Origin of the sequence: Pseudonocardia sp. HH130630-07, from assembly GCF_001698125.1 — a bacterium.
GTDB lineage: Bacteria > Actinomycetota > Actinomycetes > Mycobacteriales > Pseudonocardiaceae > Pseudonocardia.
This window is the reverse complement of record NZ_CP013855.1, coordinates 57,672-115,342: the sequence shown is the minus strand read 5'-3', so window position 1 is coordinate 115,342 and position 57,671 is coordinate 57,672. Positions and strand designations below refer to the sequence as shown.

Genomic DNA, 57,671 nt, shown 5'->3' with positions numbered 1-57,671 from the left:
GTCGGCCGCGGTGCGCCGCCCGCCGGCCTGCCGCAGCAGCCGCTGGTAGTGCGCGGCGCGGTCGCGGAAGGCCGGGTCGCGCAGGACCCGGTCGAGCTTGTCCATGACGTCGGCGACGTCGACGGTCTCCGGCCGGTCCAGGGTCAGGCTCACCCCGAAGTCGCTGCCGCGGACGGCCTGGTCGTCGCAGTCGATCCAGAGCGGGCGGACCACGAGCGGGACGCCGAAGTAGAGGCCCTCGTGGAACCCGTTGCCGCCGGCGTGGGTCAGGAAGACCCGCACCTTCTCGTGCGCCAGGACGTCGAGCTGCGAGGGCACCCAGCTCTCGATCCGCATGGTGTCGGGCCGCATCTCGGCCGGGGGCAGCATCGTCTGCTGGTCGGGGGGCAGCTTCCAGAGCACGTGGTGCCCCTGCTCGCCGAGCCGCCGGCACACCTCGAGCAGGGACCCGACGTGCTCGCGGGTCAGCCGGGTCACCGTGCCGAAGCCCATGTAGACCACCGAGTCGCAGGAGTCCAGCCAGGCACCGAGCCCGCCGTCGTCGGGAGCCTGCGGCAACGGCGGGACCATGGTGCCGACCAGTCGCATCGTGTCCGGGTAGGACATCGGGTACTCCAGCTCGGCGACCGTGTAGCTCAGGATCAGCGCGGCGTGGTCGACCCGGGACAGGAAGCCCTTGGCCTCGGGCGCGATGCCGAGTTCCGCGGTGACCTTCCGGTCGCGTCGCAGGAGCTCACGCATCGTCTTCTGCAGCGACATGCCGACCGTGCGCCACTTGAACGTCTCGTTGGTGATCCGCTGCGCGAGGGTCATGTCGTAGGGCAGGCCGGAGTGCGGGACGGGGAACCGCCGCGGGGTGTAGGAGCGCATGAGCGGCACGTGCGAGGTGAGCAGGTTGCTCGGCATGAACGGGTTGCTGAGCGCGTACCGGATCTTCTTGGTGATGGCGAGCTCGACGCCGTAGGCGCACATGCTCTCGATGACCATCAGCGCCGGACCGATCCGCTCCACGGCGGCCTCGAGCAGCCGGTACTTCTCGATCGAGGCCTCGGGGTGGAAGGTGTGCTCGATCAGCGCCCGGTGCGCCCGGAAGCGGGACCGCTGTGTCACGGCCCGGTAGGTCTCGTCGTCCCAGGTGGCGGCCGTCCACTCGGGAACGCTGTCGCCGAGCGGGACGAACGTGATCGGGGTGCGGCTCCCGGCGGCCTCGACATCGGCGCGCCGGTAGGAGTCGGCGGCGAAGTACAGGTCGGCCACGCCGCGGCGGGAGAGCTCCTCGGCCAGCACCAGCATCGGGTTGAACAGCCCGCTCTCCGGATGGCTGACGAACACGATCGGCTGCCGGGTCGGCTGCATCGAGATCACCTTTCGCTGGATGCCCGGACCGTTGTCCCACGTCCGGACGCGGGGAATCCCCAGACCCGGTCAGGTCGGGTCAGGTGAGGACGGGCTCGCGGAAGCCGCGCACGGCACCGGCGATGCCCACCGCGGCGAGCACCAGGCAGGTGAACAGCGCGATCGTGACCAGGTTTCCGGGGTCGGAACCGATGGCCAGGCTGCGGCTGGCCTCGATGACGTAGGTGAGGGGGTTGACCCCGGCGATCGCCGCGAGCCACGGCGAGAGCGCCTGCAACGGCACGAACCCGCTGGAGAGGAACATCAGCGGCAGCACCGCCAGGACACTGATGCTGTTCATCGTCTCGGCGCTGCGGGTGCTGGCCGCGATGGCCAGGAAGATCCAGCTCAGGGACCAGCAGAGGAACAGCGTCAACGCGCAGGAGACCAGGATCCCGCTGAGCCCGCCCTGCGGGGCGTAGCCCATCAGCGCCAACGCGATGAGCAGCAGGAGCACGATCTGGACCACGTTGCGGACCAGGTCGGCGAGGCTGCGGGCCAGGAGCATCGACACCGGTCGGATCGGCAGCGAGCGCAACCGCGACACGATGCCGTTGTCCAGGTCCTCCACCAGGCCCACCCCGGACTGGGTGGAGGACTGCACGACATGGTTCACCAGCACCGCCGGCATCAGGAAGTCCAGGTAGGACGTCCCGGCGGGCAGCACAGAGGTCTGGATGATGTTGCTGAAGATCTGGGTGAACAGGAAGAGCAGGACGCACGGCTGGATCAGCCCGAACACGACCAGCCCGGGGTCGTGCACCATCGCGTACAGCTGCCGGCGGGTGAGGATGGTGACCTGACGGACGAAGGGGGCGCCGTGCCAGCGCTCGGCGGTCGGCGCGGGACGCAGGGCCGGGGTGCTCATGCCGCGAACTCCGGGGTTCCGTGGGCGAGTGCGAGGTAGACGTCGTCGAGCGTCGGTTCGCCGAACGCGAGCTCGGCGACGTCGATGCCGACCTCGTCGAGCGCCCGGATCACCGTGGCGGTCTCGCGGGACGCGCTGATCGGCACGACGATCGTCCCGTCGTCGCGCACGGCCGGGGCCGTCCCGGCCGAGACCAGCGCCGACCGTGCGGTGCCGGTGGCCGATCCGGGAGCGAGGGTGACGGTGACCGTGCGCTGCCCGACCTGGCTCTTGAGCTCGGCGCTGGTGCCGGAGGCGACCACCCGGCCCGAGGACAGGACGGTGATCCGGTCGGCGAGGGTGTCGGCCTCGTCGAGGTACTGGGTCGTCAGCAGTACCGAGGTGCCCTCGTCGACCAGGCCGGTGACGATGTCCCACATCGCCCGGCGGCTGCTGGGGTCCAGGCCGGTCGTCGGCTCGTCGAGGACGATCACCTCGGGGTTGCCGACCAGGCAGGCGGCCAGGTCGAGCCGGCGGCGCATCCCGCCGGAGTAGGTGCGCGCCTTCCGGGACGCCGCGTGGGTCAGCCCGAACGCCTCGATCAGCTCGTCGGCGCGGGCGCGGGCGCGGGTCTTCGACGCCCCCAGCAGGCGGGCCAGCAGGACCAGGTTGTCGATCGCGGACAGCTTCTCGTCGACCGAGGCGTACTGCCCGGTCAGCCCGATCCGTTTGCGGACCTCACCGGGTTCCCGGCTGACGTCGAAGCCGGCCACCCTGGCGGTTCCGGACGTGGGGGGCACCATCGCGGTCAGGATGTTGACCAGGGTCGTCTTCCCGGCGCCGTTGTGTCCGAGCAGACCCATCACCGTCCCCCGGCCGACGGTCAGGTCCACTCCGGCCAACGCCGGGGTCGAGCCGAACATGCGGCCGATCCCGATCGCCTCGATGATCGGTTCATCGGACCTGGCGCGGGTCATGGGGCACTCCCTGCAGGATGGATCGGGCCGCCGGGGACGGCGGGCGCCGCGGGTGGTCGCCGCCACGATGCGAGGGTGCGGGCGCCCTGTCGAACCGGTCGTAGCACCTCAGAACTGGGGGGACCCGTGGTTCCCCGCGGGCGCGGTGCACGGGGCAGGTCGCGCCGTCGCCGGGCGACCGGGGTGTGCGGCCTCTCCCGGCCCCACTCGTCCGTTCCGCCCGGCATGTCGCGGAACTGGCCTAGACTGATGATCTTCCGGTCCGGGCGCGTGTGCCGACCGGACCGGTCGATCCCGGAGGTTTGTCCATCGATGTCCGACCACAGCCCCGGTCGCAGGCGCCTCGTCGGCCGTGACGTCGAATCGGCCTGGCTGGCCGAGGCACTCGTCGCCGCTGCGGCCGGGGAGCCCGCCGTGCGGCTGCTGGTCGGCCGGGCCGGAATCGGCAAGTCCGCGCTGCTCGACCAGCTGTGCGACACGCGGCCGCCCGGTGCGGACGTGCGCCTGCTGCGGGCCCGCGGCCGCGAACAGACCGCCGACGTGTCCTTCGCCGTGGTCCGGGACCTGTTCGGTCCGCTCGGCCTCGGCTCCGGGGCGGGGAGCCCCGAGCTGCTCGAGGGCGGCGCGCGGTGGAGCATGTCCGCGCTGGCCGAGGACTTCGCCGGCGCCGATCCGGACAACGTCTACCCGGTGCTGCACGGGTTGTACTGGCTCACGGTCAACCTCACGACGCAGGCCCCGTTGCTCGTGGTCGTCGACGACCTGCAGTGGTGTGACGACGGGTCCCTGGCCTTCCTGGCCTTCCTCCTGCGCCGCTGCGCCGGTCTGCCGCTGGCGGTCGTGCTCGCCACCCGCACCGACGAGACGGGAACGCTCCCGGCCCGGCTGGCCGGTATCGGCGGACAGATTGGCGTGGACGTCAAACAGGTGCGCCCGCTGGGCCGCGCGGACATCGCCCGTCTCGCCGTCGCCCGTGGCCCGCTGGACGCGGAGCCGTTGCACGCCGACCTACTCGACGCGCTGGCCGAGGCCTCCGGCGGCAGTCCGTTGCTGGTGGAACGCCTGGTCGCCGAGCTCGGCCCGGTGACCCGGGAGCAGGCGACCGGACGTGTGCACGAGCTGGGGCGCGAGGTGCTCGACCGCCTGGTCGAGCGGCACGTCGTCGCGCCGGACGTCGCGGCCGTGGCCTCGGCGGTCGCCGTCGTCGGCGCCGAGGCCACCGATGTGCTCGCCTCGCTGTCCGGCGTACCGGCCGGCTCCGTGAAGGACGCGGTCGACATCCTGGTCCGGACCGACGTGTTCGCTCCGGGCCGCACGGACTTCCGGCACGACCTGCTGCGCTCGGCGGTGCTCCGCCGGCTGCCCGAGGACCGGCTGACCGAGCTGCGGCGGCGCGGCGCGCGCGTGCTCAGCGACGCCGGACGCCCGGCCGAGTCGGTCGCCGCCGTCCTGCTGGCACTGCCCGAGATCTCCGAGCCCTGGATGGCCGACGTGCTGCTCGAGGCCGCGACCGCGGCCGGGCACCGGGGCGCACAGCCCGCCGTCGCGCGGTACCTGGCCCCGGTGCTCCAGGCCCGGCCGCACGACGTCGGGGTGCGGATGCGGCTGGCCGCAGCACTCGGGCAGACCGCGCCGGACGAGGCGGTCCGGCAGCTGCGCGAGGCCCTCGACCTCGCGCCGGACCTGCCGACCCGGGCCAGGGTGGCCGTGCAGCTGGCGATGACCTCGCTCGCGGTGCAGCAGGCACCGGAGGGGGCCCGGATCCTCCAGGACGTCCTGGACGCCCTGGACACTGCGGCGGACACCGATTCCGGCCCGGAGGCGACCGAGCTGCGCACCCACGTCGAGGCGGCGCTGCTGGTGGCGGGACTGGACGAGAAGAGCACCGTGGCCGAGACGATCGCCCGGCTGCGTCGGATGTCGGTCCCCGCCGGACGGACCCCGGCCGAGCGGCAGAAGCTCGCCATGATGACCGTCGCCAAGGCGATGGAGGGCGACGGGGCCGACGCCGCGGTGGAGATGGCCCGGCGGGTCCTGCTCGTCGACGAGGCCACCCTGGGCGGGTGGGCCGTACTGGCGTCGTCGTTGGTGCTCCGCCTGGCCGACGAGGTCGAGGAGTCCACGGCGGTGCTGGACCGGCTCGTCACCCAGAGCCGCCGGCAGGCCTCGGCCTGGACCTACAGCCTCGCGATCGGGACCCGCTCGGCCAACCAGTTACTCGTCGGCGACCTCGCCGGGGCCGAGGACGACGCCCAGGCCGCCCTCGACGTGGCCGAGCAGGAGGCGTGGCGCGGCAACACCGTGGTGCCCACGATCGCGTTGGCGAGTGTGCGCCACCTGCAGGGCAGCCCGGAGGAAGCGCTGGCCCTGCTGGACGGGTTGAGCCGGCCCCGGCTGGAGGACTTCGCCTGGGAGTACCACCTCTACCTGATGACGCGGGCCGGAGCGAGTGCCGACACGGGCGACGTCGAGGTGGCACTCGCCCTCTACCGCCGCTGCGGGCAGAGCCTGGACGCCGCGGGCATCGCCAACCCGATGCTGGCGCCCTGGTGGGCCCACGCCGCAGTGCTGCTCGCCGACACCGGCCGGGCCGCGGCGGCGCGCGGGATGGTCGAGCTGGGTGAGCAGAGCGCCGCCCGGTGGGGCACCGCCCGCAGCCGCGGGCTGGCCCTGATCGCACGCGGGGTGATCACTCCGGGGCCGGGGGGACCGGAGCTGCTCGACGAGGCGGTCGCGGTGCTGGAGAACTCCCCGGCGCGGATGGAGCTCATCCTGGCCTACCTCCGGCTCGGCCGTGCCGTGCTCGAGCTCGGGTACCCCGAGGCCGCGCGCGAGCACCTGCGTCACGCAGCGACCCTCGCGGCGCGCTGCGGCGCGCTGCGGGCGGCGACCGCGGCGCGGGAGCTGCTCGTCCGGGCGGGCGGCCGGATGCGCAGACCCACCGGCTCGCCGCTGGACCCGTTGACCGGCGCGGAACGTCGGGTGGTGGCCCTGGCCGTCGACGGTGCCCGCAACCGGGAGATCGCGGAGGCCCTGTTCATCACACTGCGGACCGTCGAGGTGCATCTGACCAGCGCGTTCCGCAAGCTCGGGGTCGCCGACCGGGCCGGTCTGGCCCAGATCGTGAGCGGCGCCCGGGTCCGTCGGGGATGAGCGAACCCACGATCCGCGTGCGTGGCGGCGGGACCGCGGCCCTCGGTCGTGCCCTGGACTCGCTCGCGGCGGGGACCTCGACGGTCGTCACCGTCACCGGCGAGCCCGGCACCGGGCGCTCCCGCCTGCTGCACACGGCGGCGGCAGGGGCGCGCGCGAGGGGTGTGCGCGTCCTGACCGCCCGGGCGGTGGTCGCGGAGAGCGAGTACCCACTGGGGGTCGTGCACGGGCTGCTCCGGCCGCTCGACGGGTCGGCGGAGCTGCGGCGCGCCCCGGGCGCACCGGCGGACACCGCGCTCCTGCACCGGTGGTGTCGACTCGTGCTCGACGCCGCGCACCGGCGACCGGTCCTGCTGGTGGTGGACGACCTGCACTGGGCGGACACTGAGTCGCAGCGCTGGCTGCAGATGCTGCTGCGACACCGGCACGGGGCCCCCGTCGGGGTGCTGGTGGCGGCGAACGGGACACACGAGGCAGCGGAGTGGGCGGGGGCCCCGGCCGTCCGCGCCAACGTCACGCTCCGGACCGGGCCGCTGCCGCTCGCGGCCGTCCGCGCCGCCGTCACCGCGGCCTACGGCGCCGCGCCGGACCGCGCGTTCTCGGTCGTGGCCCGGCGTGCGACCGGGGGGAACCCGGCCGTCCTCGCCGCGACGCTGGCTCGGCTCGACCGGTCCGTGACCCCGACCTCCCCGGCCGTACCCGAGCTGCGCCGGTGCGCGGCACTCGCGCGCGCCGAGCAGGTCAGGGCGGTACTGGACGGGATCCCGGCCGACCTGGTCACGGCCCTGCGCGCGGCGGCCGTCTGCGGCCCGGATCTCTGGCCGGTGGTCGACCGGATCGGTGGGCCCGGCCCGTCCACCGGGGCCGATGTGCGGACCAGGCTGGCCGCCACCGGCCTGGTCCGCGGGCCGGGCTGCCTGCTGCTCTGCGACGAGGTGGTCACCGACGTGGTCCTGGCCGGGATCGACCCCGACCGGCGCCGGGGCCTGTTCGCCCGGGCCGCGGCGCTTGCCGTCCGCGCCGGGCTGCCGGACGACGGTGTGGCCCGCGCGCTGCTGGCGGCCCCGACGCTCGGCGAGCCCTGGGGCGCGGAACTGCTGTACCGGGTCGCCTGCGGCCACCGGGGTCGCGGGAACCACGCCGCGGCCGCCGCGTGCGCCGAACGTGCCCTGCTCGAACCGGTCCCGCCGGGGCTGTCCGGGCCGCTGATGGTCGAGCTGGCCACGGCCAGGTCGTGGACCGAGCCGGTGGCGGCCCGCCGGATGCTCGCCCTGGTCGTGCAGGAGGCGGATCCTACGGACGGCCCGCACGGGGCGCAGGCAGCCGACCTGCTGCTGGCCGACGGCGACGTCGGTGCCGCGCGCCGCGCACTCGCGATCACCGTGCGTCGGTGCGCGGGCGACACCACCGCGCACCGGGACCTGCTCTCGCTGTCCCGGCTGACCGACGAGCTGGGCTACGACGACCTGCTGGCGGCACCGTCGTGCGCACCGGAGCCCGCCGGGCCGGGGACGGACCCCCCGCCCGCCGCGTCCACCGCCGCCGCGAGCGGGTCCCTGGCCTGGTCCGAGGCGGTACGGGGCCGGGACCGGGCCGCGGCGACCCGACTCGCCCGCGAGGCACTGGCGGCTCCGGACGCCGGGTGGACACCGGTGATGCCCCGGGTCATGGCCGCCATGACGTTGGAGGTGGCGGGCTGCCCCCACGAGGCGCTGCGCGCGCTGGAACCGGTGCTGCTCGACCTCGCCGGCGACCGGAGCGTGCCGCCCGCGATCCTGGCCATGACGGCGCTGGTCGCCCTGCGCGCCGGTGACCTCGACGGCGCCCGGCGCGACCTGCGTGCTGCCCGGGCCGCGTCGGCGGGACGGGCCCGGCCGGGCGGCGGCGACCCGCTGGTCGCGGCCGTGCAGATCCTGCTGCACCTCGCCGAGGGCGACCTCGCCGAGGCGACCGTCGTGGCGTCGGCGAGGCACGGGGTCGGGGGCGACCGGCCCGGCATCGCGCTCCTGGCCTACGCCCTCGGGCGGGTGCACGCCGCCCGGGGTGGGGCCCGGGCCGGATTCGAACTGTTCATGAGGTGCGGGCGGTTGTTGCTGGACCGGGGCCGGGTCAACCCTGCTCTCGTGCCGTGGCGCTCGGCGGCCGCGGCGGCTCTCGCGGCCTGCGACGAGCACGCGGCCGCGCTGCGGATCGCGCGGGACGAGCACCGGCTGGCCGTCCGATGGGGCGCGCCGGGGCCGATCGCGGTCGCGGGGGCCGCGGTCGCGGCGCTGGGACGGGAGTTGTCGCATGTTGCGGGACCGTGAGCCGGAGCTGCGTGTGCTGCGCGACGCCGTCCTGCGCGCCGCGGACGGCCGGGGCGGTGCGATCCTGCTCGGCGGCGGTCTCGGCACCGGCCGCACCGCCCTGCTGGACGCCGCGGCCGACATCGCCGTCGCCGCCGGGCTGCGGGTCCTGCGGGCCACCGCCGACGTCGTCGAGCAGGACTTCGACCACGGCGTCGCCCGTCAGCTCTTCGACCCGTTGCTGGCCACCGCCGCGCGCGGCGACCGGGAGCGCTGGCTCGCAGGCCGCGACGTTCCGCAGGCGTTGGCGTACGTGCCCGCGGATGCCGACGACCCGACGGTGGCGCACCGGTGGATCCAGGAGCTGCAGGACCTGCTGGAGGCGGTGGCCGCCGGCGGCCCGGTCGCCGTGTGCGTGGACGACCTGCAGTGGGCCGACGGCCCGTCGCAGCGCTGGCTGAATCACCTCGCGGTCCGTGTGACCGGGTTGCCGGTCGTCCTGGTGGCCACGGCACTCGACGGCGACCCCTGCTCGCAGCGGCCGCCGGTCCGCGCGTTCGCCCGCAGCGCCGCCGTGCTGCGGGCCCGCAGGCTCCCGCCCGAGGCGGTCGACGCCGTGATCGCGGAGCGGTTCTGGCCCGCGGCCGCCCCCGAGTTCGTCCTGGCCTGTCACGAGACCTGCGCGGGCAACCCGCTGATCCTCGACACCGTGCTCGGCGAGCTCGTGGCCGCCGGTGTCCGGCCGGACGCCGCGCAGGCCGGGGCGGTGCGTGCGGCGCGGCCGGTGGCACTGCGGGAGCGGCTCGCCCGGTGCGTGCGCGGGCAGGACCCGTCGGCGCGGCGCTACCTGCGCGCGGTTGCGGTGCTGGGTGCGGGGCCGGACCCGGAGGTCCTGCGCCGGCTCGGCGAGCTGGACCGGGCGGACCTGCGCACCGTCCCGGCGTCGCTCGTCGAGCAGGGTCTCCTGACAGGACAGGGGGTCGTCCGGGTCGTGCACCCGCTGGTGGAGGAGGTCGCGACCGAGCCGGCGGAACGGGAGGACCTGCACCACCGGGCCGCCCGGTACCTGCACGAGTTCGGCCATCCCGCCCTGGAGGTCGCGGGCCACCTGCTGGCCGTGACCGCACCGCTGGCCACCTGGGCCATCGAGGTCCTGCGGGCGGCAGCGCAGCAGGCCGCCGCGACGCCGGTTCCCGACGCTCGGCACTCCGGCGTACCGGACCCCGACGCCGTGGACACCGCCATCCGTTGCCTGCGCCGTGCGTTGCTCGACAGCGGGGCGACCAGCCGCGAGCGGGGAGTGCTGCTGGTCGAGCTCGCCTCGGTGGAGCGCTTCGTCGAGCCGTGCACCGCCGTGCGGCACGTCGCGCAGGCCCTCCCGCTCTTCGACTCGGCCCGGGACCGCGCCGCGGCGCTCACCCTGATCGACCCGGCCATGTGCCGCGATGCCCCGGACTCGGTGCAGGAGGCGATCCGCCGCGCGGACACGGGGGACGCCGACGGGACCGTCGCCCTGCGGATCCGGGCCCGTGCCCGGCGGATGGCGGAGGAACGCCCGGAGGGGCTGGCCGAGTCGTGCCACCTGCTGCGCGAGGTGCTCCGCGCTCCGGACGCGATGCTGAGCACCTCGGCGGGGCGGGAGCTGGTCGGGGTGCTGCTCCACGCGGCGACGCTGACCGGGCACGTTCCGGCTCGCGACATCGCGCACCTGGGCGAGCGTCTGTTGCGGATCACACCCGCCCGGCAGCTGCCACCCCCGCCCGGCGTGCCGCCCGGGGACGGACCACGCGGTCTGCTCGTCCTGGCGCTGGTCGCCGCCGACCGTCCGGCCCCCGTCGAGGCGTGGCTGGCCGGTCAGGGGGACCGGGACCCGGCCGTCGCATCGGCCGACGAGCTCGCTCTGGTGCAGCTCGCGCAGGGACGGGTGGCGGCGGCAGCGTTGCCCGGCGTCCTGCGGGCCGCCGGACCCCCCACGGCGTTCCACGCCGCGCTCCTGGCCGCCGCGCTCGACTCGCGGGTCCTGGTGCCGGGACGCGCCGTCACTGATCGGCCACCCGGCGTCGGTCTGCTCGCCCACGTGACGCACCAGATGATGCGCGCGGCCAGGGCCTGCGCACACGAGGAGCCGGATCTCGCGCTGGAGTGCTTCCTCGACGGCGGCCGCCACCTCGACCACCTGGGATGGCGCAACCCGGCGCTGTTCCCGTGGCGGGGCTGGGCGGCGCGGCTGTACGGGCGGCGCGGCGAGTACGACGCCGCGGTCGCCTACGCCGACGAACAGCTCACCCTGGCCGAGGCGTGGGGCGCACCGGCCGCGCTGGGGCGCGCCCTGCGGATCCGAGGCTCCCTGGCCGAGGGCGCCGACGGCACCGCCCAGCTGCGTGCTGCCGTCGACGTCCTCGCCGGTTCGGGCGACCTGCGCGAGCTGGGCCGGTCCGAGATCGCGCTCGGCGGGCGGCTCGCCCGGGCCGGCGATCCGGCCGGGGACGAGCTGGTGCGTCGGGGCCGGCAGCGCACCGCCGAGCTGGGGGCGGACGCCGCCGCGACGGTCGACCCGGCCCCGGCCCCGGCCGCGGGCGGGACCCCACCGGCCGAGCCCGCCACGGAGGCGGCGGCCGGGCCCACCGGGCCGGAGGGCCCTGATCCGCTGACCGAGGCCGAACGCCGGGTGGTCCGCCTGGCCGTCGGGGGCGCGACCAACCAGGCGATCGCCGACGACCTCGGTATCAGCCGGCGGGCCGTCGAGAAGCGCTTGACCAGCGTCTACCGCAAGCTCGGGGTGAGCGGGCGGGCGGCGCTGCCCGGCGCGGGCTGAGCCGGATCAGGCCGCCCCGGCCCAGCTCGCCGGGGATGCGAACCCTCCGTGGCCGGGCCAGGTGACGACCCGGCGCGGCGGGTCCCGCCGTGGCCGCGCCGCGCCGGCCGACGCGAGCACGGCGAGGGTGACCGCGGCGATCTCGGTCTCGTCCGGGTACCCGCCGCTGATCTGGATCCGCGACCCCGGATCGCGGGTGTCGGCCGAGGCGCTCACGTCGGCGGGTTCCCGTGCTTGCGCTGGGGCAGCTCGGTCCGCTTGGCGCGCAGCACGGCGAGGGCCTCGACCAGCGCCGCCCGGGTCTCCGCGGGGTCGATGACGTCGTCGACCAGACCCGCCTCGGCGGCGTAGTAGGGGTGCATCAGCTCCTGGCGGTACTGCTTGATCCGCTGGGACCGGGCTTCCTCGGGGTCCGGTGCGGCGGCGATCTCACGGCGGAAGACCACGTTCGCCGCCGCCTCAGCCCCCATCACGGCGATCTCGTTCGTCGGCCACGCCAGCGAGATGTCGGCGCCGATCGAGCGCGAGTCCATCACGATGTAGGCGCCGCCGTAGGCCTTGCGCAGGATGACCTGCACCCGGGGGACCGTGGCGGCGCAGTAGGCGTAGAGCAGCTTCGCTCCGTGCCGGATGATCCCGCCGTGCTCCTGGTCGCCGCCGGGCAGGAAGCCCGGGACGTCGACCAGGGTGACCAGCGGAATGCTGAACGCGTCGCAGGTCGACACGAACCGGGCCGCCTTCTCGGAGGCATGGATGTCGAGCACGCCCGCCATCGACGACGGCTGGTTGGCGACGATCCCGACCGTGTGCCCGTCCAGCCGGGCCAGCCCGCAGATGATGTTGGTGGCCCATGTCGCGTGTACCTCGAACAGGTCGCCGTCGTCGACGACCTCGGCGATCACGTCGTGCATGTCGTAGGCGCGGGAGGTGTCGGCGGGGACGATGTCGAGCAGCGCGCCGGTCATCCGGTCCCGGGGGTCGTCGGTGGCCACCACCGGCGGGAGCTCCCGGTTGTTGGAGGGCAGCAACGACACCAGGTGCCGCACGTCGGCGAAGCAGGTCTCCTCGTCGTCGTAGGCGAAGGCGGCCGCTCCGGTCTCGGTGGCGTGCACGTGCGCGCCACCGAGCTCCTCGTGGGTGATCGACTCGCCGGTGACGGCGGAGACCACGTCAGGTCCGGTGATGTACATCTGCGAGATGTCGCGGACCATGAACACGTAGTCGGTCAGCGCGGGGGAGTAGGTGGCGCCCCCGGCGCACGGGCCCAGCATCACGCTGATCTGCGGGACGACGCCGGAGGCGCGCACGTTCCGGCGGAAGATTCCCCCGTAACCGGCCAGGGCGGTGACCCCCTCCTGGATCCGGGCCCCGGCCCCGTCGCTGAGGCTGATCAACGGCGCACCGGCCGACTCGGCGAGGTCCATCACCTTGTGGATCTTCGTGGCGTGCGCCTCACCGAGGGAACCACCGAAGATCCGGAAGTCGTGGGCGTAGACGAAGACGGTCCGCCCGTCGATCCGACCCCAGCCGGTGACCACACCGTCGGTGTGCGGGCGCCGGTCCTCCAGACCGAACCCGGTGGCGCGGTGGCGGCGGAACTGCTCGATCTCGCGGAACGACCCCGGGTCGAGGAGGAGGTCGAGTCGTTCGTGCACGGTGAGCTTGCCGCGGGCGTGCTGCTGCTCCGTCGCCTGACGCGACGGCCCCAGCCGGGCCTCCCGCCGTGTCGCGTGCAGCTCGGCCACCCGCGATCGCAGGTCCTGCGTCGCCGCGTCGATGTCGCTGGTCGCAGTCATATCGTTCCCATCGTCTCGGGTCGGTCGCCGGCACTCGGCGCCACGCGATCCGTCGTGCGAATCCGTCCGGTCGCGCCGGCAAGCCGATCCCTGCACGGCCGAACCGGACAGCGGGCTCACTTGACGTGGTCGGGAACCACCTGAGGCGGCCAGGAGCCGAGTTCGAAGAAGCCCATCGAGTAAGCCTTCGAGATCAGGGCTGGGCGATTCTTCACCTTCATCTTCCGGAGCAGCGCCGTCACGTGGTATTCCACTCCGCCGCGGCTGAGGAACAGAGTCGAGGCCAGCTGGACGGTCGAGGCCCCGGAGGCGACACCCTCCAGGATGCGGGCGTCCATGTCGGACAGGATCTTGCGCGGTGCGCCTCTGCCGGCCATCGGTCCGGCGTCGCCCTCGACGGGGCGAAGCACGGCCATCACGCCCTCGACCCGGCCTGCATCCCGAGCGGTTGCGGTCGCCATCAGGTCGCCCCACACCGTCGAGTCCGGACCGAGCAGGGCGACCGAGCGTTCGTAGACGCGGGGCTGCTGCCCGTCGAGCAGGCGCTCGAGCTGATTGCGGAGTCGGGTCCGGATGCTCGGGTGGACGAGTGTGCAGAATGGCGACCCGCAGATACTCGCGGTGTCCGTCTGGTGAAATCGGCGGAACATTTCCTGGTTCGCCGCCACGATGCGCAGGCTGCGGTCCAAGGAGAGCATGCAGGCGCTCGTGGAATCGCTGGAGAGGCGCTCCCCGGTCACTCTCTCGGATGTGCTGACTCGCATGTATTACTCCCCGGAGGTTCATGGAACGCGCATTGCCCGAACGCGACGACGCGTGGCAGGAGCCTGATGTGAAGACGTTTCCGACGTTAGGAAGGGTGAGCGACGGGCGTCAACGACGCCGGGGCGTAAGCGTTTAACACTGTGGCTGCGGGGGGTGTGGAGTTCGGTACGGGGGCGGTTCGGTGTATGACCGCGATCACTACGGTGTGGTGCGGTGCCGAGGGTCCGCGGTACGCGCCGGGTCGCCGGGCGGCCCAACACGGGTCGCGGACGGACCGACGCGTGGCCGTGTGCCGGGCGCCGCGGTGTCCCACGGGGCCCCGCCGCGTGGGGGCGTCGCCGGGCCGGGGTCAGTGCTGGAGCACGCCGGCGTCGGTGAGGTCGGCGATCCAGTCGCACATCTGGTCCCGGATCGACCAGGGGTCGGCCTCCCAGGTCCGTGACAGCGACGCGACGGCGTCACCGAGTCGCCACGACTCCTGACAGAGCGCTATCCACATCGCCGTGCCCATCTCATCGCAGAGCAGGCGGTCCGCACTGTCCGGGCGGGTGATCTCCATCCACCCCGTGTCGAACACCCTGACCGACAGCCCGGGAACTGGTTCCACGGCCACCCCTCCCGACTCTGCGCGGTGGAACCCCTCTGTCCCCCGCCGGCGTCCACCCGTGGTCCGGGCGATGACATGTGCTCACCCGCGGTCGTGCCGCGCGCGCCGACACGAGTCTCCGGGGAACGGAACCCGGACATCACCAGTATCCGATCGATCGCACAATCGTGATCCAGGCTGGTCCGGTTAGGAAACTTTCGATGACGTGCGGTGACATCCAGTGTTTTCCCGAGTCGGGACCTCGTCGAATGGGGCACGATCGTTACGTCCACACCCGACGGATCGGAGGTCGCATGAACGCTGATGCCGCTCCGGTGAGCCCGGTCCGCGGTCGGGCCGTCCTGCCCGATCGGGACGATGACATCGCCGCCGTCGACGGGATGGTCGACCGGTCGTTCGGCGGGACCGGGGGGCTGGTCGTGGTCACCGGGCCGCTGGGTGCCGGGCGCACCGCCCTGCTCGCGGAATGTGCGCGGCGGGCGGCGGAGCGCGACGTGCTGGTCCGACGGGCCCGCGGGGCCGCCGCCGAACGCGGGTACGGGTTCGGGGTCGTACGCCAGCTCCTGGGCTGCGACGCGCCGGACCTGTTCCCCGCGCCGGAGCACCCCGGGGCCGGGCCGGCCAAATCCTCGGACGCCGTGTCCGAGGCTCTGCTGGAGGTGCTGCGCGACCTCACCGCGGTCCGGCCCGGCCTGCTGCTCGTCGACGACGTGACCCGGGCCGACCCAGCTTCGCTGCGGTGGCTCGACCACCTGGGCCGGCGCTCGGCCGCTCTCCGGTTGACCGTCGTGCTCGCCGCCTCCGACGCCGACGTCCCGGTCGGCGACACCGCGATCGGCGAGCTCCTCGCCCGCGCCGACGTCGTCCGCCCGCTGCGCCCGCTCACCGCCGAGGGGATCGCGGACGTGGCCCGGGCCCGGCTGGGGACGAGGACCGACGACGCGGTCGTCACCGCCCTCGGCGAGGTCTCCGAGGGCAACCCGCTGTTCCTTGACGCGATCGTGGAGGAGCTGCGGGCCGCGCCGTCCGACGGGCTCAGGGTGAGCGAACAGCAGGTCCACGCATGTACGCCGGCGCGGCTGCGGGACCGGGTGGCGGCCGCGGTCCGGCTGCTACCCGAGCCGACACGGCGGTACCTCGTCGCGCTGTCCGTCGTCGGGGACGTGGCAGACGACGCCCTGCTCGCCCGCCTGGCAGGGCTGGACCACGCCGACATCGACGCAGCCCGGCGGGTGGCCGGTGCGGCCGGGTTGATCCGGCCCGGCCGGCGCCCGCGGCTGCGGCACCGAGTGGTCGCCGATGCGCTGGCCACGCTCGGCTCGGCCGAGGAACGACGGCAGACCCACCTGCGTGCCGTCACGCTGCTGCACGACGACGGCATACCGCCCGACCGGATCGCGTCGCACCTGCTGACGGTCACCGGCTCCTACCCCCGGTGGGCGATCGGCGCGTTGCGTGAGGCGGCCGTGCTGGCCACCCGCCGCGGGGAACCGTGGACCGCGATCCGCTACCTCCGCCACGCACTGCTGGCCGACGCACCGGAGGCCGACCGGGCCCAGGTGCTGGTGGAGCTGGCCTCCCTGGAACGGTCGGTCGACGCCGGCCTGGGCCTGCGCCGCGTCGTCGCGGCGGTCCCGCTGCTGGCCCCGCTCACGGCGCGGGCGGACGCGTTGTGCCGGGCGATGCCGCTCGCGCTCGAGGGCGCCGCCTCCTCGGTGCTCGCGATGCTGCGGGGCGTGGCCGAGGAGTTGGACCGCGTCAGCGATCCCGGCCATGCCAACCGGGAACTGGCGCTCCGGATCCGGGCCCGTGTGCTGTACGCCGACAGGCACCGCCTGGCCGGCGTGACCGCCGCGGTCGCTCGGCTCGATGAGCTCGAGCGACAGCCGGGGGGACTTCCCCTGGACACGCCCGGGGAACGGGAGCTGGCCTGCGTCCTGATCCACGCTGCCGCGTTGAGCGGCCGGCGGACGGCGGCCGCGGTGGCCGCGGTCGGCCGGACGATCCTGGCCCGCGAGTCGTCGGCACAGCACGTGCACAGCACGATCGGGATCGTGGTCGGCAGCCTGTGCATGGCGGACGCGCCCGAGGAGCTACCGGCCTGGTTGGGGGTCGCCCTGGACCACGCGAGGGCCGAGGGGGCGACGGCGACCGAGGCGATCGTACGGGCCGAGCTCGCCGCCGTGCTCGTCTGCGCGGGCCGGATACCCGAGGCGGAGGAACAGGTCCGGCTGTCGTTAGAACTCTTCGAGGAGACGGACGAGGACGCGCTGCTGCCGGGCCTGATCCTCGCCGCGATCCTGCCCGCCCTGCAGGACCGGGGCCCGGCGGAACACATCCTGGCCCGGTACGGGGCTGCGGCCGAGGTGCCCGACGGGTTCGGGGCGTGCCTGCAGATGCTGCGGGCGAGGGTCGCCCTGGACGCCGGCGACCCGGACGCCGCCCTGGAGTACTGCCTCGACGCAGGCCGGCGCTTCGAACGTGCGGGCTGGGACGGCGCCGCCGTGGCCTGGCGCCCCTGGGTGATCGAGATCCGGCGGGGTCTCGGCCAGCTGTCCGAGACGCGTGCACTAGCCGAGGAGGAGCTGGTACGCACCCGGGCCTGGGGAGCCCCGATCCAGCTCGGCCGGGCGCTGCGGGTGCTGGGTGAGATCTGCGGGCGGGACCGGGCCGAGCCGTTGCTGACCGAAGCGGTCGAGGTCCTGCGGAGCGCGAACGACGACCGGGAGCTCGACCGCGCGCTCCGGTCACTGCACGCCCTGCACGACCGGGTCGGGCATCCACCGCCGGACGCGTCACGCCCGGCGACCGCCCAGGCCGCCGGGCGAGCCGGCCTCACCCCGGCTGTGCTGGTCGATCTGTCACCGGCCGGACGACGGGGCGGGCACTCCGGTGCGCCCCGGGCCCTGACCCGGTCCGAACAACGAATCGCCCTGATGGCTGCGCAGGGGCGCACCAACCAGGAGATCTCGGGCGAGCTCGGGGTCAGCGTGCGGGCGGTGGAGAAGCACCTCACCGGGGTCTACCGGAAGCTGAGGGTGTCCGGCCGGTCGGCGCTGGGGCGGATGTGGAAGGACGGGTCCGATCTCTCCGCCTGAACCGGGCCCCGGCCCCGTGGTCGGGGCGCCGCTGCTGGAGCGGCGGGCCGAGGTCGACGCGCTGCGGGCGGCGGTGGCCCACGCCTGCGCCGGGCGGATGCGGGTCGTCGTCGTCACTGGTCCCGCCGGGTCGGGCAGGACCCGGCTGCTCGACGTCGTCGACGGGCTCGCCACCGCACACGACGCCCTGGTCCTGCGGGCCGGGGGCGGTGCCCGGCATCCCGGCCGGTCGCCCTTCGCGTTGGCACGTGACCTGCTGCGCCGCAGCGCTGCCGGGTCCACGACCGACACGGCGGTCCTGCTGCGCGCCGCCGCCCGCCGGGCGCGCACCGGAGATGCCGCCGGGACGGACGTGGCGGCGATGCTCGGTCTGGTCCGGTCCGTCGCCGGCCTGACCGCGGCGACGTCGGTCGTGCTGCTCGCCGACGACCTGGACCGCGCCGACCCGGAGTCCGTCCGGTGGCTGGCGCACCTGGCGGATCACGGGGAAGGCCTGCCCCTGCTCGTCGTCGGGTCGGTGCACAGCGCACCGAGCGCCGGGCCCACGGCCCGGGCGCTGGAAGAACTGATGTCCGCGCCGGGCGTCGGACACCTCGCCCCCGCCCCGCTCTCACGCGCCGCCGTCCGTTCCTGGCTGCACGCCGCAGCCGTCGTCCCGGCCCATCCCGAGGTGCTCGACGCGTGCATCGGGGCGACCGGCGGGAACCCAGCCCTCGTGGCCCGGGTCGTGCAACGGCTCGCCCACCCGGCGCCGGTCACCGACGCCACGGACCGTATCCACGGGATCGGCGCCGCGCTGGCGGTGGAGGGCGTGTCCGCGGTCCTGCGCGGACTGTCCCCAGACGAGACCGCGCTGGCGCAGGCGGTCGCCGTTCTCGGCGACGACACGACGCCGAGAGCCGTCGCCCTGGTCGCAGAGCTGGACGACGTGGCCGTGGACCGCGCCGCCGCGCGCCTCTCGGCGCTGGGGATCCTCGACCGCGACGGGCGACGGTTCCGCCACGCGGCGGCCCGCACGGCCGTGCTCGAGGCCCTGTCCGGCGAGCGCAGGTGCCGGCTGCGGGCGTGGGCCGGGCGGGTACTGGAGTCCGAGGGCGCCCCGCCGGAACGCGTGGCCGTGCAGTTCCTGGACGCGGGGCCGCCGGGCGACCGGGGCGTGGTCGAGCTGCTGCACGGTGCGGCCTGCCGGGCGCGGCAGCGGGGCGCTCCGGAGCTCGCCGCGTCGTTCCTGGTGCACGCACTGCGCGGGAACGTGCCGGATCGCACGCGTGCGGCCCTTCTCCTCGACCTCGGGATCACCGAGCGGCACATCGCGCCCGGCCGCGCGCACCGCCACCTCACCGGGGCCCTGCCGGTCAGCGGGTCCGCGCGCGAGCGTGCACGGGCGATCACTCTCCTCGTCGCGTTCCGCACCGGGCCCGACGCCGTGGGCCTGGTCGGGCTGCTGCAGCGCGGCCTCCGCGACCTCGCCGCCGCCGCACCGGAGTCAGGTCCGGAACCGCCCGGTGACCGGGACCTGCGCCTACGCCTGGAAGCGTTGCTCCTCTACGCCTCGGCCGAGGACAGCACGCAGATGTCGGCGGTACGGGACTGGGTCGACCGGACCGATCCGCACGTCCTCGGCTGTGGGGCGGGCGCGAGTGCGTTGCGGAGCGCGCACGTGTTCTATTCGACGCTTCTCCTGCGCACCGACGCGGCCGAGTCCGCCGTGCTGGCCCGCGGCGCCCTGGACGGGGCGCTCGACGAGAGTGAGGCACTCCAGCCGATCCGGATGGGTGCCCTCGGCGTCTTGGCGTGGACCGAGGCCGACGACACACTCGCGCTCCTGCACGAACGCGCCCTCGCCGACGCCCGGACGCAGCAGCGGCCCGAGTTGCACGCGTTCCTGCGCGGGGCCCGCTCGATGCTGCACCTGCGGTGCGGGCGGGTTCCGGAAGCACTCGCCGACGCCCGCGCCTCCCTGGACGTGCTCACCGGGGAGGTCAGCGGAGAGTCCCGACTGATGACCCTGCACTGTGCCGCGCTCGCGCTCATCGAGCTCGGAGAGGTGGACGAGGCCGCGGTGCTGGTGCACCCGGCGAACCTGGAGGGGACGTCGGACCGGTCGTGGCGGTGGAGCTGGCTGCTCGACGCCCGCGCGGCCGTGCTGGCGGCGCGGGGACGCCCACGAGAGGCACTGGCGCAGGCGAAGGAGGCAGGACGGCGCCTGCGCAGCGTTGGCATCGTGAACCCGGCCGCGCTGGGCTGGCAGGGGCGGACCGCGTTGCTGCACCACGAGCTGGGCGAGCACGCCGCCGCCCGGGCCGTGGCGTTGGAGCACCTCCAGCTCGCCCGCCGATGGGGGACCCACGGCCACGTCGGTGCCGCACTGCGCGTGCTGGGAGTGGTGCAGGGCGTCCGCGAGGGGCTGAGGACTCTGCAAAACGCTGCGGCCGAACTGGCCCGATCACCGCGGGTGCTCGACTCGGCGCGGTGCCTCGTCGATCTCGGGGTGATGGCCCGGGAGACCGGAGACGAGGCGCAGGCACGAATGCTGCTGCGCGAGGGACTCGACCTCGCCGAGGTGTGCGGGGCGTGGACGCTCAGTACCCGTGCGCGGGCCGAACTGACGGCGGCAGGGGGCCGGGGTAGACGACGGTCCGGTGGTGTGTCGCTCACCCCGGCCGAACTCGAGGTGGCCCGACTTGCGGCTGCGGGCGCAAGCAACCGCGATGTCGCCGCGTCGCTGGGCGTGAGCCGGCGCGCGGTGGAACTCCACCTGACGCGCTGCTACCGCAAGCTCGACATCCCCGGGCGTGCCGAGCTCGCCGGGGCGTTGCGTCGTCGGGTGCTCCCGCAGCCGGGAGAGAGCGGGTGACCCCGGCCGCGAGCCTCCCGGTACCGCGACCACGCAGACCGGGCCTCTGTGCCGGTTCCGTCAGGTGACGCTGAAGAACGGCCGTTCGATCTCGGTGCGGTAGGCGGGAGGATCGCTAGGGCGTGTCTCCCATATGGGTGTCCGGACTGCCGGCAGGATGAGCCGGTGAGTTCGTCGAGGTTCGCGCTGCTCTCGGATGCTCAGTGGCAGTTGATCGGGCCGCTGCTGCCCTCCAACGCCGGGCGGCGTGGGCACCCGTTCGGCGAGGATCGCCGCGTGGTGGAGGGGATCATCTTCCGATACCGAACCGGGATCCCCTGGCGAGATCTGCCGCGGGAGCAGTTCGGGCCCTGGCAAACGGTGTGGAAGCGACACCGCCGCTACGCCGCTGAGAGCCTGTCACGGTTCCCGTGTAAGCCACGGGTGACTGATGTGGTTAAGCTATCACAGAGGAAGTCGTCCAGGGAAGAGGACGACCAGGGTGTTCAGGGCTGTTTTCCAGCCATGTGTTCCGGTTCCGGACTCACCTCCTCTCTTGCTCGGAATGTTCCGCAGGCCGAGGTAGAGTAGCTTCATCGCCGCCTCGTCCGACGGGAAGTGCCCGCGAGTCTTTGTGATTTTCCGGAGTTGGAAGTTGATGGATTCGAAGCTCTCTTGTCAAGCAGCAGCTGCGGAGCTGGTCGGTGTGGTCGCCGTGGAGCGTCTTGCGTCGGTCCACATGTGTCTGATGATGATGTTCGCGAGCTGCCGCTTGTGGCTTCGCCGAGCCTCACGTTTTGTCTTGTTGTCGGTGACCCGTTTCGCCATGTACTCTTTCGCCGGCGGGTGGCATCGGACTTGCGTGACGTGCACGATGTGCAGAATAGAGTTGACAGCTCGATTGCCGCCGAGGTCGAGTCGGTGCCGACGGGCCGGCCCGTGACCTTCACCCGACGAGAGGGCGACGGGCGCGATTCCGCACCAGCGTGCAAACTGGGCCTCGGTCGTGAACCGGCACGGATCGCCGATCTCGACCAGAAGATCCATGGCTGTGACCACGCCGACACCGCGGACCTCTGTGAGGGTGCAGCCAAGGTCGCTGAGGAGGGCGGGAATCTGTCGGTCGAGTTCCTTGATCCGCGCCGTCAGGGTGATGATGTCGTTCAGGCTGGCCGCGAGCCGGTCGAGCTTGAGCCGCTCGGCTGGGCTGAGCAGATCGGGGTTCGCGACGCCGTCGACCAGGGACTGGAGCTGCGGGAGAACGCGGCTGGTCGAGGGCAACGTGGCGCGGATGGCGACGGGGAGCGTGACGAGTACTGCTTCGGACTCGGTGAGCAGCCGAACACGCTGCAGGACAAGAGATTCACGCCAGTCGCGGATCACCGTGAGCGTCTGCCATGTCGGGCTGGGCGCGGTGTGCTTCCCGGCCGGAGGCAGCTCGGGGTCGCTGAGGGCCTCTCGGGCGATGGCCTCCGCGTCCTCGGCGTCGGTCTTGGCCCGACGACGACGCTTACGCCGCTCCGCGGTGCGGTTGGCTTGGACTTCGCGCACGTCGTAACCCGCGGCCGCGAGCGCGAGGACCAGCGGCTGGCCGAGAAATCCCGATCCTTCGATGCCGATCCGGTCGATCGTCAGCTCGACACCGAGCAGGAACGTCAGCAGCTCATCGATACCGCCCTTGGTGATGGAGAAGGACTTGTTGTCGACCACGCCGCCTCGATGATCGAGGACTGCGATGGTAGCCGTATTCTTGTGAGGATCGATCCCCGCGACACCGTGTTCGTGCGTCAACACTTGTTCCCGTCTGCGTGGCCTATCGTGGACAGCGCAGGCCCGCGGTGTCGGCAGATCTGGGTTGAGTCAGGCAGGCTCTCTTCAAGCCAGGCACCGCGGGCCTGCGCTCACGCGGCCAGCCCGACACTTCGAATCGAAGACAGCCTCACGGCGTCAATAGCGTTCAGAGTCAGGGCTGGCCGCCTCGAGCATCGGCCGGGGAAGCAACGCCCTGACCGACTCCTTGATCTAAACACCCAGATGGTGTTGGTGGTGTAGACGATCCGCCGTAGTTCGGGCGGGTAGTCGAGGAACGGAATGAACTCGTTCCACGCACGACGCCAGACGTCGAGCACTCCCGGGTACTGTCGTCCCCACTCGGTGTCAAGATCCTTCAGGGCGAGCTCGGCGGCCTCGACGGTGGGCGCGGTGTAGATCGTCTTCATGGACTTCACGATCTTCTTCCGGTCCTGGTAGGACACGAACCGCATCGCGTTGCGGATCACGTGCACCACGCATGTCTGGACGACGGCGTCGGGGAAGACGCTGGTGATGGCTTCAGGAAGACCACTCAGGCCATCGCAGCAGGCGATCAGGATGTCGCGCAGCCCGCGGTTGCGCAGCTGGGTGAGCACCGCGTGCCAGAACTTCGCGCCCTCGGTCTCGGCGATCCAGCAGCCCAGCGCGTGCTTGCGGCCCTCGACGTCCACGCCGATGACCAGGTGCGCGCTCTTGATCGTGACCGCGGCCTTGTCCCGGATCTTGATTCGGATACCGTCGATATAGACGATCGGGTAGACCTCGTCGACCGGCCGATTCCGCCAGATCTCGATCTCGTCGGTCACCACATCGGTGATGTTCGAGATCAGTTCCCGTGACGCCTCCACCCCGTACACTTCGAGCAGGTGCGCTTCGATGTCGCGGGTCGACATTCCGCGGGCGTAACAGGAGAGCACCAGCTCGTCGATCTGGCCGACCCGACGGGCGCGTTTCGGCACGATCTGCGGCTCGAACTCGCCATTCCGGTCCCGCGGCACGCTGATCGTCACCGGCCCGTTCGTGGTCGACACCTTCTTGGTAGCGCTGCCATTACGCGAATTGCCGGTACCGTGTCCGGCGGGGTCGTCGCGGTCATAGCCGAGGTGGTGGGTCATCTCGGTCTGCAGCGACCGTTCGAGCACGGCCTTGGTCATCTGGTTGAGCAGTCCGTCGACGCCGTCGATCGGGGTACCGGCGGCCTTCGCATCGGCCAACAGCGCGTCGATCGCCGACGGGTCGAGCGCCTCGGCAAGCCGGCGGGCAGCCGCGGTCTCACCGTCGGGATCGGGTTGGTTCTCGCTCACGTGGGTGTCCCTCCCGACCGCCGTGTTGATCACTGCGGTCGATCTTGGTCCACCCGCGGCTTACACGGCTCGCGTGACACGCCTCTCGGCCCGGTCGCTTCCACCACCGGCGTCTGTCCGACCGGCGCCCACGTCGTACCTGCGTGATGGTCGGTTCGCACGCCGGCCTCGTCACCGAAGTACAGCTTGAGCCCCCTCACGCTGGGCTTGGGCCCGGATCGCGGGGAACTCCTCGATTCGCCACCGGCGGACCGCTTCTGGGTCCTGCTGACTGGCCCGGTACAACGGTCGCTGCGGCGACAGCCCGATACGACGCAGCAGTTGCCCGATCCCCTGCGGGGTCATCTCCACCCCGAACCGGGTCTTCATCAACTCACCGACGATCACCCGGGTCCACAACGCGAAGTCGAACTGGAACTGGCGCGGATCACGCCCGACCAGCCAACTCCGCAATTGCGATGTCTGCTGTTCAGTCAGCTTCGATTTCGCCCCCGGCAAGGGCTTCACGGCCAGCGCCTGCACCCCGCCCTCCCGGTACAGACGCCGCCATTGAAAGTACGTGGCACGCTTCAGCCGTAGCGCCGACATGATCGACTCGCGCCCGATCCCGTCATCCACCATCCGCACGAACTGCGAACGAATCTCTGGCAGCTCACGACGCGGGAGTCGACGTTCCTTCACTCATACACTGAGCCCTTTTCAACCTGCCGTTCCGGCAGCTCAGGGGCCTGGTTGTGTGGGTGCAGACGCCGAGCTGGCGAGCCGGTGACCTGTGCAGCTGTGGTCAGAGCAGTTGCGCTGCAACCTTCGCGATCTCCTGACGCAGAAGCTCGCTGGTCAGGTTGAAAAAGGCTCACTGTCCCCACCACTCCTTCGGACTCCTGCGCGTGTGCATGCCCCATCCGACCGCGCCCCGGACCGGAAGAACCCCAGTTTCCGGTCGGACTCGCCGGTCGTCGCCACCCAAACCGGATCGGCGATGGACGCCCACAACGTCCGCCGCTCGTTCCACAGGGTCGCCCGCCGCCCAGGGTCCCGGCAAAGTCACGTGATCTTGTAGGTGTGCAGGGCCCGGCGGGCGTGGTGGCGCAGTGCGGCGGCGATGTTGGTGACTCCGTCGAGGCGTAGTGAACCGCCCCGGGTTCGGTGGAGGCTCTGAACCCACGGGAGAGTGGATCAGCCTTTGCCAACCTGGTGTTGGGGCTGGTCAGAGCCTGTGCGGCGTGGCGTGCCCTCGGATGGGTGAAGCTCCTGGTAGACGGGCGATTGCTGAGATCGAAACCGTCCGACCAGGAGCTTCAAGGTGCTGTCCTACCCGTCCGGGATGACCGTGTCCAGCCGTGCCCTGCACGTACTCTCTGACGCGCTGCGCGCGCACCGCAACCAGCGGGCGACCCGGTGGCGGAAGCTGACGTGCGGCCGCCAGGCCCTGCTCGTGGTCGCCCACCTGCGCAAGGGCGAGACCTACACCGACCTCGCCTGCGGTTTCCGGGTCGGGACCTCGACGGTCTACCGCTACCTGCGCGAGGCGATCGAGCTGCTCGCGGCGATGGCCCCGACCCTGGAGCAGGCGATCGACGTCGCCATCGGGAAAGCGTTCGTCATCCTCGACGGCACCCTGCTGCGCATCGACCGCGTCGGGATGGCCTCGGGCTATGACCGCGGGTTCTACTCCGGCAAGCACAAGTGCCACGGACTCAACGTCCAGGTCATCGCCGACCCCGCCGGCCGGCTGGTGTGGATCTCCCCGCCGCTTCCCGGAGCCCGCCACGACATGGGCGCCGCCCGCGAGCACGGCATCATCGACGCCCTGACCGAACATGACATCCCCGCCGCGGCCGATACCGCCTACCAGGGCGCAGGCCCGACCGTGACGGTCCCCCAGAGGCGTCGGCGCCTTGATCCCGACACCGGCCACTACCGCCCCTTGTCCAGCAACCAGAAGGCGGTCAACGCCGCGCACGCCCGCCGCCGCGGACCCGGTGAGCGGGTCAACGCCGAGCTGAAGAACTGGAAGATCCTCCGCAAGATCCGCTCCAGCCCGAACCGGGCCGGACAACTCATCGCCGCAGTTCAGACCCTCATGATCGTCAACACCTGACCAGGTTGGCAAAGGCTCACTCTACCACAACGTCTATACGCCAGTTTTCTCACTAGTGCCTCGTCAGGCAATGAGCCTTTTTCAACCTGACCAGCGAGCTTCTGCGTCAGGAGATCGCGAAGGTTGCAGCGCAACTGCTCTGACCACAGCTGCACAGGTCACCGGCTCGCCAGCTCGGCGTCTGCACCCACACAACCAGGCCCCTGAGCTGCCGGAACGGCAGGTTGAAAAAGGCTCAATGTTGGGTAGGTAATCCGGCCTGCGGATCTTGGACTCGGGCGCGAAGTGTTTCTTGGGTCGGGCGTGGCGGTTGGCCCAGCGGATGTAGCCGGCGATCGCGGCTTCCTGGGCGGTGTGGGAGGGGTAGTCGCTGCCGTCGAGGGTGAAGTAGCGCAGCGCGGTGAACTCCGACTCGATCCAGTTCAGCCAGGACGCGTTCGTGGGGGTGAGCACCAGCTCGACGTCGTGGTCGTGGCACCAGTGCGCGACATCGGTGCGCAGGTGCGGGGAGAAGTTGTCGCAGACCACGTGCAGACCGCCGGTGGGGAAACGGCGGCGCAGCTGGCGGAGGAAGTCGAGGAACTCGCGGCCGCGTTTGCGGTCACGGAGCCGGTAGAACAGCTGCCCGGAGGCCAGGTCCAGACCGGCGAACATGTGCCGGACCCCGCTGTGACGGCTATAGGTGGCCCGTAGCCGGGCCGGGCGCCGGATCGGGAACCAGCCCCGACCGGGGCGGGGCAGCAGGTTCAGCGGCCCGAACTCATCGACACAGATCACCCGCGCACCCGGTTCGAGGCGACCGTCGGCGGCGCGGTCGTAGAGGTCGAGGATCCGGTTCATCTTCTCCACGAACCGCGGGTCCCGGCTGGCCTTCCAGGTCTTCGTGGCCTGCCAGCGGACCCCGGCGTCACGCAGGACCTGGCGGACGGTCTCGACGCTGATCACGACCCGGTGTGCGGCGGCGAGGTGTTCGACCAGCTTGGCCAGGCTCCAGGTGGTGAACGGCAACCCGACCTGCTGGGGCGGGGTGCGAGCGACCCGGCAGATCAGCTCACGGACGTGGGGACCGAACCTACGGGGTCGGCCCCCGCTCCATTTTGGGTCCAAAGCGGCGAAGCCCTGCTGGTTGAACGCGTGGATCACCTCCCGCGCGTACTGCGGCTTCGCCGCGAACATCATCGCGGCCTCGGTCGCGGTCCGGCCCTGCACCGAGGCCAGCACGATCCCCGCCCGCCGCAACCGGACCCGGTCCCGCGCCGTGCGCGTGATCCTGACCAATCGCTGGGCCTCGTCCGGGGTCAGTCCCCGGACGAACACCTCCGGCTGTCGCGCCACGGCCATCACCTCCGGCGCACAGCCTCCTGCGCCAGACCGGGACGGATCAAGCCGACACGATTACGTCCCCAACGTTCCCGGACGCGGCACTAGGGTGTGTCTCCCAATGCGCGGAGCCAGGTGACGATTGCCTTCAGGACGGCGCCGCCGCGGAAGGTCAGGGCGAGCTTGTCGTAACGGGTGGCCAGCCCGCGCCACTGCTTGACGTGGCAGAACCCGCGCTCGACGACGTTGCGGTTTCGGTAGTCGACCGGATCGAATGCGGGCGGTCGGCCACCGCGTGAGCCCCGTCGTTTGCGGTGTCCCTGCTGGTCAGAGGGCTCCGGAATGACAGCGATGATCCGGCGCTCGCGCAGGTGCCGGCGGATCGCGCGTGAGGAGTAGGCCTTGTCCGCGCGCACGCGTTCAGGCCGGGTCCGGGGTCGTCCCGGGCCCGGTCGGGCGATGCTCAGGCGCGCCATCAGGTGCGGAAACATTGGCGAGTCGCCGCCCTGGCCGGGGCCGAGGAGGACCACCAGCGGGCGGCCGTGCCCGTCAACGAGCTGGTGGATCTTCGTCGACAGCCCTCCGCGGGACCGTCCCAGCGCGTGATCTGCTGGTTCGGCGAGCAGATTCGTGTAGTTCGATCCGGCCCCCTGTGTCGCGCTTGAGGGTCGCGGCGTGCTGGTGGGCACGGATGATCGTGGAGTCCACGCTGACCGCCCACCCGAGCACCTCGGCGGCGTCGGCCTCGACCAGAAGAGCAGCCAGGATGTGGTCCCAGGTGCCGTCGCCGCTGTAGCGGCGGTGCCGCTTCCACAACGTCTGCCACGGCCCGAACTCGGCTGGGACGTCGCGCCAGGGAAGCCCGCACCGATACCGGTAGATGATCCCCTCGATCACCCGGCGGTCATCGCGGAACGGGCGCCCGCGACGACCCTCGGAGGAGGGCAACAGCGGCGCCAGACGGGCCCACTGGGCATCAGTCAGGACAGCGGTACGCGGCACCGATCAAGCATCGCGCACCCCGCTCCGCCTATCTGGGAGACACGCCCTAGCGGCCAATCCGTTGGGCGACCGTGGCGATCTCGTCGCCGGTGTAGGAACTGCCGGAACCCCGAGATCGACGTCCCGGTGGCATCTATCTGTTGGCGGCGACCTTGTGATTCTGGATGATGCCGATCCTCGTCACCACGGCTGGGGCGTGGGTGAGGTAACCCGACGACCGGGTCCCGGAGGTGTCACGCGCCGGATGTCGGTGGGCGCCGATCTCAGCTCGGTTAGGGTCGGTGCCGGAGCCTCCAGGGTCCGGTGTGGTGGGTCCGCACAGGACCCCCGCCTGCGGCCCTTGGACATCGTGCTCTGTTCCGGTCGTAGGCACGTGAAGGAGCCCGATGCCCAACCAGGACCGCGCCGTCTCTGTGTACCCGATCGCCGTCCGGGAGCTCACCGTCTCGCGGATCGTCGATGTCACACCGGCGCTGCGGCGGGTGACGCTGGCCGGTAAGCAACTCGCGGAGTTCACCGACTCCGAGGGACGCGCCTGGCCGGCCTTCGTCAGCACCGGATTCGACGACGACGTCAGGCTCGTTTTCCCCTATCCGGGGGAGCCCGAGCCGGTTCTGCCGATCCTGAAGGACGGCGGCATCAAGCTGCCCGAGGGGCGCCGCCCGGTCTGGCGGGTCTACACCGTCCGCCGGCACGATCCCGTCGCCGGTGAGCTGGACGTGGAGTTCGTGCGGCACGGAGTGGGCATCGCCACCACCTGGGCCTACCGGGCGCAGCCGGGGGATCGGGTCCACGTGGCGGGACCCGCGGCCTCGCTCGCGCTGCCGGGCACCGACGCACGGCTTCTGGTCGCCGGTGACGACACCGCGATACCCGCGATCTCGCGCCTGCTGGACACCGCGCCCGCCGATCTGCGGGCCGAGGTGTTCCTCGAGATCGCGGAGGACGCCCACCGGGTCCCGCTGGTCGAGCGCCCTGGCGTGCGGGTCATCTGGCTGGTGCGCGACGGAGCCGGGCCGGGGACGTCGTCGCAGCTCGTGACCCGCCTGAACGGGATCGTCGAGGCCCCGGACTGGGATGCCGCGAGCACCGCGGCGTGGCTGGCGGGGGAACAGTCCGTCGTCCGGGACCTGCGCCGCGTGCTCGTCGCCGCGGGGGTGGACCGGCGCCGGATCGACTTCACCGGCTACTGGAAGCACGGCGAGGTCGTGACGCTCGAGTCCGACCCGCAGATCACCGATGAGGAACACAACGCCGAGGCGTTCGAGACCTTCAACGAGCAGGCCGAGCTGCTGCCCCCGCTGGCGATCCGGGCGGCCGCCGACCTCGGTCTCGGCGAGCTCATCGCCGGGGGGACCCACGACCCGGGGGCGCTCGCGGAACGGGCTGGCGCGGACCCCCGGTCACTAGTCAAGCTGCTGCGGTACCTGGCGTCGATCGGCATCCTCGACCGCGACGGCCGGGGCGGGTACACACTCACCGACACCGGCTATTACCTGACCGAGGACCACGTCCTCGATGTCCTACGCCGCGATGGTGTCGGCGCCCGGCGTGAACGGGGCTTCTTCGGGCTGGAGCAGGCAGTGCGTACGGGCCAGGAGGTGTTCACGGCGGTCACCGGCGGTGACTACCCGAGCCTGCGCGCGGAGGAGGGCTTCGCGCGCAGCTTGCTGGACAACACCGCGCACTTCGCCGACTACATCGCCGCGCCGGTGGCCGACTCCGCAGCCCTGGACGGAATAGGGCACCTGGTCGTCCACACCGACGCCGCGGTGTCCGCCGCCGCGGCCGTGGTCGCCCGTCGCCCGGGGACCGCGGTCACGATCGTCACGCCGCCCTCGGACGCCGCCTGGGTCCGGTCCGAGCTGCCGCGGGCCATCCCTGATGCCGGGGCCCGCTCCCGGGTGGAGGTCGTCGTGCAGACCATCGCCGAGACGGTTGCCGCCGCGGACGCGATCCTGTTCGGCAAGGTGCTCGTCCAGTACCCGGACGCGGAGGCGGCGCACATCCTGCGCCGCGCGCGGGAGTGTCTCCCCCTGGGTGGGCGGATCCTGCTCCTGGAGGACGTCCTCGACGATCAGGACATCGACGAGCACGAGGCCGAGGACGACTTGCTGGCCCTGGTCCTGCACGGATCCGGGCTGCGCACCGCCGAGGAGCTCGCCGCCGTGATCACCGCCGCCGAGCTGCGGGAGGTCGCCACCGAGACCGTCGGCTGGGGCGGCACCCTCCGCACCCTGGAGCCGCTCGCACCCGGGGTCGCCAGCACGGCGTGAACGCCGGCGCCCGTCCTGTTTGACCGTCGTCCGGTGGCCGCGGCCCTGCCCCGCCCCGTCGTGCCGTGCCATGCCGCGCCAAGGGTCACCGATTGTTTGCGTCATCCGATCGGTGGAACCAGTAGCGAGGTGTCGTGATTAGGTTTGCCTAAGTTGCTATTTGGTGATGCAAAGGGGTGCCGCAGGGGTGACAGGCAACGGAGGACATCCGGGCGACGTACCGCTCGACCTCGTCGGGGCAGGCTTCGGCCCGTCCAATCTCGGGATCGCGATCGCGCTCCTGGAACGCGGCGCCGAGAAGGGCGACCGGCGACCGACGGCTCGTTTCGTGGAGCGCCAACAGCGGTTCGGCTGGCACCGGGGCATGCTCCTGGAGGGAGCCACCCTCCAGGTCTCGCACCTGAAAGACCTGGTGACGCTCCGCAAGCCGTCGAGCCCGTACACCTTCCTGTCCTACCTCCACGAACGCGGCCGGCTCGCCGACTTCATCAATTACGGGTCGAACTTCCCGACCCGGCTCGAGTTCCACGACTACCTGACCTGGGCCGCCGGCGCCGTCGCGCGCGAGGGAGCCGACGGCGGGGGAGTCTCGGTGGACTACGGCGACGAGGTCGTCGAGGTGCTGCCGGTGCGCTCCGACGACGGCACGGTCGACCTGCTCGACGTCGTCGTCCGCGCCGGTGAGCGCACCCAGACGCTGCGGACGCGCAACGTCGTCCTGGCCTGCGGCCTGCGGCCGTTCCTGCCGGCTGGGGTGGAGGCGGGCCCGCGGATCTGGCACAACCGTGATCTGCTGTTCCGGACCCGTGAGCTGGAGGGCACCGCGCCGGTCCGGTTCGCGGTGGTCGGCGCGGGGCAGAGCGCGGCGGAGACCGTCGAACACCTGCACCGGACCTTCCCCACCGCGGAGGTGCACGCGGTCTTCGCGCGGTACGGCTACAGCCCTGCCGACGACACCTCGTTCGCGAACCGGATTTTCGACCCGGCCGCCGTCGACGACTTCTACGCCGCCCCGGTCGAGGTGAAAGACCGGATCCTGGGCTACCACGCGAACACGAACTACTCGGTGGTGGACCCGGAGCTCATCGAGGGTTTGTACCGGACGCACTACCACGAGCGGGTGGCCGGGTCCGAGCGCCTGCGGTTTCGCAACGTGTCGCGGGTGGCCGACGTCGTCGACGCCGGGGACCGGGTGGAGCTCGCGGTCAAGTCGCTCATTGACGGTGCCCGCGAGGTGATCACCGCCGACGCGGTGGTGTACGCGACCGGTTACCGATCCGCTGACCCGCGGACGCTGCTCGGCGGCGGTCTCGCCGACGCGGTCCTGCGGGACCCGACCGGGCAGCTGCGAGTAGGCCGCGACTACCGGTTGGAGATGGGCGAGCTGCCCTGCGGGGGTCGGATCACGGCCGGGCTCCACGTCCAGGGGCCGACCGAGCACACCCACGGCATCACCTCGACGCTGCTGTCCACGATCGCGGTCCGCTCCGGCGAGATCGTCGACTCGATCCTGTCCCGCTCGCCGGGCGGGGCACCGGTCCGCGCCACCGTGTCTGCCGCCCCGCGCTAGGACCCGTTGTCCCGGCTGACATCCGAACTTCCGACGGAGAACATCCATGTCCGACCGCACGAACCCCTTCGACGACCCCGACGGCCGCTTCCTGGTCCTGGTCAACGACGAGGGACAGCACAGCCTCTGGCCCTCGTTCGCCGAGGTGCCCACCGGATGGCGCAGCGTCTTCGGTGCGGACGACCGTGCCTCCTGCCTCGACCACATCGAGCGGAGCTGGACCGACCTGCGTCCCCGCAGCCTGGTCGAACGCTCCGGCTCCTGACCCTTCATCCCCTCCACATCCCGCGCCGGGCGTCGCCCGGCGAGGAAGGACTCGTCATGTCCGGCGTCGCCGAGACCGTCAGCTACCGCACCCTGCTCAGCGGGAAGATCCACCGCGCCACCGTCACTCAGGCGGACCTGCATTACGTCGGTTCGTTGACCGTCGACGAGGACCTCATGGACGCCGCCGGGCTCGTCGAGGGCGAGAAGGTCCAGGTCCTCGACATCGACAACGGCAACCGGCTGGAGACCTACCTCATCACCGGTGAGCGCGGCAGCGGGGTCATCGGCGTGAACGGTGCCGCCGCGCACCTCGTGCACCCGGGCGACCTGACGATCATCGTCGCCTATCAGCAGGTGCCGGAGCCTGCGGTGCCCGACCACGTCGCCCGGGTGGTGCACGTCGACGTCGACAACCGGATCGTCGCGCTCGGCGCCGACCCGGCCGAGCCGGTCCCCGGTGCCGTGGCCCAGACCGCCGGCCGCTGACCGGCCCCTGAGCACTCCGGGATGAAGGGCACAGCCTTGTCCACGGTCACCCGTGACGCGTTGCGCGACCTCGTCGCCGATCTCCTCGGCGACGATCCCGAGGAGATCGGCGACCACGACGACCTGTTCGAGCTCGGGCTGCAGTCGATCGCGCTGATGCGTCTGGTCGGCCGCTGGCGTGGCGAGGGCCGTACGGTCGGGTTCAGTGACCTGGCCTCGGCGCCGACGATCGCAGGCTGGGCCGACCTGCTCGGCGGCGCCGCGGCGACGGCCGACGCGCCGTCGGCATCCGACATCGAGCCCGGCCCGGCGCCCGGCGGCCCGGGCAACGGGGAGCCCGGTGCGGACAGCGGCGAGTTCCCGCTCGCCCTGCTCCAACACGCCTACTGGGCCGGACGGGACCCGGCCCAGCCGCTGGGCGGCGTCGCGCCGCACCTGTACCTGGAGTTCGACGGGCCGGGACTGGACCCGCAGCGGCTGCGCTCGGCCGTCGAACAGTTGGTGCACCGGCACGACATGCTGCGTGCCCGGATCACCGACAACGGGCGTCAGGAGATCCGGCCCGCCGCCCGATGGGACGAGCTCACCGTGCACGACCTTCGGGAGGTCGACGCCGGGGAACGCGACGCCCGGCTCGCCGCGCTGCGCGAGCAGATGAGCCACGAGCAGCTCCCCATCGAGCAGGGCACGGTGTTCCGGGTCGCGGTCACGCTGCTGCCCGGCGCGTCCCGGCTGCACCTCGACGTCGACATGGTCGCCGCCGACGCCGTGAGCTACCGCCGGGTCCTCGCCGACCTCGCCCGGTTCTACGCCGATCCGGAGCTACCGGTGGACCGCCCCGCGGTCACCTACCGCGAGTACCTCGCGACCCGGCCGGTGGGCCGCCGTGACGCAGTGGAGACCGCCCGCCGGTACTGGACCGCGCGACTGCCCGAGCTGCCCGGAGCGCCCGAGCTACCGACCGTCGAGCACGACGGCCCGGCCCGCGCGCAGCGCCTCGCGCTGACCCTGGAGGGCGCCGAGCGCGCTGCCGTGCTCGCGGCCTGTCGGCGCCACGGCCTGACCCCAGCCGTCGTCGTCGCCACCGTCTACGCCGAGGTGATCGGCGCCTGGAGCGCGACCCCGCGGTTCCTGCTCAACGTGCCGCTGTTCGACCGCGACCCGGTGCACCCCGACATCGACCAAGTCGTCGGCGACTTCACCGGCTCGGTGCTGCTGGAGATCGACCTGACCAGGCCCGCGACGTTCTTGGAGCGGGCGCGCGCGATCCGGCGCCGGCTGCACGCCGACGCCGAGCAGTCGGCCTTCTCCGGGGTCGAGGTGCTGCGCGAGCTGGGCCGCGCCGCCGGGGAGCAGGTACTGGCCCCGGTCGTGTTCACCAGCGGTCTCGGTCTCGGGGAGTTGTTCGACGAGCGCGCCCGCGACCTGTTCGGCGACCCCGTCTGGATGATCTCCCAGGGGCCGCAGGTACTGCTCGACGCCCAGGTGACCGAGGTCGGCGGCCGCATCCTGGTCAACTGGGACGTGCGCGCCGACCGGCTGCCCGACGGTGTGCCGCAGGCGATGTTCGACGCCTTCGCAGGGCTCGTCCGGGGGCTGGCCGACGACGCGACCTGGACCGCGCCGGTGCCCGCGCTGCTCCCGCCGGATCAGCTCGCCGTCCGCGACCGGGTGAACAGCACCGACCACGCGCACGTCCCGCCGCCGCGCACCCTGCACGGCGGGTTCTTCGCCGCAGCCACCGATCGCCACGGGCCCGCTGTGATCTCCGAGCGCGGTGTGCTCACCCACGCCGAGCTCGCCGACGCCGCCCTGCGGGTGGCCGGTGGGCTGCGCGCCCGCGGCCTGGAGCCGGCGGAGCCCGTCGCGGTCACCCTGCCGCGCGGACCCGAGCAGGTCGTCGCGGTCCTGGGCGTGCTCGCCGCCGGCGGCAGCTACGTGCCGCTCGGGGTCGAGCAACCAACGAACCGGGTGCAGCGGATCACCGCAGTGTCTGGGCACCGGACAGCGATCACCAGCGACTCCGGCGGCGACGGAGACCCGGGTGCGGGTCGGGTCGGTCTCGACGATCTGCTGCGCGCCGAACCGCTCCCCGTCCCCGCCGAGCCCGATCCCGAGCAGATCGCCTACCTGCTGTTCACCTCCGGGTCGACCGGCGAGCCGAAGGGCGTCGAGGTGCCGCACCGCGCGGCCACCGCGACGATCGACGACCTCCTCCGCCGGTTCGCTATGGGGGAGTCCGACCGGACCCTCATGGTCTCGGCGCTCGACTTCGACCTGTCGGTGTTCGACGTGTTCGCCGCGTTGCACGCGGGCGGGGCCGTCGTCGTACTCGCCGAGGGCGAGCAGCGCGACCCCGACCGGTGGGCGCAGCTGATCCACGACCACCGGGTCAGCGTGCTCAACTGCGTCCCGCCGCTGCTGGACTCACTGCTCGCCACCGAACACGACCTAGGGCCCACGCTGCGTCAGGTACTGCTCGGCGGGGACCGGGTCGGCACCGACCTGCCCGGGCGGCTGCGCGAGCGGGTGCACGGCTGCGCCTTCGCCGGGCTGGGCGGCACCACCGAGACCGCGATCCACTCGACGATCCAGGACGTGCCGGGCGAGGTGCCCGCACACTGGACCTGCGTGCCCTACGGCACCCCGTTGGACGGGGTTCGGCTGCGGGTCGTCGACGCGGCCGGCCGGGACGCCCCCGACCACGTGCCCGGCGAGCTGTGGATCGGCGGTGCCGGGGTCGCCCACGGCTACCGCGGCGACCCTGCCCGCACCGAGGACCGGTTCCCGGTCCTCGACGGGTTCGGCTGGTACCGCACCGGTGACCTGGGCCGCTACCGGCCCGACGGCACCGTGGAGTTCCTCGGTCGGCGCGACGACCAGATGAAGCTCAACGGGTTCCGCATCGAGCCCGGTGAGGTCGAGGCCGCGGCCACGGCGCTACCGGGCGTGCACGGCGCCGTCGCGGTGGTGGTGGGTCGGCGGCAGGCGCTTCTCGCCCTCGCCGTCCACGGCGGGGCCGACCCCGATGACGTGGCCCGCGCGCTGCCCGCGACGCTGCCTCCGCACATGGTGCCGCGGAGCGTCGTCGCGCTCGACGGGCTCCCACTCTCGGGCAACGGCAAGGTCGACCGGCGGGCGGTGCGACGGCTCGTCGAGGAGCAGATCGGCGACGACGGCCCCGGCGCCGCACCCGACTCCGCCCTCGAACGCGTCATCGCCGGCGTGTGGGGCGAGGTGCTCGGCCGCGGCCCGGTGAGTGTCGAGACCTCGTTGTTCGCACTCGGGGGCGACTCGGTGCTGGTCACCGCGATCGTCGCCCGGCTGCGTGCGGTGCTTGACACCGCCGCGGTGTCGGCGCGCGCGGTGTTCGCCCACCCCACCGTCCGCGGCCTCGCGCACGAGCTGCGCCGTGGTGAACCCGACCGGATCGACGCGGTCGCCGAGGTGGTCGAGGAGATCGGTGCGATGGACGACGACGAGATCGACGCCGCACTCGCCGTGAGCGACTGACCGACCAGCCTCGTCCACCACCATCCCCGCCGTTCCGGAGGACCACACCCCATGACCACGCTCGACGAACGTCGGCGCGAGCTGATCGCCCGGCGCCTGGCCGAGGCAGGACTACAGCGCGACCGGGACTCCTCCGGTGACGCGACCGTCGCCGACGACGGCCGGACCGATTTCGCCCTCACCCCCGGCCAGCGTCGTGCCTGGCTGCGCCAGCAGGTCCACCCCGGCAGCGTGGCGGACAACCTGGGTGTGCGGCTCACCATCGACGGCGAGGTGTCGGAACCGGCGCTGGTGGCTGCGCTGCGGCACCTGGTGGCCCGGCACCCGGTGCTGCGATCCACCTTCCACGGCGGATCCGGCGACGACACCGCGCCGATACAGCGGGTCCACCCGGCACCGGAGGACCCGGTCGTCGTCACCGACCTGACCGATGCCGACGACGACGCGCGGGCCGCCCGGGTCGAGAAGATCGCCCGCGAGCAGGTCCGGCGTCCGTTCGACCTCGCCGTCGAGGCGCCGCTGCGCCTGGATCTGCTCCGGGAGTCCGGCTCCCGGCGCACCGTCCTGCTGACCACCCATCACGTGGCCTGGGACGGCCCGACGTTCGCCGTCGTCGCGCGGGACCTCGAACGGTCCTACGGTGCCGCGCGAGCCGGGACACCGCTCGACGAGACCCCCGCACCGGGCCCCGGCCGGCTCGTGACCGCGGACGGGCAGGACGCGCCGGATCTCGCCCCGTGGCGCGAGATCCTCGCCGAGGCGGTGCCCGGCCCGTTCTCCCACCAGCCACCCGCCGACCCCGGCGCACCGGCCGAGGCGGCCAGGCGCACCGACCGCGACCTGTCCGCCGCCGCCGCGCAGGGGGCCCGCCGGCTCGCCCGCGAGCTCGGCACGACCCCCTACACCGTGGTACTCGCCGCGACCGCCGCCGCGCTCGCACCGTTCGGCCCGGACCCGCGGCTGCGCCTGGGGACCGTGGTCTCCGACCGGGACGCCGAGGCGGCCGAGGGGGTCGTGGGCAACCTCGCCGACCTCGTCGTCGTGCCGACGTCGGTGCACGCCGGGGACACGGTGGCCGATCTCGTCGCCCGCGTCGGCACCGACGCGGGATGGGCACGCGGACACGCCGTGCCCTACGACCGGCTGGTCACGGCCCTGGGCGCTCGCTCCGGCGGCGGCCCCGCCGACCTGATCGACGTCACGGTGGACCTGGTCCCGCGGGGCGGCGCGGGCCCGCGGCTGCCCGATGCCACGACCACGGTGACCCGCACCGACCCGGGTGCGTCCGCACAGCCGCTGCTGCTGGAGTTCTTCGCCGACGACGACGCACTGCGTGTAGAGGCGGTGCACACCCTCGCGCGCCTCGATGACGCGATGGTCGCCGCCGTCCTCGACGGCATCGAGCGCGTGCTGTCCTCGGCCACGCCGGCGTCGCGGCTCACCGCGCTGCTCGCCGGCCCGGCCACGGAATCGGACATTGCACACGACACGGCGCCGGTGGCGGAATCGGGTGGCTCCCCCGCGGAGCTACTGGCCCGGCGGGCGGCCACCGCCCCCGGCGCCCCCGCGCTGGTCCACGACGGTGGGGAACTGGGCTACGCGGACCTCGACGCCGCGGTCGACGCCTTCGCCGACCTGCTGCGCACGGCCGGAGTGGCGGCCGAGACCCCGGTGGCAGTGCTGCTGCCCCGTTCGGCCGAGCTGGTCGTGGCGCTGCTGGCCGTCGCGCGTGCGGGCGGGCTGCTCGTCCCGCTCGACCCCACCTACCCGGCCCCGCGCCGGCGCCTGGTCCTCGACGACGTCGCCCTGGCCGTCGTCGTGACCGGCGATGCCCCGCCGGTGGCCCTCCCGGCCGGCGCCGCGGTCCTCGGCCCGCCGTCGCTGCACGCGCACGGCCTAGTCGCGCCGTTCCCGGTGCCCGACCCCGCCGCGGCCGCCTACCTGATCCACACCTCCGGATCGACCGGCCGGCCGAAAGGGGTGCTCGGCACGTACGAGGCCTTGGCGAACCGGCTCGCCTGGGCCGCCGCGGCCTGGCCGGTGCGCCCGGGCGACACCCGGCTGGTGAAGAGCTCAGTGTCGTTCATCGACGGTCTCACCGAGCTGTTCGCCGCGGTCGCAGGCGGCGCCCGCATCGTGCCGGTCGACGACGCCACCGCCGGCGATCCCGCGGCGCTCGCCGAGCGGGTCACCAGGTCCGGCACGGCCCAGCTCACCGCGGTGCCCTCGCTGGTCGAGGTGCTGGCCGCCGCCGGTGCACCCGCGCCCGGGCAGCTCGCCCGGTTGGTCTGCTCCGGTGAGCCGCTGACCGCATCGGTCGTGGCCGCGGCCCGCCGCTGGGCCCCCAATGCCGAGATCGTCAACTCCTACGGCTCCTCCGAAGTCGCCGGAGACGTCCTGGCCGGGCCCGTCGATTCCGCCGCCGACGGCCCGGTCACCGTGGGCCAGCCGGTGCCCGGTACGACCGTGCGGCTGCTGGACCGCTTCCTCGGTCCGGTGCCCGACGGCGTCGCCGGGGAGCTCTACGTCGGAGGCGTCCAGCCAGCGCGCGGCTACGCCGGACGCCCGGCGGAGACCGCGACCCGGTTCGTCGCCGATCCGCTGGACACCGGCGGGCGGCTCTACCGCACCGGTGACCTCGCGGTCCGGCTGCCCGACGGCCGCTACCGGCTGCTCGGCCGCGCCGACGACCAGGTCACCGTGCGCGGTGTCCGGGTCGAGCCCGGTGAGGTGGAGGCCACGCTGCAGGAGCTGCCCGACGTGACCGACGCCGCGGTCGTCGTCCGGTCCACACCGGGCGGTCCCGCACTAGTCGGGTACCTGGTTCCGGCCACAGCGACGTCGCCGGACCTCGATGCACTCCGTGCGCAGCTGGCGCAGCGGCTGCCGGCGGCGTTCCTGCCGTCGGCGCTCGTCGCGCTTCCCGAGCTGCCGCACACCCCCAGCGGGAAGCTCGACCGGCGCGCCCTGCCCGAGCCAGTGGTCACCGCCGGCCGTACCCCCCGCGACGACCGCGAGCGGGAGCTGTGCGGCCTGGTCGCTGAGGTGCTCGGACTCGACCAGGGCGCCATCGGCGTCGACGACGATTTCTTCGCTCGCGGCGGCCACTCGCTGTCGGCGCTGCGCCTGGTCAACCGGATCCGGGAGCGCTGCGGGACCGACCTCACAGTGCCCGAGGTGTTCGCCGCGCCCACCGTGGCCGGTCTGCGGGCCGTCGTCGACCGTGCCTGCGCGCCGCCCGCGACCGCGGCCGAACCCGTGCGGCGCTCGGACGGCGCACCCACCGAACTCGCCCCCGCGCAACGTCAGATGTGGACGCTATACCGGCTAGAGGGCCCGGCCGCCACCTACAACGTGCCACGGGCCTGGACGGTCGACGGACCGCTCGACGTCACGGTCCTGCGCGACGCGCTGGCCGACATCGTCGCCCGGCACGAGATCCTACGCACGACCTACCGGGACTGCGGACCCGACACCGACGGCGACGTAGCGGCCGTCGTGCACCCGCCCGGGGAACTCGTGGCCCAGGTCGGCTGGTGCGACCTCGCCGGCCGTGACCCCGACGAGCTGGTGGGCCTGCTGGTCCGGCACCGCTTCGACCTGGAGCAGGAGGCCCCGATCCGGGCCGACGTCGTACACGTCGGCGAGGATCGCTACCTGCTCACCCTGGTGTGCCATCACATCGCCGTCGACGAGTGGTCCTACCGCACCCTGCTCGGTGACCTCGGGACGGCGTACGCGGCGCGCGCCGCCGGGCGCGAGCCCATGCTGCCCGAGCCCGCGCTGCGCTACTCCGACGTCGCGGCCTGGCAGGCCGGAACGGTCGGCAGCCCGCAGAAGCCCACCCCCCTGGCCCGCGAGCAGCTCGACATCTGGGAGCGGACGCTCGCCGGGGCGCCCGCCGAGACGACCCTGCCCGGGGACCGTCCCCGGCCGGAGCGGCCGTCGGGCCGCGGCGCGGAGCTGATCGGCGAGCTCGACCCGGAGCTCGTCACGGCGCTCGGGGCGTTCGCCGACCGGTACCGGGTCAGCATGTTCATGGTGTTGCACGCCGCGCTGGCGGTGCTGCTGGACGCCTCCGTCGACGCCGACCGCGACGCCGGGGCCAACGGCGCCAGATCGGTGGTGATCGGCAGCCCGGTGTCCGGGCGCCGCGCCGCCGGGACCGAGGACGTCGTCGGGTTCCTGCTGAGCACCCTGGCGCTGCGGGTCGACCTCGACGGCGACCCCACTCCGGGACAGGTGCTGCACCGGGTCCGCGCCGCCGACCTCGCCGCGATGAGCCGGTCGGACGTCGCGTTTCCCCAGATCGTCGAGCGGATCGCGCCGGCACGGTCCGGGCGGCACCCCCTGTTCCAGGTGGAGCTGGTCTACCTGCGCACCGACACCGGGATCAGCGAGCTCGAGCTGGCCGGCACCGACACCGCCACCCGGTGGGTCGGGACCGGGACCGCCAAGTTCGACCTGACCTTCGCCTTCTTCGAGGCCGCCACCGACGAGCGCCGGATGCGGATCGTCGTCGAGTACGCCCTCGATCTCTACGACCCTGCGACCGTGCAGGCCGCGCTCGACCGACTGGTCGCCGTCCTGCGCCGATTCGTCGCCGATCCCGACGCCCCGCTGTCGACCCTGCGCGACTTCGGCGCCCCCGCCGTCGCCCGGCCGCCGGCCGCACCGGTCGGGCCTGCCAGCACCCTCGGGGAGGTCCTCGCGGCGACCGCGGCCCGGCACCCGTCGGCGACCGCGCTGGTCGCGGGCGAGGACCGCCTGGACTACGCGGTGCTGGAGGAGCGGGTGGCCCGGCTGGCCGGGGCGCTCGTCGCCCGCGGGACCGTGCCCGGCGACCGCGTCGCGGTGGGCCTGCCGCGCGGCGTGGCCATGGTGGTGGCGGTGCTGGCCGTGCTGCGGGCCGGTGCGACCTACATCCCGCTCGACGTCGACGCGTCCTCAGCGCGGACCACGACGATCCTCGACGACGCCCGGCCGCGGCTGGTCCTCGCCGGACCGGACGCGCCGTCCACGGTGACCGGCTCCGGTGTCGCGGTGCTGACCGTCGACACCCGTGGGCTGCCCGAGGCCGGGACCGACACCGGTGCCGGAGCGGCCGGAGGTGCGGATGCCGCACCGCTCGACCGGCCGGTCCCGGTCGCGTCCGCGACCCCGGCGTATGTCATCTACACCTCCGGGTCCACCGGACGTCCGAAGGGCGTCGAGGTGTCCCACGCGGCGGTGCTGGCCATGCTCGCCGCGACCGTCGGACCGCGCGGCGAGATGACGGTCGGTCCCGACGACACGTGGACACTGTTCCACTCGGTGGCGTTCGACTTCTCGGTCTTCGAGCTGTGGGGCGCCCTGGCCACCGGGGGCACCGTCGTCGTGGTCGACACCGCGACCGCGCGCACCCCCGAACACCTGTGGAGCCTGATCGCCGAGGAGGGGGTCTCGGTGCTGAGCCAGACACCCTCGGCCTTCCACCCACTGGCCGCGGCCGAGCCCCCGGCGCGGGGCAGGGCCCACCCGCCCGCCCGCAACCTGCGCTACGTCGTGTTCGGCGGGGAGGCCCTGGACCCGCGTCTGCTGCGCGACTGGTTCGATCGGCATCCGGCCGGGACGCCGGTACTCGCCAACCTCTACGGCATCACCGAGACCTGCGTGCACACCACCTACCGCGAGATCAGACCGGCCGACTGCGACCGCCCGGTCAGCCCGGTCGGCGAGCCGCTCGCCGGGCTGGAGGTGCGGCTGCTCGACCACCTGCTGCGTCCGGCGCCGGCCGGGACCGTCGCGGAGATCTACGTCGCCGGACCGCAGCTCGCCCAGGGCTACGCCGGGCTGCCGGGCCTGACCGCGAGCCGCTTCGTCGCCGACCCCGACGGTCCCGCGGGCAGCAGGCTCTACCGGTCCGGTGACCTGGCGCGCCGCCGCGCTGACGGGTCCCTGGAGTTCGCCGGTCGTGCCGACGACCAGGTCAAGATCCGGGGCTACCGGATCGAGGTCGGCGAGATCGAGGCCGCCCTGCGCGAGCTGCCCGGGGTCGCCTCGGCGGTCGTCACGATGCGCACCACCGGGACCGACGACACCTCACATCGCAGCCTCGCCGGCTACGTCGTCGCCGCGCCGGGGGCGGAACCCGACCCGGCGACGTTGCGGTCGAGGCTGGCCGAGGCGCTCCCCGGCTACATGGTGCCCGCCGCGCTGGTCCTGCTCGACCGGCTGCCGCTCACGGTCAACGGCAAGCTCGACCGGGCCGCGCTGCCCGATCCCGGCACGCTCGCCCCGACCGTCGACGACCGGTCCGCTGCCGGTCCGCAGGAGCAGGCCGTCATCGAGGCGTTCACCGCCGTCCTGGGCACCCCGGTGGGGCCCGAGGACGACTTCTTCGCCGTCGGCGGGGACAGCATCCTGGCGATCCGGCTGGTGAACCGCCTCCGCCGCACCGGGCTGGTGCTCGCCCCGCAGGACGTGTTCCGCGAGCGGACCCCGGCCGCGCTGGTCGCGGCCGCCCGCTCGGCCGAGGACACCCGCGTCGGCGACGAGGCCACCGAGGTGCCGCCGTTCCCGATCGTGCAGCGCCTCGCCGAGCTGTCCGGGTCTCACCGCCGGCACAACCAGTCCGTGCTGATCGAGGTCGGCCCGGGACGGACGATCGCGACGCTGCGGACCGCGGTGGCCGCGCTCGTCACCACCCACGAGGCGCTGCGATTGCAGGTCACCGACGGACTGCGGGAGATACACGTGCGCCCCGCCGCCGACGTCACCGTTGACCCGATCGTGCACGAGGTGGAACTGCCCGACCCGCACGGCCCGGACGGTCGGCGGGTACTGGCCGAGGAGTCGGCCGCCGCGACAGCCCGGCTCGACCCACGGACCGGGTCGGTGCTGCAGACCGTGCTGTTCACCGTCCCCGGCGACGAACCGGACCTGCTGCTGCTCGTCGCCCATCACGTCGCCGTCGACGGGGTGTCCTGGCACATCCTGCTCGACGACCTCGACGAGGCGTGGTCGGCCGCCGGTGCCGGCCGCACTGTGCGGCTCGCACCGGCGGTCACCTCACTGGCCGAGTACGGCAGGCTGCTCGCCGGCCGGGCCACCGACCGCGCGACGCTGGCGGAGTACCGGCACTGGCAGCAGGTACTCGCCGCCGCCACACCTGTCCTGTCGGACGCGACCCCGCAGGTCCGGACCGCCACCCGCAGCGCGACACGCACCTCGACCAGGGTGCTGCCCGCTGACGTCACGGCCCGGATGCTGCGGTCGGGTCACGACGGCACCGAGCTCAGCCTCGCCGCGACCGTCGAGGCCTGGCACCGCTGGTCCCCGAGGGGCCGCGACGATCTCGTCGTCGATCTGGAGCGCCACGGCCGCGAGGAGCTGGCACCGGGGGTCGACCTGTCCCGCACGGTCGGCTGGTTCACCGCGCTGTTCCCGGTGCACCTGGTCCGCCACCCGGACCCCGCGACGCTGCTGGCCGATGTCCGCGATCGGCTCGGCGGCCCCGCCGCCACCGGGATCGGCTTCGGGGTGCTGAGGTACCTGCACCCGCAGACCGGCCCCCGCCTGGCCGCGCTCGGCACCCCGCCGGTCCTGGTGAACTACCTGGGCCGGATGGACGGCGCGTCCGCGGTCGTCGGCCCGGACGACCCCCGCCGCATCGCCGCCCGCGCCGACCAGGACCCCGACCTCGAGGTGCCGCACACCTGCGAGATCGAGGCGATGGTGTGCCGTGGACCGCAGGGTCCGCAGCTGCACGTCTCGCTCACCGCACCGGGCGCCGTGCTGGGCGCCGACGACCTGGACCTGCTCGCCCGGCACTGGGCGCAGGCACTCATCGACATCGTGGACGATCCCGCCGTCGCGGGCCCGTCCGGAGGACCGGCATGACCCGCGCCACTGAGACCGCATCCGACTCCGCCGACCCCGCCGCACCGGTGCGGGAGCTGGCGTTGCTGCCGTCGGTGGCCCGCCTGGCCGAGGAGTCGCCCGACGCCGGCCCCGGCCGGGTCCGCGGCGTCCTGCTGCGCCACCGCGGCACCGTCGACCCCGACCGGCTCCGGACGGCCTGGGCGCAGGTGCGGCGCCGGCACTCGGCGCTCACCACCCTCGTCGAGGAGCTTGCGCCGTCGGTCTGGTCCCTGCAGGCCGGTGCGCCCGGCCCGGACGACCCCGGCACGGTCCCGCAGGGTGACCCGGGCGCGGTGCTCGCCGAGCTCGCCGCACAGCTGGACCCGTTCGCCGGTGACCTCACCCGGATCGCGCTGCTGTCCGGCGGCGACGGCCCGGGCGAGCTTTCCGGCGACGGGGTCCTGCTCGCGGTGCACGAGATCGCCGCCGACGACCGCGCCGTCGTGCTGCTGGCCGAGGATCTCGCCCTCGCCTACTCCGATCCGACCGGGGCCGACCGGGCCGCGGCCGGTCCCGACGATGGCGCCCTGGCCCTCGCCGAGCGGCCTGCGCCGTCGGCGGAGGTCGTCGCGGCCTGGACCGCGATCCTCGCCCCCGCCGCCGTCCCGGACATCGCCCCGATCTCCGGTGGCGCTCCCCGACGGGCCACCGCGACGGCGCGCCCGGGCAGCCCCGGCGCCGCAGGCACGGCGGTGGTCGACGTCGCGGTCACCGCACTGGCCGCGGCCCTGCGGGAGACCGGGTACGCCGAGGACGACCTCGTCGTCGACGTGCAGGACGGGACCCGTCCCGACCTGGGGGCCGACCTCGACCGCGCGGTCGTCCCGCTCGCGGGTACCGAGCCGGTGCGCGTCACCCCGGCCGGGGTGCGCCGCGCCCCGACCGGCCCGCACTCCGGCTTCGACCACCACCGCTTCCTCGACGCCCGCGGAGCCCGGGAGCTGGCCCCGCTGGGCGTGCCCACGGTGCTGCTGCGCCGCCACCCCGAGCCCGACCCGGTCCTGCCGATCGACTGGGCAGGCGCCGAACGGGTCGACGGCGCCGGCGCACCCGAGCCGGGACGGCTCGTCGTGGACCTGGTGGAGCACGTCGGCGCCACGACCGTCATCGTCCACGGCCCGCTCGGTGACGCCACGGCCCCGGTGGCCGAGGCCGTCGCCACGGCACTCGGCGGGGCTGCGCACCACCTGCTTGGCACCTCCGTGACGGTGGAACCGGCCGAGCTCACCGCCCTCGCCGACGAGGCACCCGCGCCGCTGCGCGCGGTGCTGCCGCTGTCCCCGCTGCAGGCGGGCATGTACGTGCAGAGCGTCATGGACGCCGACCGCGACGTCTACTACGCACAGAACACCTTCCGCATCGCCGACCAGATCGACGTCGACCGCATGCGGGCGGCCGCCACCCGGCTCGGCGCCGTCCACCCCGCGGTCCGGGCCGGTTTCAGCGGGGACACGGCCGCCGGGCCCGTGCAGTACCTGTGTGCCGAGCACCCGGTGGACCTGACAGAGGTCGACCTGCGCGCGGTCGACGACCCGGACGCCGAGCTCGCCGCCGTGCTGGCGCGCGACGCCATCGTCCGCTTCTCCCTCACCGATCCGCCGCTGCTGCGACTGACCGTCGTCCGCACCCCCGACGACGACGTGCTGGTGCTGACCTACCACCTGCTGCTCTGGGACGGCTGGTCGCGCGCCCGGGTCCTCGACGACCTGTTCACCCTGTACCGCGGTGGCGCGCCGCACCGCCCGCGCCGCTCCTTCGGCGAGCACCTCGCCGCGCTCACCACCACCGACCGGGACGCCGACCTCGGGATCTGGCGCACCTACCTCGACGGCGCCGAGCCCACCCTGGTCGCCGACGACGTGCGCGGCCGTGAACTCGTCGTCCCCGACGTGCTGCACACCGAGCTCTCGGCCGCGCTGACCGGTCGGCTGGAGGCGGCTGCCCGGCGTGGCGGTGTCACCCTCAACGCGCTCGCCCAGACCGCACTCGCCCTCGTCCTGGGTGCCGAGACCGGCCGCACCGACGTCGTGTTCGGAGCGACCGTCTCCGGCCGTCCCGCCGACGGCGACGGCCTGGAGGACACCGTCGGGGTCTTCCTCAACACCGTCGCGGTGCGGCTGGGCCTCGACCCCCGGCGCGACCTGCTCGACCACGCCCGCCGGCTGCAGGACGACCGGGCCCGCCTCATGCCCCACGACCACGCCGGTCTCGGTGACGTCCTCGCTGGCCGCGACGGCGACCTGTTCGACAGCCTCTACGTGCTGCAGAACTTCCTCGACACCGACACGTTCACCGGCTTCGCCCGGGACAACGCCGTCACCGCGATGGATTACTCCGACCACACGCACTTCCCGCTGACCTGGGTGCTCGCACCCGGCCCACGGATCGTCGTCCGGCTGGAGCACCGCCCCGACCTCGTCGACCCCGCCACCGCACAACGGCTGCTCGACCGCTTCGTGCAGGCCCTGCGCGCGGTCACCACCGACGGCACCCCAGCCGGGTCGGTCGACCTGCAGACGCCCGCCGAACGCGCGGCCTGGGCCACGCGGACCGCGGACGCCGCTGTCGAGGTGCCGGGCGTGACGATCGCGGAGCTGCTCGCGGAGCGGGCTGCGGTCTGTCCGGGGCGGACGGCGCTGGTCGCGGCGGGGGAGCGGGTGAGTTTCGGCGAGTTGGACGCGCAGGTGAGCATGCTGGCCCGGGTCCTGATGGTGCGGGGGGTGGGACCGGAGTCGGTCGTGGCGCTGGGGCTGCCTCGCTCGGTCGGCAACGTCGTCGCTTTGTTCGCGGTGCTGCGCGCCGGGGCGGCCTATGTGCCGCTGGAGCTGGACCATCCCGACGAGCGCCTTGCGGAGATCCTCGCCGCGTCGGGGGCGGCGCTGCTGGTCACCGACTCCGCCGTCGCCGCTCGCTTCGACCCGGCCGTGCCGCAGGTGCGGCTCGACGACCCGGACCTGGTCGAGGGGGTCGCGGACACGCCACTCACCGATGACGAGCTGGGGTCGTTCGCCCCCGGCACCCCGGGCCGGTTGGACCACGCCGCGTACGTGATCTTCACGTCGGGCTCGACCGGGCGCCCCAAGGGGGTGGTGACGCCGTTCCGGGGGTTGACGAACATGCAGGTCAACCATCGTCGGGAGATCTTCGCGCCGACGATCGCCGCGGCGGGTGGTCGGGTGTTGCGGGTGGCGCACACGGTGTCGTTCGCGTTCGACATGTCGTGGGAGGAGCTGCTGTGGCTGGTGGAGGGGCACGAGGTCCACATCTGTGACGAGGAGCTGCGTCGCGACGCGGAACGGCTCGTCGAGTACTGCGGTGAGCACCGTGTGGACGTGGTGAACGTGACCCCGACCTATGCCCACCATCTGTTCGCGGCGGGTCTGTTGGACGGTGATCATGTGCCGCCGTTGGTGCTGCTGGGTGGTGAGGCGGTGCCGGAGTCGGTGTGGTCGCGTCTGCGCGACACCGAGGGCACGTGGGGTTACAACCTGTATGGGCCGACCGAGTACACGATAAACACCCTCGGCGCCGGCACCGACGACAGCGCCACCTCGACGGTCGGGCGACCGATCACCAACACCCGCGCGGTCGTGCTCGACCCGTGGTTGCGCCCGGTCCCCGACGGTGTCGTCGGCGAGCTGTACGTCGCCGGTGTCGGCCTGGCCCGGGGCTACCTGGGCCGGCCGGATCTCACCGCGGAGCGATTCGTGGCCGACCCGGAGATCCCCGGTGGGCGGATGTACCGGACTGGTGACCTGGTGCGTCGTCGTCCGGACGGCAATCTTGACTTTCTGGGCCGTGGCGACGACCAGCTCAAGATCCGCGGCTATCGGGTGGAGCCGGGGGAGATCGAGACCGTGCTGGCAGGCGTCGACGGCGTCGACCAGGTCGCGGTCGTCGCCCGCGAGCACGCCGAGGTCCCCGAACAGCGCCGCCTCGCCGCCTACCTCGTCGGCGCGGGGGCCGACCCGCGGACCGCCCGCGACGCCGCCGTCCGTGCCCTTCCTGACTACATGGTCCCCACCCTGTGGTCGGTCGTCGCGGCCCTGCCGCTGACGGTGAACGGCAAGCTCGACACCGCCGCGCTGCCCGAGCCGACGCCACTGGTCGCCGCTCGCAGCCGCGAACCGGCCACCGCGACCGAGCACACCCTCTGCCGGATCGTCGCCGAGGTCCTCGGCACGGATACGGTCGGCGTTGACGAGGACTTCTTCACTCTCGGCGGCGACAGCATCTCCGCACTGACCACCGCGAACCGGGCCCGCAAGGCCGGGCTGCGGATCCGCCCCCGGCACGTCTTCGAGGCCCGTACCGTCGCCCGCCTCGCCGAGCACCTCGGCGACGGCGCCCTCACGGACACGGTCCCGGGCGGCGGCACCGCAGACCCCGCTCCGGTGGACTCCTCCCCGGCGGGCGAGGCCATCGGCGACGGCGGACCCACCCTGGCCGAGGTCGCCGCCCGGCCGCGCCGGGCCGCCGCCGACGGCACCACCGAGGCACCCGCCTCGCCAGGGCAGGTCCGGATGTGGGCGCATGAACAGCTCGCCGGACCGTCTGCCACCTACCTCATCCCACGGGCCTGGCAGGTCGACGGCCCCCTCGACGTCGCGGCCCTGGGCGCGGCCGTCGACGACCTTGCGGCCCGCCACGAGGTCCTGCGCACCACCTACCACGACACCGATGGCCGGCTCGTCCAGCGTGTTGGATCCGAGATCGCGCCGCGCACCGAGGTCCACGACCTCACCGGTGCGGGCGACGACCGGGTGACCGAGCTCGTCACCGAACTCGTCCGAACCCCGTTCGCGCTCGACGCCGAGTCCCCGCTGCGGCTGCACGTGGTGCGCACCACCGCCGACCGGCACCTCGTCGTGCTCGTCGTGCACCACATCGCCGTCGACGACTGGTCGTTCCGCGCTCTGGTGCGCGACCTTGGCACCGCCTACGCCGCCCGCGCCGCCGGGAACGGCCCCGGGTTCGCGCCGTTGCCGGTCCGCTACGCCGACGTCACCGCATGGCAGGCCGAACGCCTCGGCGACGCCCGCGACGCCGGTTCGCTCGCGGCGACCGAGCTCGACCACTGGGCCCGTATCCTCGACAGCTCGCCCACCGAGTGCACCCTCCCGCTGCGGCACGGCCGCCCCGAGGCCCGCACCGGCGCCGGCGCCGAGGTGCGCTTCACCCTCGACGCCGAGCTCACCGCCCGCCTGCAGCGCCTCGCCGCGGCGCACCGGGTCTCGATGTTCATGCTGTTGCACGCCGCCGTCGCAACCCTGCTCGACCTGCACGGCGCCGGCCCGGACACCGTCATCGGCGCCCCGGTGTCCGAACGCGACGACGACGTGCTCGCCGACGTCCTGGGCTTCTTCGTCAACACGGTCGCGCTGCGCCTAAATCTCACCGGAAACCCGTCGTTCACCGAGCTGCTCGGTCGGGCCCGCGGCACCGCCCTCGACGCGATAGCCCACCAGACGGTGCCGTTCGACCAGGTCGTCGAGCGGGTCAACCCCGAGCGCTCTTCCGCCCGCCACCCCCTGTTCCAGATCGAGATGGTGTATCTGCGGGTCGAGGACGACGCAGGCGACCTGGTGCTCCACGGCCTCGACGTCGAGCCCCGCCGGGTCGGCACCGGCACCGCCAAGTTCGACGCCACCCTCCAGTTCTTCGAAACCGCCGGCGCCGAGCCGGTCGTCCACGGCGCTGTCGAGTACGCCACCGACCTGTTCACCGAGCACGAGGTCACCGCCGTCGTCGACCGGCTCCGTACGCTGCTGGTCACCGTCGCCGCCGACCCGGACCGGCGCCTCGCCGAGCTGCCGGTCGCGGACCGGGGTACGCCGGTACCGCCGCTGCCGCCCCGCACCGTCGGCGGCACCCTCGCCTCGCTGTTCGACGAGGTCGCCACCGCCCGCGGCGACGCGACCGCCGTGGTCGCCGACGAGCGCCTGAGCTACCGCGAGCTCGCCGACCGAGCGTCCCGCCTGGCCGGGTTGCTCGCCGCCCGCGGGGTCCGACCCGGGGACCGGGTCGCGATCGCCGTCCCCCGCTCCGCCGCGATGGTCGTCGCTGTGCTCGGGGTCCTGCGTGCCGGCGCCACCTACGTGCCGCTCGACGTCACCGCCCCCGCCGAGCGCACCGCGCTGATCGTGGCCGACGCGGCACCGCGCTGCGCCGTCGTCGGCGACGCCACCCGTTCCCTACCCGGTGACGTCGACCTGGTCGTGCTGGACGACAGGGACACCGCGCGGGATGCGGCACCGCTCGCGCCCGTCTCAGTCCCGCCCGCCCAGCCGGCCTACGTCATTTACACCTCCGGCTCGACCGGCCGCCCGAAAGGCGTCGAGGTGCCGCACACCGCGGTCCTCGACCTCGTCGCCGCCGCCGACCGGCACTACGATCTGTCCACCGACGATGCCTGGTCGCTGTTCCACTCGATCGCTTTCGACGTGTCGGTGTTCGAGATGTGGGGAGCGCTCGCCCATGGCGCCCGGCTCGTCGTGCCCGATCAGGAGACCGTCCGTTCCCCGGAGGTGTTCTGGGAGCTGCTGCGCTCCGAGCGGGTCACGGTCCTCAGCCAGACGCCGTCGGCGTTCGACCAGCTCGCCGAAGCCGAGCCCGCCGGTGTGGGCGATGCGTTGCGCTACATCGTGTTCGCCGGGGAGGCGCTGGAGGTTCGGCGGCTGCGCCCCTGGTATGCGCGCCACCCCGAGGACGCACCCCGGCTGGTCAACATGTACGGGATCACCGAGACCTGCGTGCACACCACGTTCCGTGCGCTGCACCGCGCCGACGCCGAGGCCGGGGTCAGCCCGGTCGGCGTCCCGCTCGACGGTCTCGACGTCGAGCTGCTCGACCACCGGCTGCGTCCGGTGCCCGACGGCGTTGTTGGCGAGGTCTACGTCCGCGGCGGCCAGCTCGCCCAGGGCTACCTAGCCCGGCCGGGCCTGACCGCGTCTCGGTTCGTCGCCGACGCTGGAGGGCGACGTCTCTACCGCTCCGGTGACCTGGCCCGCCGCGGCCCCGGCGGCGAGCTCGAGTTCACCGGCCGCGCCGACGATCAGGTCAAGATCCGTGGGTTCCGGGTGGAGCCCGGCGAGGTCGAGGCCGTCCTGCTCACCCTGTCCGGCGTCGGCCGCGCGGTCGTCCTGCCCTGGGAAGGTCCCGGCGGCACCCAGCTTGTCGCCTACGTCGTCGCCTCCGCCGGCGGCACGGAGAATGGTGTGGCGTCCGACCAGCGCCCCGACGGCGCCCGGCTGCGTGAGCAGCTCTCCGGTTTGGTGCCCGGCTACATGGTCCCGGCCGTCATCACCGTGCTCGACGCTCTCCCGCTCACCCTCAACGGCAAGTTAGACCGCCGCGCACTGCCTGCCCCGCAGGTGTCCTCGGCCGGGGGCCGTGCCCCCGCCGGACCGGCGGAGGAGGCCGTCGCCGCCGCGTTCTGCACCGTGCTCGGCGTGGACCGGGTCGGCGCCGACGACGACTTCTTCGCCCTCGGCGGCCACTCGCTGCTCGCGCTGCGACTGGTTCATGAGCTCGGCGGTGACGTCACCGTCCGCGCCGTGTTCGACCACTCCACGGTCGCTGGGCTCGCCGAGCTGGCCGGGCGCGGTGCTCCGGTGCGCCGCCCGGCGCTGTACCCGGCCGCCCGGGAGGGCCGCGAGCGGTCGCTGTCCGCCGGGCAGCACCAGATGTGGGCCCTGCACCGGGTGTCTGGCCCGGACGCCGTGTACGACGTGCCGAACGTGCTCCGCCTGCGCGGGCCGCTCGACACCGCTGCCCTGGCCGACGCCGTCGCCGACCTGGCGGTCCGGCACGAGGTGCTGCGCACCGTCTACGGCGCCGGTGACGGCGGTCGGGTCGGGATCGTCGCTGACCGCGACGCGGTGCGCGCGGCCGTGCTGCACGAGCGGGTCACCCCGGAGACCCTCGACGAGCGGATCGCCATCGCGGCGACCCACCCTTTCGACCTCACCGCGGAGCCGCCGCTGCGGGCAGTCCTGTTGGAGCTGGACCCGGCTGACCACGTCCTCGTACTGACCCTGCACCACATCGCCACCGACGAGTGGTCGTGGCGACCTCTGGTCCGCGACCTCGAACGCGCCTACGCCGACCGCCGCGCGGGCGGCGGCGCACCCGAGCCTGCTCCGGTGCAGTACGCCGACTTCGTCGACTGGCAGGCCGCCTGCCTGGCTGACGGCGCCGTCGCCTCGGCGGCGACCCAGCTCGACCACTGGCGCCGCATCCTGGACGGCGCCCCCCCGGAGTGCACCTTGCCTGCGGACCGGCCGCGGCCTGCCACACCGACCGGTGCGGGTGGCGTTGCGCGGGTCGAGATCGGGCCCGAGCTGACCCGCGCGGTGCACCGGGTGGCCCGCGAGCGCGGCGTCACCACGTTCATGGTGCTGCACGCAGCCCTGGCGGTGCTGTTGGCCCGGCACGGATCCGCCGGATCGGACACCGTAGTCGGCACCCCCATCTCCACCCGGTTCGACCCGTTGCTCACCGACGCCGTTGGCTACTTCCTGAACACCCTCGCGTTGCGTCTCGACGCCCGTGGCGACCTCACCGTCGGCGAGTTCCTCGACGCGGCCCGGGCCGCGGACCTGACCGCCTACGACCACGCCGACGTAGCCTTCGCCGAGGTCGTCGGGGCCGTCGGGCCGCCACGGGCACCGGGCCGGAGCCCGCTGTTCCAGGTCATGCTGGTTTGTCTGTCCGGCGACACCGACGTCGTGCTGCCGTCCTTCGACGGGGTCGAGGTGAGCACACACCACGTCGACACCGGCACCGCGAAGTTCGACGCGTCGTTCAACTTCCACGACGCGCCGGACCTGCTTACCGGGGTCGTCGAGTACGCCGCGGACCTGTTCGACGCCGACACCGTCGCCCGCGTCGCCGACCGGTTCGTCACGGTGCTGCACGGCCTCGTCGGGGACCCGGCCGCGCGGGTCGGCACGCTCGACGTGCTCGCCCCAGCCGATCGGGTGCTCGCCGCGGAGCGGGCCCACAGTTCCGCGACGCCGGTGCCGGGCGTGACGATCGCGGAGCTGCTCGCGGAGCGGGCTGCGGTCTGTCCGGGGCGGACGGCGCTGGTCGCGGCGGGGGAGCGGGTGAGTTTCGGCGAGTTGGACGCGCAGGTGAGCATGCTGGCCCGGGTCCTGATGGTGCGGGGGGTGGGACCGGAGTCGGTCGTGGCGCTGGGGCTGCCTCGCTCGGTCGGCAACGTCGTCGCTTTGTTCGCGGTGCTGCGCGCCGGGGCGGCCTATGTGCCGCTGGAGCTGGACCATCCCGACGAGCGCCTTGCGGAGATCCTCGCCGCGTCGGGGGCGGCGCTGCTGGTCACCGACTCCGCCGTCGCCGCTCGCTTCGACCCGGCCGTGCCGCAGGTGCGGCTCGACGACCCGGACCTGGTCGAGGGGGTCGCGGACACGCCACTCACCGATGACGAGCTGGGGTCGTTCGCCCCCGGCACCCCGGGCCGGTTGGACCACGCCGCGTACGTGATCTTCACGTCGGGCTCGACCGGGCGCCCCAAGGGGGTGGTGACGCCGTTCCGGGGGTTGACGAACATGCAGGTCAACCATCGTCGGGAGATCTTCGCGCCGACGATCGCCGCGGCGGGTGGTCGGGTGTTGCGGGTGGCGCACACGGTGTCGTTCGCGTTCGACATGTCGTGGGAGGAGCTGCTGTGGCTGGTGGAGGGGCACGAGGTCCACATCTGTGACGAGGAGCTGCGTCGCGACGCGGAACGGCTCGTCGAGTACTGCGGTGAGCACCGTGTGGACGTGGTGAACGTGACCCCGACCTATGCCCACCATCTGTTCGCGGCGGGTCTGTTGGACGGTGATCATGTGCCGCCGTTGGTGCTGCTGGGTGGTGAGGCGGTGCCGGAGTCGGTGTGGTCGCGTCTGCGCGACACCGAGGGCACGTGGGGTTACAACCTGTATGGGCCGACCGAGTACACGATAAACACCCTCGGCGCCGGCACCGACGACAGCGCCACCTCGACGGTCGGGCGACCGATCACCAACACCCGCGCGGTCGTGCTCGACCCGTGGTTGCGCCCGGTCCCCGACGGTGTCGTCGGCGAGCTGTACGTCGCCGGTGTCGGCCTGGCCCGGGGCTACCTGGGCCGGCCGGATCTCACCGCGGAGCGATTCGTGGCCGACCCGGAGATCCCCGGTGGGCGGATGTACCGGACTGGTGACCTGGTGCGTCGTCGTCCGGACGGCAATCTTGACTTTCTGGGCCGTGGCGACGACCAGCTCAAGATCCGCGGCTATCGGGTGGAGCCGGGGGAGATCGAGACCGTGCTGGCAGGCGTCGACGGCGTCGACCAGGTCGCGGTCGTCGGCCACGGCGCCGCGACCGGCCCGACGCGGCTGACCGCCCACCTCGTCCCCGCATCCGGCGACATCCCGCTCGACCCGGTCGCCGTGCGCGACGTCGCGGCCCGACAGCTGCCCGACTACCTCGTGCCCACGCTGTGGTCGGTCGTCGCGGCCCTGCCGCTGACGGTGAACGGCAAGCTCGACACCGCCGCGCTGCCCGAGCCCGCGCCGCTGGCCACCGCCCGCAGTCGCGCGCCGCGCACCCCGGTCGAACGGATCCTCTGCCGGATCCTCGCCGAGGTCCTCAGGGTGGACACGGCCGGCGTCGACGAGGACTTCTTCGGCCTCGGCGGCGACAGCCTGTCCGCGATCGGGATCGCCGACCGCGCCCGCGCCGCCGGGCTGTCCCTGCGGGTCCGCGACGTGCTGGCGCACCCCACCGTGTCCGGCCTCGCCGCGGCCCTCGGCGACGATCCCGACCTCCCGGACCACACCGGGACGGACAGCGAACCGGACACCGGGACGCCGGCGACCGCCGACACTGGGCCCGTCGACGCCGTCTCCGCCGACCGGATCGAGCTCACTCCGGTCATGCGCCGGCTCGAGGAGGTCGGCGGGCCGATCACCGGCTACCACCAGGCCACCCTGGTGCGGGCCCCGGTGTGGTTCACCGCCGACGATCTCACCGGTCTGGCCGGGCGGCTGCTCGACACCCACCCGACCTTCCGCGCCGCGCTGGTGACCGACGACGACGGCCGCTGGGAGTATCTGGACGTCGCCCCGGCCGGGACGACCGACCCCGCGTTCCACACCCGCCGGATCGACGCGACCGGCCTCGGCGACGAGGATCTGGCGGCCGCCGTGACCGCCGCCACCGTCGCCGCCCGCGACGAACTCGACGCCGCGCCCGGCGGCATGCTGCGCCTGGTGTGGCTTGACCGCGGCCCCCGAGTAGCCGGGCGTCTCGTCGTCGCCGCGCACCACCTCGCCGTTGACGGCGTGTCCTGGCGGCTGCTCGTCGACGACGTCGCCGCCTGGGGTCCCGGCGGTAGTGGCACCCCCGCCGCCCCGGAACGCACCACCTTCGCCCGGTGGTCGCGGCGGCTCGCCGAACACGCCGCGACCGCCTCGGTCCGGTCCGAATACGACGAGTGGGCCCGCCGCGTCGCACGGTCGGCGCCGCTGCCGCTGCGCCGACCCCGCACTGCCGGCGACGTCGTCGCCGACGAACGGCGGCACAGCGTCGTCCTCCCGGCTCGATTCGGCACCGCGCTGCTCGTCGACCTGCCGCGCCGCAGCGGCGCCGGACCGGACGGCGTGCTGCTCGCCGCGCTCGGCGAGGCCCTCCAGGAGCTCCGCCCCGGCGGACCCGTCCTGGTCGACACTGAGAGCCACGGGCGTCTCGACGACCTCGCCGACATCGAAGCCTCCGACGGCCGGTGCGACCCCGCACGCACCGTCGGCTGGTTCACCGTCGTCGCCCCGGTCCCGGTCGGCCCGGCCGGTCCCGACCCGCTCGAGGCTGTCGGGCGGGTCGCCGGCGCCCAGCGCGAGTTCGGTGACGGCGGCATCGGCCACGGTCTGCTGCGCTTCAACGCCGCAGCCGGACAGGCCCTGGCGGCGTCCGGCGCCGAGGTCGAGCTGAACTACCTCGGGCGGATCGCCGCCGCCCCACCGCCGCGCGACGACGCCTTCTCCGCTGCACCCGAGACCGCGGCGGTCCAGGTCGGCGCCCCCGGCGACGTCCGGTCCGGGCACGCGCTCGTGGTCGATGTGCTCGCTCGGGAGACGCAGGACGGGCCCGCGCTGGAGGCCACGTTCACCCACGCCCGCGGCGTGCTTGACGACGACGCCGTCGACCGGATCTCCCGCCGCTGGACCGAGACCCTTGAGGGCTGGGCGCACATCGCCCGTACGGAGGACCGATGACTGGGATCATGCTTGACCTCAGCCCGCTGCGCGAGGACCGGACCTTCCGGAACCTGTTCGTCGGGCGCACGATCCTGCTGTTCGGGGTCGGCGTCGTCGCGGTGACCGTGCCGCTGGAGGTTTACACCCGCACCGGCTCCACCCCGACCGTCGGGCTGGTGTCCGCCGTCGAGTCGGTCGCGTTCCTGACCGGGTTCCTCGCCGGTGGCGTGCTGGCCGACCGCACCGACCGCTGGCGGCTCGTCCGCATCACCTGGGCGCTGAGTGGGGCCTCGTTCGCGCTGCTCGCCGTCAACGCCGCGGTGTGGGAGTCGACCCCGCTCACCGCGTTGTTCGTCGCGGCCAATGGGCTGTCCGGATCGGTCTGCATCACCGCCATGCTCGCCGTGATGCCGTCCATCGTGGATCGTTCGAAGCTGCACGCGGTCGGCGCGCTCAACACCGTGTCGCTGCGGCTGGGCTCGGTTCTGGCCCCGGTCCTCGGCGGTCTCACCTTCGCTGTCGGCTCCGCTGCCTGGAACTACGTCGCCGGCGCGGCGGCCGCTGCGGTTACCTGGCTGCTGCTCGCGGTCACCCCGCGGCCCGGCCACGGCCGGATCGCGACGCCCCCGGTCGAGGATCCGGAGGCTCCCGGCGCGGACGGGTCTGCCCCGGACACCGCGGAGGGCCCGCTGCGCGCGCTGCGCACCGGTGGCCGGTTCGTCCTGGGCGAGCCCGCGGTGCTCGGGGTGATGGTCGCCGGGGTGGTGGGCATGCTCGGCGGCGGCTCGGTCGTGCTGGTCCCGGCGCTGGTCGCGGCTCGCTTCGACGGTCTCCCGGTCGCCGTCGGCGCGATCTACGCCGCGCTCGCGCTGGGCGTCGTGCTGGGCTCGCTGGCCAGCGGCTGGGTCCGGCGCCATCCACGGCCCGGGCTGCTGCTGCTCGCGCTGATGGTCGGGTGCTTCGCCCTCTACGCGCTGGCCGGTGCCGCCCCCGCGCTGTGGCTGACGCTCGTCGCGCTCGTCGCGGCCGGCGCGGTCAACGCGGTCGAGGAGGTGCTGCGCTACGCGCTGCTGCAGCTGAGCACCCCCGACGCGCTGCTCGGGCGGGTCAACAGCCTGTTCTCCGCCCAGGCGATGGGCGGCGCCGCGGTCGGCGCCCTTGTCGCCGGGACGGTCGGGGGGATCGTCGGCGACGCCGACGCCCTGTGGGTCTACAACGCCGTGATGACGGTGGTCGCGTTCCTGGCGGGGGCCCTGCTGCGTCCGCTGCGCCGCATCACCCGGGAGTCGGTCGAGGAGCGAGTCG

The 57,671-nt window shown here is 73.4% G+C and carries 26 protein-coding genes and 2 pseudogenes (2 of these 28 cut by a window edge); 15 read left to right on the top strand and 13 right to left on the bottom strand.

Translation table 11 applies throughout. The features are described from left to right. The 3 genes from AFB00_RS29590 to AFB00_RS29580 form a co-directional block, all read right to left on the bottom strand. Positions 1 to 1,356 carry the 5' portion of a glycosyltransferase gene (locus AFB00_RS29590; RefSeq protein WP_068800969.1) on the bottom strand. Its footprint begins 51 nt before the window's first position, so the window shows 1,356 of its 1,407 coding nt (coding positions 1-1,356); it begins with the start codon at positions 1,354 to 1,356; the stop codon falls past the left edge of the window. Positions 1,357 to 1,435: 79 nt separating this feature from the next. Then, entirely contained in the window at positions 1,436 to 2,263 is an 828-nt protein-coding gene (locus AFB00_RS29585; RefSeq protein ID WP_082375172.1) for an ABC transporter permease, read from the bottom strand. After that, positions 2,260 to 3,219: an ATP-binding cassette domain-containing protein gene (locus tag AFB00_RS29580; protein ID WP_060711089.1), complete on the bottom strand. Its 960-nt coding sequence runs from the start codon at positions 3,217 to 3,219 to the stop codon at positions 2,260 to 2,262. The genes AFB00_RS29585 and AFB00_RS29580 overlap by 4 nt, the downstream gene beginning before the upstream one ends. A 312-nt stretch (positions 3,220 to 3,531) precedes the next feature. Here AFB00_RS29580 and AFB00_RS29575 point away from each other — a divergent pair, with 312 nt between their 5' ends. Genes AFB00_RS29575 through AFB00_RS29565 form a run of 3 tightly spaced genes read left to right on the top strand, consistent with a single transcriptional unit; the run spans position 3,532 to position 11,472 of the window. Further along, complete coding sequence (locus tag AFB00_RS29575) at positions 3,532 to 6,372, top strand: helix-turn-helix transcriptional regulator (RefSeq protein ID WP_068800844.1); 2,841 nt, start codon at positions 3,532 to 3,534, stop codon at positions 6,370 to 6,372. After that, positions 6,369 to 8,678, top strand: coding sequence for an ATP-binding protein (locus tag AFB00_RS29570; protein WP_083276209.1), 2,310 nt, complete (start codon positions 6,369 to 6,371; stop codon positions 8,676 to 8,678). The genes AFB00_RS29575 and AFB00_RS29570 overlap by 4 nt, the downstream gene beginning before the upstream one ends. Then, entirely contained in the window at positions 8,662 to 11,472 is a 2,811-nt protein-coding gene (locus tag AFB00_RS29565; protein WP_068800842.1) for an AAA family ATPase, read from the top strand. The genes AFB00_RS29570 and AFB00_RS29565 overlap by 17 nt, the downstream gene beginning before the upstream one ends. Positions 11,473 to 11,478: 6 nt before the next feature. Here AFB00_RS29565 and AFB00_RS29560 read toward each other — a convergent pair whose 3' ends face one another. The 4 genes from AFB00_RS29560 to AFB00_RS29545 form a co-directional block, all read right to left on the bottom strand. Beyond that, positions 11,479 to 11,688 carry an acyl-CoA carboxylase epsilon subunit gene (locus AFB00_RS29560; protein WP_060711093.1) on the bottom strand — a complete coding sequence of 70 codons (210 nt, stop codon included), beginning with the start codon at positions 11,686 to 11,688 and terminating at the stop codon, positions 11,479 to 11,481. Then, positions 11,685 to 13,268 carry an acyl-CoA carboxylase subunit beta gene (locus tag AFB00_RS29555; protein ID WP_060711094.1) on the bottom strand — a complete coding sequence of 528 codons (1,584 nt, stop codon included), beginning with the start codon at positions 13,266 to 13,268 and terminating at the stop codon, positions 11,685 to 11,687. The genes AFB00_RS29560 and AFB00_RS29555 overlap by 4 nt, the downstream gene beginning before the upstream one ends. Positions 13,269 to 13,384: 116 nt before the next feature. Further along, complete coding sequence (locus tag AFB00_RS29550) at positions 13,385 to 14,032, bottom strand: LuxR family transcriptional regulator (RefSeq protein WP_083276208.1); 648 nt, start codon at positions 14,030 to 14,032, stop codon at positions 13,385 to 13,387. A 350-nt stretch (positions 14,033 to 14,382) separates the two neighbouring features. Beyond that, a complete protein-coding gene (locus AFB00_RS29545; protein ID WP_197520029.1) occupies positions 14,383 to 14,640 on the bottom strand; it encodes a hypothetical protein in 258 nt (85 codons plus the stop codon). A 293-nt stretch (positions 14,641 to 14,933) separates the two neighbouring features. Between AFB00_RS29545 and AFB00_RS35630 the strand changes: the two genes are divergently transcribed. The 3 genes and pseudogenes from AFB00_RS35630 to AFB00_RS32580 form a co-directional block, all read left to right on the top strand. Further along, positions 14,934 to 17,738 (top strand): ATP-binding protein, encoded by a 2,805-nt coding sequence (locus tag AFB00_RS35630; RefSeq protein ID WP_197520028.1) that lies wholly within the window; start codon positions 14,934 to 14,936, stop codon positions 17,736 to 17,738. A gap of 16 nt (positions 17,739 to 17,754) precedes the next feature. Beyond that, complete coding sequence (locus tag AFB00_RS29535) at positions 17,755 to 20,595, top strand: AAA family ATPase (protein WP_068800839.1); 2,841 nt, start codon at positions 17,755 to 17,757, stop codon at positions 20,593 to 20,595. A gap of 165 nt (positions 20,596 to 20,760) precedes the next feature. Beyond that, positions 20,761 to 20,988, top strand: a pseudogene (locus tag AFB00_RS32580) (transposase); the annotation flags it as partial. 51 nt (positions 20,989 to 21,039) lie between these two features. On the opposite strand, the pseudogene AFB00_RS33690 reads toward AFB00_RS32580, so the two are convergent. The 4 genes and pseudogenes from AFB00_RS33690 to AFB00_RS29520 form a co-directional block, all read right to left on the bottom strand. Then, a pseudogene (locus AFB00_RS33690) lies at positions 21,040 to 21,246 on the bottom strand (transposase); the annotation flags it as partial. A gap of 6 nt (positions 21,247 to 21,252) precedes the next feature. After that, positions 21,253 to 22,368 carry an IS110 family transposase gene (locus AFB00_RS29530; protein ID WP_083275685.1) on the bottom strand — a complete coding sequence of 372 codons (1,116 nt, stop codon included), beginning with the start codon at positions 22,366 to 22,368 and terminating at the stop codon, positions 21,253 to 21,255. Between the two features lie 107 nt (positions 22,369 to 22,475). Then, complete coding sequence (locus tag AFB00_RS29525; protein ID WP_261340662.1) at positions 22,476 to 23,690, bottom strand: IS256 family transposase; 1,215 nt, start codon at positions 23,688 to 23,690, stop codon at positions 22,476 to 22,478. Between the two features lie 171 nt (positions 23,691 to 23,861). Beyond that, entirely contained in the window at positions 23,862 to 24,371 is a 510-nt protein-coding gene (locus AFB00_RS29520) for a winged helix-turn-helix domain-containing protein (RefSeq protein ID WP_156819893.1), read from the bottom strand. Between the two features lie 622 nt (positions 24,372 to 24,993). Between AFB00_RS29520 and AFB00_RS29515 the strand changes: the two genes are divergently transcribed. Next, complete coding sequence (locus AFB00_RS29515; RefSeq protein ID WP_068796318.1) at positions 24,994 to 25,791, top strand: transposase family protein; 798 nt, start codon at positions 24,994 to 24,996, stop codon at positions 25,789 to 25,791. A gap of 81 nt (positions 25,792 to 25,872) precedes the next feature. On the opposite strand, the gene AFB00_RS29510 is transcribed toward AFB00_RS29515, so the two are convergent. Together AFB00_RS29510 and AFB00_RS32575 are read right to left on the bottom strand one after the other, a co-directional pair. Further along, entirely contained in the window at positions 25,873 to 27,126 is a 1,254-nt protein-coding gene (locus AFB00_RS29510; RefSeq protein WP_231974576.1) for an IS630 family transposase, read from the bottom strand. Between the two features lie 89 nt (positions 27,127 to 27,215). Beyond that, positions 27,216 to 28,113 (bottom strand): IS5 family transposase gene (locus tag AFB00_RS32575; RefSeq protein WP_156819426.1). Its coding sequence is split into 2 segments (ribosomal slippage): positions 27,216 to 27,761 and positions 27,763 to 28,113, totalling 897 coding nucleotides; the frame shifts between segments, so codons are not numbered across the junction. Positions 28,114 to 28,499: 386 nt separating this feature from the next. On the opposite strand from AFB00_RS32575, the gene AFB00_RS29495 reads away from it, so the two are divergent. The 8 genes from AFB00_RS29495 to AFB00_RS29460 all read left to right on the top strand — a co-directional run. Beyond that, positions 28,500 to 30,389: an SIP domain-containing protein gene (locus tag AFB00_RS29495; RefSeq protein ID WP_068800837.1), complete on the top strand. Its 1,890-nt coding sequence runs from the start codon at positions 28,500 to 28,502 to the stop codon at positions 30,387 to 30,389. Between the two features lie 187 nt (positions 30,390 to 30,576). Next, the gene (locus tag AFB00_RS29490; protein ID WP_231974575.1) at positions 30,577 to 31,959 is read left to right on the top strand and encodes a lysine N(6)-hydroxylase/L-ornithine N(5)-oxygenase family protein; all 1,383 of its coding nucleotides are present in this window, start codon (positions 30,577 to 30,579) and stop codon (positions 31,957 to 31,959) included. Between the two features lie 46 nt (positions 31,960 to 32,005). Continuing rightward, on the top strand, positions 32,006 to 32,224 hold the full coding sequence (locus tag AFB00_RS29485) for an MbtH family protein (protein WP_068800836.1): 219 nt from the start codon (positions 32,006 to 32,008) through the stop codon (positions 32,222 to 32,224). A gap of 56 nt (positions 32,225 to 32,280) precedes the next feature. Beyond that, complete coding sequence (gene panD / locus AFB00_RS29480) at positions 32,281 to 32,712, top strand: aspartate 1-decarboxylase (RefSeq protein ID WP_068800835.1); 432 nt, start codon at positions 32,281 to 32,283, stop codon at positions 32,710 to 32,712. Between the two features lie 21 nt (positions 32,713 to 32,733). Beyond that, positions 32,734 to 36,225 carry a non-ribosomal peptide synthetase gene (locus AFB00_RS29475; protein WP_068800834.1) on the top strand — a complete coding sequence of 1,164 codons (3,492 nt, stop codon included), beginning with the start codon at positions 32,734 to 32,736 and terminating at the stop codon, positions 36,223 to 36,225. A 51-nt stretch (positions 36,226 to 36,276) separates the two neighbouring features. Continuing rightward, positions 36,277 to 44,106, top strand: coding sequence for a non-ribosomal peptide synthetase (locus AFB00_RS29470; RefSeq protein ID WP_068800833.1), 7,830 nt, complete (start codon positions 36,277 to 36,279; stop codon positions 44,104 to 44,106). Continuing rightward, entirely contained in the window at positions 44,103 to 56,384 is a 12,282-nt protein-coding gene (locus AFB00_RS29465; RefSeq protein WP_068800832.1) for a non-ribosomal peptide synthetase, read from the top strand. The genes AFB00_RS29470 and AFB00_RS29465 overlap by 4 nt, the downstream gene beginning before the upstream one ends. An 8-nt stretch (positions 56,385 to 56,392) precedes the next feature. Then, positions 56,393 to 57,671: the 5' portion of an MFS transporter gene (locus tag AFB00_RS29460; protein WP_231974574.1), read on the top strand. It continues 5 nt past the right edge of the window; 1,279 of the gene's 1,284 nt are visible here — the first part of the coding sequence; it begins with the start codon at positions 56,393 to 56,395; its stop codon lies off the right edge, out of view.

Bases quoted from the DNA above. Each gene is read 5' to 3' on its own strand.
- AFB00_RS29585 (WP_082375172.1), bottom strand. From the start codon at position 2,263: ATGAGCACCCCGGCCCTGCGTCCCGCGCCGACCGCCGAGCGCTGGCAC.
- AFB00_RS29580 (WP_060711089.1), bottom strand. From the start codon at position 3,219: ATGACCCGCGCCAGGTCCGATGAACCGATCATCGAGGCGATCGGGATC.
- AFB00_RS29575 (WP_068800844.1), top strand. From the start codon at position 3,532: ATGTCCGACCACAGCCCCGGTCGCAGGCGCCTCGTCGGCCGTGACGTC.
- AFB00_RS29570 (WP_083276209.1), top strand. From the start codon at position 6,369: ATGAGCGAACCCACGATCCGCGTGCGTGGCGGCGGGACCGCGGCCCTC.
- AFB00_RS29565 (WP_068800842.1), top strand. From the start codon at position 8,662: ATGTTGCGGGACCGTGAGCCGGAGCTGCGTGTGCTGCGCGACGCCGTC.
- AFB00_RS29555 (WP_060711094.1), bottom strand. From the start codon at position 13,268: ATGACTGCGACCAGCGACATCGACGCGGCGACGCAGGACCTGCGATCG.
- AFB00_RS29550 (WP_083276208.1), bottom strand. From the start codon at position 14,032: ATGCGAGTCAGCACATCCGAGAGAGTGACCGGGGAGCGCCTCTCCAGC.
- AFB00_RS35630 (WP_197520028.1), top strand. From the start codon at position 14,934: ATGAACGCTGATGCCGCTCCGGTGAGCCCGGTCCGCGGTCGGGCCGTC.
- AFB00_RS29495 (WP_068800837.1), top strand. From the start codon at position 28,500: ATGCCCAACCAGGACCGCGCCGTCTCTGTGTACCCGATCGCCGTCCGG.
- AFB00_RS29485 (WP_068800836.1), top strand. From the start codon at position 32,006: ATGTCCGACCGCACGAACCCCTTCGACGACCCCGACGGCCGCTTCCTG.
- panD (WP_068800835.1), top strand. From the start codon at position 32,281: ATGTCCGGCGTCGCCGAGACCGTCAGCTACCGCACCCTGCTCAGCGGG.
- AFB00_RS29475 (WP_068800834.1), top strand. From the start codon at position 32,734: ATGAAGGGCACAGCCTTGTCCACGGTCACCCGTGACGCGTTGCGCGAC.
- AFB00_RS29470 (WP_068800833.1), top strand. From the start codon at position 36,277: ATGACCACGCTCGACGAACGTCGGCGCGAGCTGATCGCCCGGCGCCTG.
- AFB00_RS29465 (WP_068800832.1), top strand. From the start codon at position 44,103: ATGACCCGCGCCACTGAGACCGCATCCGACTCCGCCGACCCCGCCGCA.